The 49,114-nt window shown below is 61.7% G+C and carries 38 protein-coding genes (1 of these 38 running past the window's edge); 22 read left to right on the forward strand and 16 right to left on the reverse strand.

The window, feature by feature from the left end:
• Window positions 1–2,003, reverse strand: the 5' portion of a protein-coding gene (locus LQE90_RS08120; RefSeq protein WP_216529383.1) for a DMSO/selenate family reductase complex A subunit. The gene continues 445 nt to the left of window position 1, outside the view; 2,003 of the gene's 2,448 nt are visible here — the first part of the coding sequence; its start codon is at window positions 2,001–2,003; its stop codon lies beyond the left edge, outside the window.
• Window positions 2,004–2,215: 212 nt separating this feature from the next.
• Between LQE90_RS08120 and LQE90_RS08125 the strand changes: the two genes are divergently transcribed.
• The 3 genes from LQE90_RS08125 (at window position 2,216) to LQE90_RS08135 (ending at window position 6,405) form a co-directional block, all read left to right on the forward strand.
• Window positions 2,216–3,814: a LuxR C-terminal-related transcriptional regulator gene (locus tag LQE90_RS08125; RefSeq protein ID WP_216529384.1), complete on the forward strand. Its 1,599-nt coding sequence runs from the start codon at window positions 2,216–2,218 to the stop codon at window positions 3,812–3,814.
• A 614-nt stretch (window positions 3,815–4,428) separates the two neighbouring features.
• A complete protein-coding gene (gene alr, locus LQE90_RS08130) occupies window positions 4,429–5,820 on the forward strand; it encodes an alanine racemase (RefSeq protein WP_114567386.1) in 1,392 nt (463 codons plus the stop codon).
• Window positions 5,821–5,832: 12 nt separating this feature from the next.
• A complete protein-coding gene (locus LQE90_RS08135; RefSeq protein WP_114567385.1) occupies window positions 5,833–6,405 on the forward strand; it encodes a uracil-DNA glycosylase in 573 nt (190 codons plus the stop codon).
• Between the two features lie 84 nt (window positions 6,406–6,489).
• On the opposite strand, the gene LQE90_RS08140 is transcribed toward LQE90_RS08135, so the two are convergent.
• Window positions 6,490–7,413: a magnesium transporter CorA family protein gene (locus LQE90_RS08140; RefSeq protein WP_225749771.1), complete on the reverse strand. Its 924-nt coding sequence runs from the start codon at window positions 7,411–7,413 to the stop codon at window positions 6,490–6,492.
• Window positions 7,414–7,729: 316 nt separating this feature from the next.
• Between LQE90_RS08140 and LQE90_RS08145 the strand changes: the two genes are divergently transcribed.
• From LQE90_RS08145 to LQE90_RS08160, 4 genes are all read left to right on the forward strand, one after another.
• A complete protein-coding gene (locus LQE90_RS08145) occupies window positions 7,730–8,614 on the forward strand; it encodes a sulfide/dihydroorotate dehydrogenase-like FAD/NAD-binding protein (RefSeq protein WP_216529385.1) in 885 nt (294 codons plus the stop codon).
• 1 nt (window position 8,615) lies between these two features.
• Window positions 8,616–10,100: an NADPH-dependent glutamate synthase gene (gene gltA, locus LQE90_RS08150; protein WP_216529386.1), complete on the forward strand. Its 1,485-nt coding sequence runs from the start codon at window positions 8,616–8,618 to the stop codon at window positions 10,098–10,100.
• Window positions 10,101–10,199: 99 nt separating this feature from the next.
• A complete protein-coding gene (locus tag LQE90_RS08155) occupies window positions 10,200–11,540 on the forward strand; it encodes a bifunctional folylpolyglutamate synthase/dihydrofolate synthase (RefSeq protein WP_216529387.1) in 1,341 nt (446 codons plus the stop codon).
• Window positions 11,541–12,183: 643 nt separating this feature from the next.
• Window positions 12,184–12,705: a hypothetical protein gene (locus tag LQE90_RS08160; protein ID WP_216529388.1), complete on the forward strand. Its 522-nt coding sequence runs from the start codon at window positions 12,184–12,186 to the stop codon at window positions 12,703–12,705.
• Window positions 12,706–12,793: 88 nt separating this feature from the next.
• Here LQE90_RS08160 and LQE90_RS08165 read toward each other — a convergent pair whose 3' ends face one another.
• Window positions 12,794–13,012: an acyl carrier protein gene (locus LQE90_RS08165; RefSeq protein ID WP_114567380.1), complete on the reverse strand. Its 219-nt coding sequence runs from the start codon at window positions 13,010–13,012 to the stop codon at window positions 12,794–12,796.
• Between the two features lie 5 nt (window positions 13,013–13,017).
• Entirely contained in the window at window positions 13,018–13,593 is a 576-nt protein-coding gene (hpf, locus tag LQE90_RS08170; RefSeq protein WP_114567379.1) for a ribosome hibernation-promoting factor, HPF/YfiA family, read from the reverse strand.
• Between the two features lie 333 nt (window positions 13,594–13,926).
• On the opposite strand from hpf, the gene nhaA reads away from it, so the two are divergent.
• The 5 genes from nhaA to LQE90_RS08195 all read left to right on the forward strand — a co-directional run bounded on the left by nhaA (window position 13,927) and on the right by LQE90_RS08195 (window position 21,051).
• A complete protein-coding gene (nhaA, locus tag LQE90_RS08175; protein WP_216529389.1) occupies window positions 13,927–15,726 on the forward strand; it encodes a Na+/H+ antiporter NhaA in 1,800 nt (599 codons plus the stop codon).
• Window positions 15,727–15,749: 23 nt separating this feature from the next.
• Window positions 15,750–17,129 carry a bifunctional UDP-N-acetylglucosamine diphosphorylase/glucosamine-1-phosphate N-acetyltransferase GlmU gene (gene glmU / locus LQE90_RS08180; RefSeq protein WP_216529390.1) on the forward strand — a complete coding sequence of 460 codons (1,380 nt, stop codon included), beginning with the start codon at window positions 15,750–15,752 and terminating at the stop codon, window positions 17,127–17,129.
• A 305-nt stretch (window positions 17,130–17,434) separates the two neighbouring features.
• Window positions 17,435–18,400 carry a ribose-phosphate diphosphokinase gene (locus LQE90_RS08185; RefSeq protein ID WP_216529391.1) on the forward strand — a complete coding sequence of 322 codons (966 nt, stop codon included), beginning with the start codon at window positions 17,435–17,437 and terminating at the stop codon, window positions 18,398–18,400.
• Window positions 18,401–18,604: 204 nt separating this feature from the next.
• Complete coding sequence (pth, locus tag LQE90_RS08190; protein WP_216529392.1) at window positions 18,605–19,162, forward strand: aminoacyl-tRNA hydrolase; 558 nt, start codon at window positions 18,605–18,607, stop codon at window positions 19,160–19,162.
• Between the two features lie 506 nt (window positions 19,163–19,668).
• Entirely contained in the window at window positions 19,669–21,051 is a 1,383-nt protein-coding gene (locus LQE90_RS08195; protein WP_216529393.1) for a DHA2 family efflux MFS transporter permease subunit, read from the forward strand.
• 15 nt (window positions 21,052–21,066) lie between these two features.
• On the opposite strand, the gene LQE90_RS08200 is transcribed toward LQE90_RS08195, so the two are convergent.
• Window positions 21,067–21,783: a Crp/Fnr family transcriptional regulator gene (locus LQE90_RS08200; RefSeq protein WP_216529394.1), complete on the reverse strand. Its 717-nt coding sequence runs from the start codon at window positions 21,781–21,783 to the stop codon at window positions 21,067–21,069.
• A 309-nt stretch (window positions 21,784–22,092) separates the two neighbouring features.
• On the opposite strand from LQE90_RS08200, the gene LQE90_RS08205 reads away from it, so the two are divergent.
• From LQE90_RS08205 to LQE90_RS08215, 3 genes are read left to right on the forward strand one after another with little or no spacing between them, the layout of a single operon-like run.
• On the forward strand, window positions 22,093–22,860 hold the full coding sequence (locus LQE90_RS08205; protein WP_216529395.1) for a 4Fe-4S dicluster domain-containing protein: 768 nt from the start codon (window positions 22,093–22,095) through the stop codon (window positions 22,858–22,860).
• Between the two features lies 1 nt (window position 22,861).
• Complete coding sequence (locus tag LQE90_RS08210; protein WP_216529396.1) at window positions 22,862–25,111, forward strand: molybdopterin-containing oxidoreductase family protein; 2,250 nt, start codon at window positions 22,862–22,864, stop codon at window positions 25,109–25,111.
• 13 nt (window positions 25,112–25,124) lie between these two features.
• Window positions 25,125–25,763, forward strand: a complete 639-nt coding sequence (locus LQE90_RS08215; protein WP_216529397.1) for a cytochrome c3 family protein — start codon at window positions 25,125–25,127, stop codon at window positions 25,761–25,763.
• 71 nt (window positions 25,764–25,834) lie between these two features.
• On the opposite strand, the gene LQE90_RS08220 is transcribed toward LQE90_RS08215, so the two are convergent.
• Window positions 25,835–26,815, reverse strand: a complete 981-nt coding sequence (locus LQE90_RS08220) for a CPBP family intramembrane glutamic endopeptidase (RefSeq protein WP_216529398.1) — start codon at window positions 26,813–26,815, stop codon at window positions 25,835–25,837.
• 214 nt (window positions 26,816–27,029) lie between these two features.
• On the opposite strand from LQE90_RS08220, the gene LQE90_RS08225 reads away from it, so the two are divergent.
• From LQE90_RS08225 to LQE90_RS08240, 4 genes are all read left to right on the forward strand, one after another.
• Window positions 27,030–27,533 (forward strand): GntR family transcriptional regulator, encoded by a 504-nt coding sequence (locus LQE90_RS08225; RefSeq protein WP_216529399.1) that lies wholly within the window; start codon window positions 27,030–27,032, stop codon window positions 27,531–27,533.
• Between the two features lie 9 nt (window positions 27,534–27,542).
• Window positions 27,543–28,667 (forward strand): DUF1648 domain-containing protein, encoded by a 1,125-nt coding sequence (locus tag LQE90_RS08230; RefSeq protein ID WP_216529400.1) that lies wholly within the window; start codon window positions 27,543–27,545, stop codon window positions 28,665–28,667.
• A 190-nt stretch (window positions 28,668–28,857) separates the two neighbouring features.
• Window positions 28,858–30,726, forward strand: a complete 1,869-nt coding sequence (locus LQE90_RS08235; protein ID WP_216529401.1) for an ABC-F family ATP-binding cassette domain-containing protein — start codon at window positions 28,858–28,860, stop codon at window positions 30,724–30,726.
• Window positions 30,727–31,037: 311 nt separating this feature from the next.
• A complete protein-coding gene (locus LQE90_RS08240; protein WP_231088261.1) occupies window positions 31,038–32,510 on the forward strand; it encodes a helix-turn-helix transcriptional regulator in 1,473 nt (490 codons plus the stop codon).
• A gap of 65 nt (window positions 32,511–32,575) precedes the next feature.
• Here LQE90_RS08240 and LQE90_RS08245 read toward each other — a convergent pair whose 3' ends face one another.
• Both LQE90_RS08245 and LQE90_RS08250 read right to left on the reverse strand, forming a co-directional pair.
• The gene (locus LQE90_RS08245) at window positions 32,576–34,432 is read right to left on the reverse strand and encodes a flavocytochrome c (RefSeq protein WP_216529403.1); all 1,857 of its coding nucleotides are present in this window, start codon (window positions 34,430–34,432) and stop codon (window positions 32,576–32,578) included.
• A 489-nt stretch (window positions 34,433–34,921) separates the two neighbouring features.
• Complete coding sequence (locus LQE90_RS08250) at window positions 34,922–36,148, reverse strand: helix-turn-helix domain-containing protein (RefSeq protein ID WP_216529404.1); 1,227 nt, start codon at window positions 36,146–36,148, stop codon at window positions 34,922–34,924.
• A gap of 770 nt (window positions 36,149–36,918) precedes the next feature.
• Here LQE90_RS08250 and LQE90_RS08255 point away from each other — a divergent pair.
• Window positions 36,919–37,713, forward strand: a complete 795-nt coding sequence (locus LQE90_RS08255; RefSeq protein ID WP_216529405.1) for a Cof-type HAD-IIB family hydrolase — start codon at window positions 36,919–36,921, stop codon at window positions 37,711–37,713.
• Window positions 37,714–37,749: 36 nt separating this feature from the next.
• On the opposite strand, the gene LQE90_RS08260 is transcribed toward LQE90_RS08255, so the two are convergent.
• From LQE90_RS08260 to LQE90_RS08275, 4 genes are all read right to left on the reverse strand, one after another.
• Window positions 37,750–39,162, reverse strand: coding sequence for an L-cystine transporter (locus LQE90_RS08260; protein WP_231088262.1), 1,413 nt, complete (start codon window positions 39,160–39,162; stop codon window positions 37,750–37,752).
• A gap of 101 nt (window positions 39,163–39,263) precedes the next feature.
• Entirely contained in the window at window positions 39,264–40,478 is a 1,215-nt protein-coding gene (locus LQE90_RS08265) for a diphosphate--fructose-6-phosphate 1-phosphotransferase (protein ID WP_216529406.1), read from the reverse strand.
• 302 nt (window positions 40,479–40,780) lie between these two features.
• Window positions 40,781–41,485: an anaerobic ribonucleoside-triphosphate reductase activating protein gene (locus tag LQE90_RS08270; RefSeq protein WP_216529407.1), complete on the reverse strand. Its 705-nt coding sequence runs from the start codon at window positions 41,483–41,485 to the stop codon at window positions 40,781–40,783.
• A 3-nt stretch (window positions 41,486–41,488) separates the two neighbouring features.
• Complete coding sequence (locus LQE90_RS08275) at window positions 41,489–42,019, reverse strand: pyridoxamine 5'-phosphate oxidase family protein (protein WP_216529408.1); 531 nt, start codon at window positions 42,017–42,019, stop codon at window positions 41,489–41,491.
• A 439-nt stretch (window positions 42,020–42,458) separates the two neighbouring features.
• Between LQE90_RS08275 and LQE90_RS08280 the strand changes: the two genes are divergently transcribed.
• Window positions 42,459–44,936, forward strand: a complete 2,478-nt coding sequence (locus LQE90_RS08280) for a ribonucleoside triphosphate reductase (RefSeq protein ID WP_216529409.1) — start codon at window positions 42,459–42,461, stop codon at window positions 44,934–44,936.
• Window positions 44,937–45,097: 161 nt separating this feature from the next.
• Here the strand turns inward: LQE90_RS08280 and LQE90_RS08285 are convergent, their stop codons facing one another.
• From LQE90_RS08285 to LQE90_RS08300, 4 genes are all read right to left on the reverse strand, one after another.
• Window positions 45,098–46,174 carry a hypothetical protein gene (locus tag LQE90_RS08285; protein ID WP_216529410.1) on the reverse strand — a complete coding sequence of 359 codons (1,077 nt, stop codon included), beginning with the start codon at window positions 46,172–46,174 and terminating at the stop codon, window positions 45,098–45,100.
• Window positions 46,089–46,799, reverse strand: a complete 711-nt coding sequence (locus LQE90_RS08290; protein ID WP_231088263.1) for an RNA polymerase sigma factor — start codon at window positions 46,797–46,799, stop codon at window positions 46,089–46,091. Before LQE90_RS08290 ends, LQE90_RS08285 begins: the two co-directional genes overlap by 86 nt.
• 209 nt (window positions 46,800–47,008) lie before the next feature.
• Entirely contained in the window at window positions 47,009–48,040 is a 1,032-nt protein-coding gene (locus LQE90_RS08295; protein WP_216529411.1) for a hypothetical protein, read from the reverse strand.
• A complete protein-coding gene (locus tag LQE90_RS08300; RefSeq protein ID WP_114567361.1) occupies window positions 47,991–48,545 on the reverse strand; it encodes an RNA polymerase sigma factor in 555 nt (184 codons plus the stop codon). Before LQE90_RS08300 ends, LQE90_RS08295 begins: the two co-directional genes overlap by 50 nt.
• A 246-nt stretch (window positions 48,546–48,791) precedes the next feature.
• Between LQE90_RS08300 and LQE90_RS08305 the strand changes: the two genes are divergently transcribed.
• Window positions 48,792–49,112, forward strand: a complete 321-nt coding sequence (locus LQE90_RS08305) for a hypothetical protein (RefSeq protein WP_216529412.1) — start codon at window positions 48,792–48,794, stop codon at window positions 49,110–49,112.
• The last annotated feature ends 2 nt before the right edge of the window (window positions 49,113–49,114 follow it).

The following is a 49,114-nucleotide window of genomic DNA, read 5'->3' on the forward strand; positions in this document are numbered from 1 at the left end:
TCCTCTTTGAGCTCCCACGTAGCGGCGATGGTCGCCAGCTGCTCGGAGTAGATCTCGATCTTTCCGGAAGGCGTGCCCAGCGGGTTTTTCGCCGGATCGTCGCGGAAGTCCTTCAGTCCGATGGACGGCTCGAGCGCGCGCTTGTAAATGCCCTGCGCCTTGATCTCGTCCCACGTGGGCATCTTGCCGTCGGCCTTGGCGCCCTCTTCGTACAGGTGCTGTATCCATTCCTCCTGCGTGCGGCCTTCGGTGTACTCGTCCTTCTTGCCGAATTTGTCGGCGATGTCCGCGCACACGTCGTAGCTGGTGCGGCACTCGCCCGGAGCCTCCTGCGCGGGCCCGCCCACCACGACGGCCGTGTAGTACTCGGAGTAGCCCTGCGTCTGCATGTTCAGCTGCTCGGAGCGCATGGCGTCGGGCAGCAGGATGTCGGCGTACTTGGCGGAGTCGGTCATCACCGTGTCCCACACCAAGATGAACTCGAGCTTGCTCTCGTCCTGCAGCACTTCGTGCGTGTAGTTGATGTCGCCGTGCTGGTTGGTGATGCAGTTGCCGGCGTAGTTCCACAGGAACTTGATGTCGCTGCCCAGCTTGTCGGCGCCGATGATTCCCGCATTGGTGGCGGTCATGTCCTTGCCGTGGTCGACGGCGTTCACCCACTGGTACACGGGGATGGCGGTCTTGATGGGGTTCTTGAACGGCAGGGAGCCGACCAAGTACGTGGGCGGCTCGGCCTCGCGCTGGCCCGTGTTGGTGCCCGGTAGGCCCAGCTGGCCGATCAGGATAGGCAGCATGCTGATGGCGCGGGCCGTGTCCTCGCCGTTGGTGTGGCGCTGCGATCCCCAGCCCTGGCAGATGAACGGAGCCTTGGCGGCGGCGATGGCAGCGGCCAGCTCGCGGATCTTGTCCGCCGAGATCTGCGTGATGGGGGCGGCCCACTCGGGGGTCTTCTCAATCATGTCGTAGCCGGTACCCATGATGTAGTCCTTGTAGGACTTGTTCTGGCCCTTGGCGGACTCGGGCATGGTGTCCTCGTCGTAACCGACGCAGTATTTGTCCAGGAACTCCTTGTTCACCTGGCCGTTGGCAATCCACTCGTGCGCGATGGCGGAGCACAGCGCAGCGTCGGTGCCGGGGCGGATGGGCAGCCACTCGTCCGGATGGCCCGATGCAGACTCGTTCAGGCGGTAGTCGATGTTGATGATCTTGCCGCCGCGGCCGTTGACGGCTTCGCGCACCTTGGCGAAGTCCCACACGGCGTTCGCGCCGCCCATGCGGGTTTCGGCGGGGCTGTTTCCGAACATGACCACCAGGTCGGATGCGCGCTCGGCCTCGGAGAACGAGGAGGCGTTCACGTTGTCGTACGGGCTGTAAACGCTGCCCTTCTCCTTGTCGCTGCCGAACATGTACGGCATGACGGCCGACATCATGTGCGTGGAGTAATCGTAGCCCTGGTTGATGAAGCCGCCTAGCAGACTGAGCAGGCGCTTGCTGGGGTTGCGCCCGGTGGTCGAGTACATGCCGGTGGCGTAGTTCACGTAGATGGCTTCGTTGCCGTACGTGTCGATGACGCGCTTGAGCTCGCTTGCAATGGTGTCGATGGCCTCGTCCCAGGAAATCTGCTCGAACTTGCCTTCCCCGCGCTTGCCAACGCGCTTCATGGGATACAGCAGGCGGTCAGGGCTGTTGATCCAGCGGCGCATGGAGCGGCCGCGCAGGCAAGCGCGCGCTTGCAGGTCGGCGTCGCCCGTGTTGTCGGATTCCATGTAGACGATCTTGCCGTCGCGGGAATGCCACTGGAAGACGCAGTTGCCGCCGCAGTTCACGTTGCACTGGCTCCAAGCGATCTGGTCGCTTGTCGCGGCGGCGCCGTCTTTCGCGGTTTCCTCGGCCTTGGGTGCGCAGCCGTAGAGCGCGGACCCGGCAGCTCCTGCGAGCGCGACGCCCGCGAGCGACCCTTTGACGAACGTGCGGCGCGATAGCGTCGATTCGTGTACGGTCATAGTTCCCTCCTCTGACTATGGTTGTTCCTCTCGCCGTGGTCAAAAGTACCGGAAACCGGCGGAAGAAGAATCACACTCGTCATGTGATTTAAGGGTAAAACCCCAGGTCGCGATATAACCATACCGCAAAAATCGCCAAGGTGCCTTCTTGCGAGACGACGCTCGTATGCTACCATGCTTTGCAGTATGGTACCGGAGGGGGTGGCAGCTACATGACGCAATCGACGGCGCGGACGCACGTGTCCAGTTGGGGCTATGCGTGCTTTTTGACGGTGAACGCGACGTCTATTTGGGGAGGCGTCTTTCCGTTTCTGCCGCTTGAGTTTCAAACGGCAGAAGTCACGCTGACCTTTTTCCTTGCGCAGGCTTTGGCGTTCGGCGGAGCCTTCGTTGCCAGCATGTTCGGTTCCTATTACGTTCCCGGCGGCGCCCGTCGCATGCTGGTTTCTTTGAGCGCGCTTTTGGTGTTTGGCGGCTCGGCGTGCCTCATCGGCGCCATGTACGCTACCGTGGCCACCCTTGTGCTGGTGGCCGGCGGCGGCGTTTTGCTGGGCGTCGGCTGTGCGGGCATGTTCATGTTGTGGCAGCGTTATTTCGCGTCGTTGCCGGCGGAGCGGGGCAACTTGCGCTTGATCGCGGGCACGGCCATAGCCCCGTTCATCTATTTCGCACTGTATTTGGTTCCTATTGCGTTAACGGCCTTTTTGATTCCGCTCGTGTTCGTTCCGCTGTGCGGTTTGTGCATTGCCCTTTCGGTGCGCGAGATGCGCGTTGACCAGCCGATGTTCGAGGACGTTCCGCGTCAGCACCCGCGCGTGTACCGTCAGGCCATATCCGATTATTGGCGAAGCGCCCTGTGCGTAGGATCGCTTGCTTTAGCCAGCGGCGTCATTCGCGGCATTGCGCTTCTGCACGAAGAGATTGCCGCGGTGGTGAACAGCGCGTCCATGCTGGGCTCGTTCGTCTCGGCGGCGGTGCTGTTGGTGCTGTGGTATCGCATGAGCTTTCGCTTCGGCCTTACGTCGGTGTTTCGCGTGGTGTATCCCGTTATTATCACGGGGTTTTTGCTGCTGCCGTTTTTGGGTCCGATATACCTGAACCTGTTCGCGGGCTTTACGTATATGGTGTTCTCGCTTGTTCAGATGCTTATGATGATGCAGTGCGCGCAGGTTTCGCGCGACCGCGGTATCAACCCCGTGTTCATTTACGGGTTCTTTGGCGGTGTTGCCTACATTATGCAAAGCGTGGGATTCTTGCTAGGCTGGGTGAGCGATTTCGTGTCCGTGGACGGGCGCGAGTGGCTGTTCATCGTGGCGATGGCGTCAAGCTACGTGCTGGGTCTTACCCTGCTTGCGGCAACGGGCACGCTGTTCAAGTCGATTGCTTCTAAGGGGACCGTGACGGCGGATCCTATCGAGTTCCTGCCTCTGGGCATTTCCCAGGCGTCGGGGCGCGCTGCCCGCAAGGCGATCGCCGGTGTCGATGGACCTACCCAGGACGCCGATCCGTCGTCGCGCAAGGGCGCGTCATCCAAGAAGCGTCGCAATCGTCCTTCGGCCTCCGAAGATGCGGGTGCCATACGGGACCGCACGTCGAAGCAGTGCTTGCAGCTGCAGGAGCGCTACGGCCTGTCCATGCGCGAGACCGAGGTGACCGAGCTTATCGCGCGCGGAAACAGCATGGCGACTATTGCCGAACGCCTGGTCATCAGCGAGAACACGGTGCGCACCCACGCCAAGCACATTTACACGAAGCTGGACATCCACAAGCGTCAGGAGCTTTTGGACATGCTGCACGAGCTGGACGGGTAGGGCTTCTCGCGCGTCGCGCGGGCGGCGCGCGTGGTGCCGCGGGCGGAGGCCCCTGGCGTCGCGCGGGTGCCGCGGGCGGTGCCGTGCGAAGGTCCCCGCCCGCGAGACGCCCCCCGCACGCGCCGCCGCGGGCGCGGCATGCCGCTTGCGCACGAAAAATCCCGTTTGCTGGCAGGTTCTGACGGTTTGAGGTCGTCATGCCGGGCCTCGGCTTCGCCGTCGTTCGGCCCGGTTTTCGTTTTGCCTGATCAGGAAGTCGGGTTTCCGCATCGCGCTTTCGATGACGCTCGTGCCGCCGGGTCAGACGACCTCAAACCGTCAGAACCTGCCAGCGACAGCGGTTTTTCGTGCGCAACCTCGCATGTAACCCTGTATGCAACTCTGCAGAGAAGCGCTTCCGGGATGGCTGCGCTCGGGAGGGGGAGGGTCGCTCGTGCGAACGGCGCCCCGCGCGAACGGCAGCCCTTGCGTTCGGATTCCGCCTGCGCGCAAGGCCGGAAGACGGCTGTGCGGCACGTACCACTAACGTCGGGGTGTTGCGCTCGCGGCGGTCCCCGGGCCGGTCGAACATTGCAGTGCTATACTGGTGCCCGATCGACTGAAAGGCATGCAGCATGACGGCACAAGAGCTTCCCAACGGATTCACCGGCTTCGCGAATCGCAAGCCGCTCGGCTTCGAATCGGCGCGTTCGGCCATCAACGCGAACGCGCGCGGCGCGGGGTCGTCGGGCGGGCAAAGCGCGTACGAAGCGACCTCGGCGGCGTTCAACAGCGGCGCGGAAGGCGCGTTCCAGTACGCGCGCGACCATGCTCGCCCCGATGACGAGCCGGCGCAGTTCGATCCCGATAAACTGCGCCTGATCCCCACCACCGATCGTCGATGGGCCTGGACCGAGATCGACCTCAACGCGATTCGCTACAACGCCACCATGATCAAGCAGCGAGTGGGAGCCGGCGTGCGCGTGATGGCCGTGGTCAAGGCCGACGCGTACGGACACGGTGCGGTGAAGTGCGCCAAAACCGCGCTCAATTCCGGGGTGGACTACCTGGGCGTTGCTACCGTGGACGAGGCGATCGAGCTGCGCGAAGCCCTGGTGAACGCCCCTATTCTGGTGTTGTCCCAGCCGCCGCTTTCCGCTATTCCGCTGCTGCTTGCGTACAAGGTCATGCCAAGCGTGTACACGCCCGAGTTCGCTATCCAGTATGCGGAAACGGCCGATGCATACGGCATGAAGGCGCCCTACCATTTGGCGGTGAACACCGGCATGAACCGCATCGGCGTCCGTCACGACGAAGTGGTCGAGTTCATGGGGCAGGTGAGCTTCCATCGGGCGCTGGATTTGGTGGGCACGTTCACGCACTTCGCCACGGCGGATTCCGCCGAAACGCTGGATTTCCAGATCCAGGTCAAGCGCTTCATTGAGGCCGTCACCGCGCTGAACGTGGCGGGCTTCAATCCCGGCATCGTGCATGCGGCCAACACGGCGGCCGCCATTCGGTATCCCGACGTGCATTTCGACATGGTGCGCCTGGGCGTGGGCCTGTACGGCCTGCATCCCTCGTCGGTGACGCGTCCGCTGATCGACCTGAAGCCGGTCATGAGCGTGCACGCGCGCATCTCCGATGTGCGCACGGTGCCCATGAGCGAGGGCGTGAGCTACGGAATGAACTACCGCAGCCCCGGCAGCGTGAAGATATGCACGCTGCCCATCGGGTACGCCGACGGCTTGCGCCGCGGGCTTTCCGGCAGGACCGACGTTATCTTGAAGGGGCAGCGCTGCCGTCAGGTGGGCAACATTTGCATGGACCAGTGCATGTTCGAAGTGGACATGCGCACGTATGCGAACCGGCTCAAGCTTGACCCGCAAATCGGCGACGAAGTGCTGTTGGTGGGCCGTGAAGGCGATTCCGTTGTGACCATCGACGACATGGCGAACACCCTGGGGACCATCAACTACGAGGTTGCCATCGGGTTCAGCCATCGTATGCCCAGGTATTACGTGTAGACGGGGGACCGCATGACCAAACCGCACATCCCTTTGGACGATATTCGCGCGCAGGTGGAAGCGTGCCGGAAGTGCCCGTTGGCCGACGGCCGCACGCAAACCGTGTTCGGGGTGGGGAACCCCGAGGCGCGCGTGCTGATCATCGGGGAGGCGCCCGGTAAGAACGAGGACCTGCAAGGGGAGCCGTTCGTCGGCGCGGCGGGCAAGTACCTCAACGAGCTTTTGGCGGTGGCGGGCCTCACGCGCGAAGACGTGTTCATCGCCAACGTGCTGAAGTGCCGCCCTCCGGGAAACCGCAATCCGCGGCCTGAGGAAATAGAGCTGTGCGCTTCGTATCTGCGCGAGCAGACGCGCACCATCGATCCGGATTTCATCGTGACGCTGGGCAATTTCTCCACGAAGTTCATCTTGAAAACCGACATCGGCATCACGCGCTTGCACGGCACGCTGCAGCGCGCGGGCAAGTTCAAGGTGTTTCCCATCTTCCACCCGGCCGCAGCGCTGTACGACGGCAGCAAGCGCGAGGCGTTGGAAAACGATTTCACCACTTTGGGCGAGCTTTTGCGCGCGGCCGACGCCGAATAGCGTCGGCGCACGCCGTGCGCTATCCGTTGCATCATGCAGCCCCGTCCCCTGGCGAAGATGCCCTTCGCCGGGGGACGGGCGTTTCTACAGCCATTTCTTCCGTTTGAAAATCGCGAGCTCCACCAAGATGATGACGATGGACAGCGCGATGACCGCCTGGTAACCCCACGACCAGTCTATGCCGGGCATGTGCGCGAAGTTCATGCCGAACCAGCTGGTCAGCAGCGTAAGCGGGGCAAAGAGCGTGGTGACCACGGCGAAGAACTTCATGGTGTTGTTCTGCTGTATGTCTATCTGCGCTTGGTACAGCTCGCGCAGCTGCAGGCTGTACTCCTTGAGCGTGAGCGAGCGTTTGAGCAGGCGCTCCACCTGCTTTTGCAGCGAAAGGAACAGGCGCGTTTCTTCGCGCGCGAGCATCTTGTTCTCGTTTTCGGCAAGGCTGCTGGTCATGTCCACCAGCTGCTGATAGTACGTGTCGATGCGCAGTAGCTTGCGGCGGAACAGCAGCATGCGGCGATTGCTTGCGTCCATGCCGCGGTCGATGATGGCCTCCTCGACGTCCTCCATCTGGTCTTCCAAATCTGCCAGAAACGCAAGGTCTCCTTTTATGAGCAGCTTCATGCACTCGAACAGGCAGTGAGCCGTTGTGGGCTGCTTCAGTACGCCTTGTTCGGCAATGGCGCTCAGCAACCGCTCGCACGTACCGCTTTCGTCCAGGAAAACCAGTCGGTCCCTGTCGAGATAGAACGTGAAGCAGGTGGGGTCGTCAAGGATGCGCGCTTTGTCGGGGACGGCGAACGACCCGACCAAGCACGAGGGAAATACGTCGAGATACGTGTTTTCGGCCGAAGCGAGCAAACGAAGCGCTTGCTTCCCCTCTTCGCTCGGCGCGGTTAGGCTGTCGAGCTCCGGGGGCGCTGCCGCTATGGCGACGGGCCGGCCGTGCGCGAGATCCTGCAGGGAAGAGACGGGCGTCATGCGGTTGTCGAGGGCGTAGATGCGTGCCACGGGCTCCTCCTTGGGGTGCGAACATTCGGACGGCTCCACGTTTCGAGCCTACCATGCGGCCTGGACGGGCATACGGTCCGTCAACGGTTCGTTGCCGTTGCCGGCGCCGTTGGCGGGCCGTTGCGACCGCTCGCGCGAGGGGCTTTGCGGAAGGGCGCTCATCCGCGCGCGTCGGATACCTTTGGCCGTGTGGAAACACGTCCGAAACAATACCCCTAAACCCCGTTTGCTATACTGGCGGCCTTATCAAGTTCGAATCGGCACCGATACCCGGTGCTGTTTTTGTTCTGAGACGAGACGAGAAGGGTGAGGGCGAGTGTATCCCATCGAACGAGTTGAGGCGTTGAACCCCGAAGTCACCCGCATGGTTGTGCGGGCTCCCGAGATTGCGAAGAAAATCAAGCCGGGTCAGTTCATTATGCTGCGCATTGACGAGCGCGGCGAGCGCATCCCCTTGACCATGAACGATTGCGATGCGCAGGCGGGCACCGTCACGATCGTGTTTCAGGCGGTTGGGGCAACGACGATGCGCCTAGCGAACATGAAGGCGGGCGATTCCCTGCTGGACTTCGTGGGCCCGCTGGGGAACCCGACCGAGCTTGCCGGTGCGCGCCGCGCGTGCGTGATCGGTGGCGGTTTGGGAACCGCTATTGCGTATCCCCAGGCCAAGTGGCTGTATGAGCAAGGTTGCGAAGTGGATGTGATCACGGGATTCCGTAACGCCGACCTCGTTTTGTTCGAAGACGAGATCAACGCCAGCTCCACGCGTCAGATCATCATGACCGACGACGGATCGAACGGCAACAAGGGCTTGGTCACGCAGGCGCTTCAGCAGCGCATCGACGAGGGCGCGAACTACGACCTGGTGCTTGCCGTGGGCCCGGTCATCATGATGAAGTTCGTGGCGGCCACCACGAAGCCTTACGGCATCAAAACCCTGGTTTCCATGAACCCCCTGATGATCGACGGTACGGGCATGTGCGGAGGCTGTCGCGTGAAGGTGGGCGACGAATATCTGCATGCGTGCGTGGACGGTCCCGATTTCGATGGGCATCTGGTCGACTTCGACGACGCGATGCGTCGCGGGGTGATGTACCGCTCGTTCGAATCGGCGGCGCGGGATGCGGCGGCGGGTCGAATAGCCTCCGAAGGCCGCAATTGCGGGTGCGCGTCTGCGCATGGCGACCGGAAGGGGGCCTAACATGGCGCGGACCAGCTACGAAGTGAACAGGCAGAAGACGATGGTTCCCATGCCCGAGCTGGATCCCGTCGAGCGTGCCAAAACGTTTGACGAGGTCGCGCGCGGGTATTCCGCCGAAGAGGCCATGCTAGAAGCGCGTCGCTGCATTCAGTGCCCGACGCGTCCCTGCGTGCACGGTTGCCCGGTGGGCGTCCCTATCCCCGATTTCATCGAGCAGGTTGCCTTGGGGAATTTCGCTCGGGCGTACGTCATCGTGAAGAGCGCGAGCGCTCTGCCGGCGGTGTGCGGGCGCGTGTGCCCGCAGGAAACGCAGTGCGAGGGCGTGTGCACGCGCGGCAAGAACGGCGAGCCGGTCGGCATCGGTCGCTTGGAGCGCTTCACGTCCGACTGGGCGTTCGAGCATCCGCAGGAGGCCGCCGCCGCGATTGCCCAGCAGCGCGCCGAGGAAGCCGCCGCTCCCGTTGTGGATGCGGATGGCGAAACCGCCGTTGTGCCCCATGTTGACCTTTCGGGCAAGCGCGTGGCCGTGGTGGGGTCCGGCCCGGCGTCGCTCACGTGCGCTGGCGAGCTGGCTAAGCTCGGCTGCGACGTGACGGTGCTTGAGGCGCTGCACAAGCTGGGCGGCGTGCTGACGTACGGCATCCCCGAGTTTCGCTTGCCGAAAGACCTGGTTGAGCGCGAGGTTTCCAAGCTGGGAGACAGCGGCGTCTCGTTCGAGCTGAACACGTTGGTGGGCAAGCTCTACGACATCGACGAGCTTTTGAACGAACGCGGATTCGACGCCGTGTTCGTGGGAACGGGCGCTGGCCTGCCTGCTTACTTGGGAATCGAGGGCGAAGGGCTCAACGGCGTCATGGTGGCAAGCGAGCTGCTGACGCGCGTGAACCTCATGAAGGCGTACCAGTTCCCTGCGTACGATACGCCGGTGTATGCGGGAAAGCGCTGCGTCGTGGTGGGCGGCGGCAACGTTGCCATGGATGCGGCGCGCACGGCGAAGCGCTTGGGCGCGGACGTCACCGTGGTGTATCGGCGCAGCCGCGACGAGATGCCCGCGCGTGCGGAGGAAGTGCACCATGCCGAGCAGGAGGGCATCCGCTTCCAAATGCTGACGAACCCGAAGCGGGCGATCGGGAGCGAGGACGGCTGGGTGACCGGCTTGGAGTGCGTGCGCATGCAGTTGGGCGAGCCCGATGCAAGCGGGCGCCGTCGTCCCGAGGAGGTTGCGGGCAGCGAGTTCGTGATCGACATCGACATGCTGGTCATGGCCGTGGGATCCAAGACGAACCCGCTTATCGCCAAGACGACGCCCGGCTTGGAGGTTACGCCTCGCAGCCTTATCGTTGCCGACAAGCGCACGTGCGCAACGTCGCGCCGCGGCGTGTTCGCGGGCGGCGATGCGGTGATCGGCGCGGCTACGGTGATCTTGGCCATGGGCGCCGGGAAGCGCGCAGCTGCGGGTATCGCGGAGTATTTGTCGCAGCAGTAGCGGCTGTCCGGCCGTCGTGCTGCTTGCGGGGTGTTGTGCTATCTTGGGGGCGAGCGTTTCGTGCGAAGCGCTCGCTTTCGTTTTGCAGAGGAGCTGATCATGGAATTCGACCCTATCGCCTACATCAACGAGCCGCACTGGCAAGCGTCCCGCCTGGGGCTCGACCGCATTCGCGAGTTGCTGGACCGTTTGGGCCGCCCGCAGGATCGCATGCGGTTCGTTCACGTGGCGGGCACGAACGGGAAGGGGTCGACAAGCGCGTTCCTGTCTTCCATACTGCGCGCCGCCGGATTGCGCACGGGGCTGTTCACCAGCCCGTTTATCGAGACGTTCGAGGAGCGGATTCGCGTGGACGGACGTTCCATTTCCTTGGAAGACCTTGCGGCGGTAACGCTGGAGGTCAAAGACCACGCCGAAGCGATGGCCGCCGATACGGGCGATCATCCCACCGAGTTCGAACTGATGACCGCTGTTGCCATCGAGCATTTCGCGCGCAGCGGATGCCAGATCGCCGTGCTTGAAGTGGGGTTGGGGGGTCGCCTTGATTCCACGAACGTCATAGATGCCCCTGAAGTTGCGGTCATCACGCGCATCGGCCTGGATCATACGGCTTTGCTGGGCAACACGCTTGCCGCGATCGCCGGCGAGAAAGCCGGCATCGTGAAAGCGGGTTCGACCGTCGTGTCGTGGCCGCAAGAGGCCGAGGCCATGGCCGTGATCGAGCGCGTTGCGGCGGATTGCGGCGATGCGCTGGTGAATCCCGATGTTTCTTGTTTGGACGTGCGACCGGTCGAGCATCGCGTTACGGAAGCGGGGGAGGTGCATGTTCGGCCGTTCTCCTATTGCGGCGAATCGTACGAAACGCAGCTTCTTGGCCGGTATCAGCCGATGAACGCGGCGCTTGCCCTTGAGGCCGCGTTCGCGTTGCGCTTGCGCGGGTGGGATATTTCGGACGAGGCGTTGCGCGCGGGCGTCGCGCAGGCGCAGTGGCCGGGTCGTTTCGAAGTGCTGCCAAGTCGGGACGACCGACCGGCGTTTGTGATAGACGGCGGGCACAACGCCCAAGGCGCGCAGGCGCTCGCGGATTCCTTGCGCGACGTGTTCCCTGATCGCAAGGCCGTGTTCGTGATCGGAGTGTTGGAGGACAAGGATTACCCCACCATGTTGGAAGCAGTTTTGCCGCTGGGCAGCGCGTTCGTGGCCGTTGCGCCCCCGAACCCCCGCGCCCTTTCGGCGGCGAAGCTGGCGCGCGCCATTCGATGGACGGGGCAAGATCTGCTCGGATGCTCTGCGTGCGTGAATCCCTACGAAGCGCGCGATTTCGACGACGCGGTGGCCAAGGCTTGCGAACTGGCCGGTTCCGACGGGTTGGTGTGCGCGTTCGGCAGCTTGTACAGCATCGCCGCGCTTCGGGCTGCCATGCGTCGAGCGGGCTGGTAGCGCCTGCGCGCCCGTGACTCGGGCCGCGGCCTGCTGCTGCGACTCGGTCCACGGGCTGCTGCTGCGACTCGACCCGCAGCCTGCTGCCGTCGTTCGGTTCGCGTCGGCCTGCTGTCGCGACTCGGGCCGCGGGCTGCTACTTTCGCGAAGGGCTTGCGCGCGAAAAGTCCCCCTCGCTGGCAGGTTTTGACGTTTAGGGGTCGTCGAGCCGAACGCCGCGCTTGCCGCTGTGCGACCCTCGTTTTGTTTCCGCTGGTCACAGCGTTGACCTGCTTCGTCGCGCTTTCGGGTGCGCCCGATTCGCAAACTCCGACGACCTCAAACCGTCAAAACCTGCCAGCGAACGCGTTTTTTCGCGCGCAAGTCCTGCCTTTGCCGGGACGGCGCCTCTTCGATACTAACTTGAGGGCGACTTCGCATCTGGAAACGGGCTTCGGCCGTGATTTTTTGCCGACGCAGCCGAATGGCCTATCCAACGTGCGTCCGTTTAGAGTCAAGGACCTCTTCGCAGCCTCTGCAGAAATGAGATTATCTGAGATTTGGAGCAGTAAATTACCGTATCAACGGAAATAGCTCATCGGAGACTACCTAGGCTTGTTGCTATAATTCCTCACCAATAAATCCCCGATGGAAGGAACCATCCATGGCCGTGAATGTGACGGAAGGGAACTCCATATCCGGAAATACGGTAAAGTTCTCATCCTATGCCCTACGTAAATGCCTTATCGGTTTTGGCGCCGTTAACGGTGTGTTGAACGCTGTCATATTCTGGTTCATGCACAGCGGCGATATGACCGTGCAGTTCGATTTCGTTGGTATCGTGGCCGATCTTGCTATCACGGGCCTCATTTTGGGTGCGATTCTGTTCGCATGCGCAGTGCCTCTCACCAAGAGGGATATGCGGGCCGGCGCATTCGTCTCGCCTGAGACGTTCGGGGGTGTTGCGGGTGTCGTTCCGCGCAGTTATGGTGTGGCGATGCTGGTTATAGCCGTCGTCGCGGGAACTTTCATGGGGTTGCTGGGCATTGTCGCCGCATCCGCTCTTTCTGCGCCTATCTCCGCGGCGACCATGATGGCGCTCAAGGGCTGCGCGTGCGCTTTCGGCGGAGCAGCGGCAGGTTACCTGTCTCTGGTGTTCACGGCGCGGTCTTTTGGCGGCAGGTAGGTTGTTTTGCACAGGGCTAGCTGGCGTTAATCTTTTCGACGCATGAAAAAGGACCCCCGAGGGGTCCTTTTTCATGGATGGCGAAGCGTTACAGCGAATCTACGTACTGCACCAGGTCGCCTACGGAGTTCAGGCCTTCAGGCTCTCCGAAGTCGACTTCGCACTTCTCTTCGAGGTCGCAGATGAGCTCTACCATGTCGAGCGAATCGATGCCCAAGGAGTCGAACGTGGACTCTTCCGTCACGTTGGCGGGATCGATGTCCAGGTTCTCCTGCAGCACTTCCTTGATGGTGTCGATAGTGGGCATGAAGCTTAATCCTCCTTTTGCTTGAGCAGGCCGTAGCCGCCGCCGTCACGGCGATACAGTACGTTGACCAGGCCGCTGTCGCGGTCGGTGTAGGCGTAGAAGTCGTGGCCCAGAAGGTCGATCTGAACCAGCGCCTCTTCTTCGGTCAGCGGTGCGAATTCCATTTCCTTCACGCGAACAACCTCGTCGCCGGCAAGCTCTTGCATGAGGCCATCAACGTCGAGCTCTCCAGCAGCGGCGGGCTGGATGCGGATGGTCTCGTCTTCGGCGCGCAGTTTGCGGTCGATGACCTTCGTCTTGTATTTGCGCAGCTGACGTACCACCTTGGCGGCGGCGACGTCGATGGCCGCGTACATGTCTTCTTCGCTTTCTTCAACGCGAATGATGTGGCCCTTCGTGCGCAGCGTCACTTCGCAGACGGCGGGGCGAGGGTTGGCGGGGTTCTTCTCGACGAACAGAACGATTTCGGCTACGAGAGGATCGATGTCCATGACCTTCATGGAATTGCCGATCTTTTCTTCGGCGTACTGACGCAGTGCATCGGTTACAGGCATTTTGCGTCCGGTGACGGTAATGCTCATAGCAATCACCTCTTACCTCGTGGCGAATAAAAAAACAGCTCGATCAAGCGCCTGGCCTGGTCATGCGGGCAAAAAGAAGCTTTTTTCGTCGCATTGCAAGCCGACTCCTTTCGTCGAACTGATAGGAATAGCATAGCGCAAAACCCTTTGTTTTGGAGGGCTATTTTGCACCATGTTATGAAATCGGTTTAAAAACGTAGCGTGGATACAAGGAAGTGCCGGGCGATGATGGATAATACGAGGGTGTTTTAGGGGAGCGCCGCGTGCCCGGCTCCCGCGATGACAGGCAAGAGAGGCGCCCCGGAAGGGTCGCGGGCATGCGCTAAGGCAATTATGACTGATACGAACCAAGAAGGCACTCAGCGTATTTTCATTTCGGAGGTTCAGGGCCATCAGGCTCGATATTGGAAGCTCATCCAGTTCACTCATTCGTCTACGAAGGCTGCGGGCGCAATGCTGCTGGCGGCTGTGGTTGCGCTTGTTGTTGCGAATACGGGCGCGTACGATGCCTTTATCCATTTTTGGCACACGGAAGTGGGCTTTTTCTTCGGGGATGCGTTCGCCGGCATGTCCATGGCGCACATCATCAACGACATCTTCATGGCCATCTTCTTCTTGCTGGTGGGTTTGGAGGTCAAGTACGAGTTGACGGTGGGCGAGCTGACGAACATCCGCCAAGCTCTGCTGCCTATTATGGCGGCGCTCGGCGGCGTGATCGTGCCGGTTGGCATCTACCTGCTGTTCAACGCGACGAATCCTGAAACGGCTCACGGCTGGGGCGTTCCCACCGCAACCGACATCGCGTTCGCTCTGGGCATCCTGGCCTTGCTGGGCAATCGCGTTCCTAGCGGCGTTCGCGTGTTCCTGAGCACGCTTGCCGTGGCCGACGACATCATGGCCATCCTGGTCATCGCCATCTTCTACGGCCAGAGTCCTTCGCTGTTCTGGCTGGGGGCCGCCGCGGCGGTGCTGGTGGTGCTGGTTTTGATGAACCGCAGCCATATTTATTCGCTTGTCCCGTATTTGCTGGTGGGCGCTGTGCTGTGGTACTGCGTGTTCATGTCGGGCGTGCACTCCACCATCGCTGGCGTGCTGCTGGCCTTCGCCATCCCGTCGGGCTCGCGCGTTGACCTGAAGAGCTTCACCGACTGGTCGGGCACCAAGGTGCGGCAAGCGCACGAGGCATTCCAGCCCGAGACGCCGGTTATCGCGCAGGGCAAGTACATCGAGACGGTTTCGTCGCTGAGCCGCGTGGCACGTCAGGTGGTGCCCCCCGCGACGCGTTTGGAGCACAAGCTGTACCCGTGGGTGTATTTCGCCATTCTGCCGCTGTTCGCGCTGACGAACGCCGATGTCAGCTTTACCGGCGTGGACGTTGGGGCCATGCTGACCGACCCTGTCCTGTACGGCGTTCTGCTTGGTTTGCTGGTGGGCAAGCCGCTTGGCATCATGGTGATGAGCTTCGCCATTGTGAAGAGCAAGCTGGCGTCGCTTCCCGAGAACGTGAACTGGGGGCACATGCTGGGCGCGAGCATCCTGGGCGGCGTTGGCTTCACGATGGCTATTTTCGTTGCTAACCTGGCGTTCGACGACGAGGTCCTGGTGGCTACGGCGAAGCTGGGAATTCTGGCGGCGTCGCTTCTGGCGGGCATCATCGGCTTTCTGTTCCTGCTTTTGCAGGCGAAGCGCGCCCATAAGCGCGGCGTGGCTTACCTGTCCACGGCTCGCGAGGACGACGAGAACCTGCAGACGGCCGACCGCGATGCGGCGCGCGAGTACGAGGAAATGCTGCGGGACATCGAGAACCCTCAGATGAAGGAGGAGTTCGCGGCTGCTCATTCGCGGGGCCACATGTTCGAGATCGTGGTCGATCTGGGCCCGACCGGTCTTTTGGGCGGCGGCTCCATCGGGGACGTTCGCGAGGCGCTGCGCGAGGAGGTGGCGCGCGTGCTGCGCGAGGAGGGCAAGGAAGATCTGCTGGAGCAGGTGCAGGAGGATTTGCACGAGAACCAGGATAAGCCTCCGCTGGTAAGCGTGGAGGAAGCCTTGGTGCGCGAAGGCGGCGAGGCGGCTCGACAGCGCGCGTTGCGTCGCGAGGAAGATGACGTTACCGGTATGTCCGGGAAAGAATAGAAGCCACGTTGCGAAGGAATGACATGGAAGCAGCTGCTATCGTTCTAGCTGCGGGTGCGGGCACCCGCATGAAGTCCAAGAAGCCCAAGGTTGCCCACGAGGTGCTGGGAAAACCGCTGGTTCGCTGGGTGGTGGACGCGGCCCGCGAAGCTGGCGTGGACCGCGTGGTTTCCGTGGTGGGGCATGCTCGCGAGCAGGTGATTCCGCTGATCGAGGGCGATACGCAGGCGGTTGTGCAAAGCGAGCAGAACGGCACGGCGGGCGCGGTTCTGGTGTGCGCGGACGCGCTTGCCGACTTCGACGGCTCGCTGGTGGTGCTGTCGGGCGACTGCCCGCTTATCACGTCCCGAACGATTGCGCAGCTGGTCGAGGCGCGCGAGCGCGATAACGCTGCCGTGGTGGTGCTGACCATGGAGCTGGACGATCCGTTCGGGTACGGGCGCATCGTGCGCGACGAGCGGGGCTCGGTGGCGCGCATCGTGGAGCAGAAGGACGCAACGCCCGAAGAGGCGGCTTTGCGCGAATGCAACTCCGGGTTCTACTGCTTTGACGCGCGTGCTTTGTTCGACGCGCTGGCTCAGGTTGGCAACGACAATGCCCAGGGCGAGTTCTATTTGACCGACGTGCTGGAGATTTGCCGCCGTGCTGGCCGTCCGGTGCTGGCGCTGCCGTGCGATGACGCTTCCGAGTGCCTGGGCGTGAACTCTCGTGCGCAGCTGGCTGAGGCCACGAAGCTGCTGCAGCGTCGCATCAACGCTGGTCACATGGCGAATGGCGTGACCATGACCGATCCCGACCAGGTGTGGATCGGGCCGGACGTGGTTATCGAGCAGGATGTCGAGCTGCTGCCCCAGACGTTTTTGATGGGGTCCACGCGCATAGGCGAAGACAGCGTGGTCGGGCCGAATTCCCGCCTGACCGACACGGTGGTGGGCTGCGGCTGCACGGTTGACGAGACCGTGGCCGTGGAAGCGCGCCTGGACGACGGCGCGACGGCTGGTCCGCGCGCGTACCTGCGCCCTGCCGCCCATCTGTGCGAAGGCGCGAAAGCCGGCACGCACGTGGAGATCAAGAAGTCCACGGTGGGCAAGGGGTCGAAGGTCCCGCATCTGTCCTACATCGGCGACACGACCATCGGCGAAGACGTGAACATCGGCGCGGGCTCGATCACCTGCAACTACGACGGCAAGAAGAAGTGGCCGACGGTTATCGGCGACGGTGCGTTCGTGGGCAGCGATACCATGATGGTGGCGCCGGTCACCATCGGCGCGGGCGCGATCATCGGTGCGGGATCGTGCATTGCCAAGGACGTGGCGGCCGACGCTTTGGCGTTGACGCGACCCGAGCAGCGCGAGATTCCCGGTTGGGCCGCCAAGAAGCGCGCAAGGCAAGCGGAAGCGTAGGAACGCGGAAAAACGGAAACTGCGACGGGGCGAGAGATCGCCCCGTTTTTCATATACGCATTGTCGCCCGAAACGTACGGTTTTTGCGGGGATTCCGTACGTTTCGGGCGACAATGCTCTGCGGCGCGCCGGTCAGAGGAGGGGTTGCGACGCCGCGCATGGAAATTCTCTTGCGATCAATCTGCGAAGAAGCGGGCGTTCCCCCTGTGCGACCGAGCCACCTGCGGATACAATGGAAGGAACGGGATAAGGGGTGACGGTCGCGCAGCGCGGCGGCCCATGAGGTGACGCAAAGGAGCGCGTACATGACGGAAGTGCAGAAGAGCATGGCCCTGTTCTCGGGGTCGGTTAACCCCGGGCTCGCCGACGAGATCGCGAAGGACCTGAACGTCTCGCTGGGCAACGTCAAGCTTGAGAAGTTCGCAAACGGCGAGATTTACGCGCGCTATCAAGAGAGCGTGCGCGGCGCCGACGTGTTTCTGATTCAGTCGGTGTGCGGCGCCGACGGCTACGATGTGAACGACGCCCTGATGGAGCTGCTTATCATGACCGATGCCGCCAAGCGCGCCTCCGCTCGCTCCGTGTCTGCCGTGGTCTCGCATTACGGTTACGCGCGTCAGGACCGCAAGGCCGCTCCGCGCGAGCCCATCACCGCCAAGCTGGTCGCCGATCTGCTGGCTGCGGCGGGCGTGGACAACGTGATCACCGTGGATCTGCACCAGGACGCCATCCAGGGCTTCTTCGACCTTCCGGTGAACCACATGACGGCCATGCCCATCTTCGTGGACTATTACAAGTCCATGGGATTCAACCCCGAGGACCTGTGCGTGGTGTCTCCCGACGTGGGCCGCGCGAAAGCCGCCAAGAAGTTCTCCACCATGCTGGGCTGCGACATCGCCATCATGCACAAGGACCGTCCGAAGCACAACCAGGCCGAGATCACGGCGCTGATCGGCGACGTGAAGGACAAGATCTGCATCCTGAACGACGACATGATCGACACCGCGGGATCCTTGGTTGCTGCAGCGGCCACCCTCAAGGCGAAGGGCGCGGCGAAGGTGTACGCCTGCGCAACGCACGGCCTGTTCAGCGGCCCGGCGTACGATCGTATCGCGAACTCCGTCATCGAGGAAGTTGTGGTTACGAACGCGGTGCCCGTGCCGCTGGAGCGCCAGACGGGCAAGATCAAGGTGCTGTCCTTGGCTTCGCTGTTCGCCGAGACTATCAACAACGTGTACAGCAACGGCTCGGTGGCGTCGCTGTTCGAGTAGAGAGGTTACGCTGTTCTGCGAACGGCGCAACAAGTCGACGCTGCGAAGGACCGCGGCACCCCTTCTTCGCGCGATGGCGAAGGTTTGCGTACCGAAGTGCGCTTGCCTTCTCTGTCCCGCGAATCTCGGGCACCGCGGTCCTTCTTGCCGGCTTGCACGTTCGACGCGCAAGCTGAACAACCTGCAAGTGGAAAGCTGATTTTCATGTTCTTAATCGTTGGCCTGGGGAATCCGGGCGAGGAGTATGCGCATACGCGGCACAACGCCGGGTTCGACACCGTCGACGCCCTTGCCGAGGAGGTGGGCGCGCGCTATTGGAAGACCGAATGCGGAGCCTCGACGGCGAAAGGCGTGTACCGCGATCATGATTTGATTCTGGCTAAGCCGCAGAGCTACATGAACACTTCGGGCGGACCGGTCAAGCAGCTGATGAACGCTTACGGCGTAGACGCGGACCACGTGGTTGTGGTGCATGATGAACTGGACATCGATCCGGGCACGGTGCGCGTGAAATTCGGCGGCGGGCATGCCGGGCACAACGGGTTGCGTTCTATCTGCGACAAGCTGGGAACGCGCGATTGGTTTCGGGTGCGCATCGGCATCGGTCGTCCGCCGGGACGCATGCCCGTGGTGGATTGGGTGTTGTCGCGGCCCAAGAAGGAGGCGGCCGACGATTTCGCTTACGCGGTGGATCGAGGCGCCCAGGCTGCACTGTCGCTTGTGCAGGTAGGCTTGGAGAAGACCCAGCAGACGTTCAACTAATAGGCAAGGTGGGTGCGCGGGTTGACGGCTCGCGCGCCCACCTTGCTGTCGCTTTGGCGCTGTGCGCACGAAAAACCGCTCCCGCTGGCAGGTTTTGACGTTTAGGGGTCGTTGTATCTGGCCGGTTGGTCGCGCGCAAGGGCGCGACGCGACAGCTCAATGCTGTGAACAGGCGAAATGAAACGGAAGCCGAGCGACGACCGGAACAGTGCTCGGCTTGACGACCGCAAACCGTCAAAACCTGCCAGCGGGAGCGGTTTTTCGAGCGCAAGCCTGGCCCTGTGGCCCTGTGGCCCTGCGGCTCCGCGGTCCAGCGACCCCGCGGCCCAGCGACCCCGTGGCCCAGAGGCTCCGCGGCTCAGTCGAAGTCGACGCGGCTCGTCCGACGAGCAGCGCAAACCGCCTGCAATCGGCGCAAGCGCCTGCGGGCGGTCTTTTCCCTCTACTGCCGAAACGCTTGGGATATACTGGCCTTGCGGGAGCGACGGTTCTGGAGCGGAGGCGGTATGGCGGGCGAAAACCAGGCAAGAAAGCGCGGTGCGGTGTACGCCCTGTTCGCCATCGTGGTATTGGCTTCGGCTTCGGGAAATCTGTCGCAAACAGCGGTGAACGCCATGCTGGGCGACATCATGGGGGAGTTCGCTCTATCTGTTGATCTGGGGCAATGGCTTACGACCAGCTATATGCTGGTGCTTGGGGTAACGGTTCCCGTTGCCACGTTTCTTTCGCGACGGTTCTCGGTTCGCCGTCATGTGTTTCTGGCTCTTTCGTTTTTCCTGGTAGGCGCGCTTGCCGATCTGCTGGCTCCGAACTTTGCGGTTTTGCTGGTGGGCCGCGTCTTGCAGGCGGTTTCCACGGGCTTGCTCATGCCGCTCATGCAGACCATCGCCATGACCAGCTTCCCGCCCGGCCGTCAGGCTACCGCCATGGGCATTGCGGGCGTGGCTATGGGGTTCGCGCCGAACATCGGACCTACCATTGGCGGCGCCATGAGCTTCTCGTGGGGTTGGCGCAGCCTCTTCGTGCTGCTGGCCGCCCTTACGGTGATGCTTGCGATTGCCGCGGCCATTGCCATCAAGCCTGCTTCCGCGCGTGATACGGGCGCACGTCTCGATATCGTGTCGCTGACAATGTCCACGATTGGATTCGGCGGGTTGCTGCTGGGGTTCTCGAACGCAAGCAGCTTTGCACCCAGCAGTCCGTTCATTTGGGCTCCCATCGTGCTGGGTGCGTTGTTCTTGACGTTGTTCGTTCGTCGGCAAAAGCGGGTCGACCATCCGCTTATTACGATGGAGATATTCGCATCGCGCCAGTACACGGCGGGGTTTGTGGCGCAGAACCTGCTGAATGCCTCGTTCATGGGCGTTACCCTGATCGTGCCGCTGTATGTGGAAGGCCTGTGCGGCGGAACTGCGCTTGAGGCCGGAGTGGTGCTGCTTCCGGGAACGGTGGCTGCGCTGCTGTTGAATCCCCTGGCCGGCGTGCTGACCGACCGCGTGGGCGTGCGCCCGGTCGCGGTGGTGTCGGGCGTGTTTCTGGCGGCTGGCGCGGTGCTCATGTCGTTTCTGGAATCCGACACGCCGCTTTGGGCGGTGACGCTCTGTCAAGCAGTGCGCGCGGTGGGAGTATCGGGCTTGGTGGGGCCGCTGACTTCGTGGAGTTTGGCGAAGTTGCCGCGCCCGATCGTCGCCGATGGATCGTCGTTTTGCATTGCGGCGCGGCAGGCGTGCGCGTCGCTGGGAACGTCGGTGATGGTGTTCGCCATCACGGCGGTGGGCGCAACATCGGCGGGCGTGGCAGACCCGGCGCTGGCGTATCAGGTTGCCTTCGGATTCTCCGCCATTATGGCGGTTGCTACGCTCGGGTTTATCGTGGCGAAGGTGCGCTAGAGCGATCAGCCCACGTCAGTACACGATGGGATTGTCTTCCAGCCCGTAGCGAGCTAGCTTTTCGGCATCGTATACCCGTATGCGGCTTCGGGTTCGCTTGAGGACGCCTTCGCTCTCAAGCGCCGCAATCAATTTCGTGCACGTGGTGATATGGATGGCCAGCAGCTCGGAAAGCTGATTGAGCGTCAGGTTGCACTCGATGTCGAACGTGCCGTCCGGCTCGGGCTTTTGGGTGGCGCACAGTTTTTGCAGCCACATGATCATGCGCTTGGTCGATGATTGGTAGCCCGTGTTGCTTATTCGGTGTCCCATTTGGGCAAACGATAGGTGGCATACATCGATGAACTCGTAGAATAGATCGGGGTCTTGCTGGGCGAGCTCGTAGAGTTGTCGTTGCGTGAACGCGAACAAGACAGTGTTTTGCGTAGCTACGAAACGAGCTTTGTATCGCCCGATCGAGGCGTAGTCGTTGTATTCGGCCGAGAAGGCGTTTCCTGCGTTGCGCCAGTACAGCGGCATGCCGCCTCCTGATTCTTGCTCGAACGTCGCAGCTATCTGCCCCTCGTCGATATAGAAGTAGTACGGGTCGTCTATGGTTTTCGCGCTTGTACGAATGTACTCGCCTTTGAACAGCTTCTTCTTTCGGCCAAGCTCTTTGTATTCGGCTATTTTCAAGCGCCGGAACGGTTGCGTCGGTATAAGAATGGAACGGTAGTCTTGCTCGGTGGCCATATGATGTCTCCCCAGTGATCATGTGGTTCCGGTACGAAAAATCCCCTAGAGCGATACTAGCACTTTCGTGCGCCCGCGCCAACGTCGAGCAACGTGCATTCGACGCTTGACGTGCGGCATGTTTCCTGATCGCAGGCGAAATCTGGTCTGCGCCAGGTTCCGGGTGGCGCGAAATCTCAGTTCTTCTTGTTGCGGGCGCTTCTGGAACGACCTCTTTCTAGTCCGTAGAGTTTCCCATGACGAAGCGCGAGGGAGATAGGTATCGACACCGTTCTTCCCGTGCAGGAAAACAGGAGGAAGGACAAGGGGATGACGAGGTACGGAATGGCCATTGACCTGCGCAGATGCGCGGGTTGCGGTGCCTGCGTCGTGGCATGCCAGATGCAGAACAACCAGAAGCCCGGCGTGTCGTGGAACAGCCTGGACGTGTGCGAATGGGGGCGTACGGTAGGCGAGTCGGGTCGTGCGTACGTGCCGCATGCGTGCATGCAATGCGACGATCCCGAGTGCGTTAGCGTGTGTCCTACCGGTGCGAGCGTACGCCGCGAGGATGGCATTACGGTGATCGACTACGAGCAGTGCATCGCATGCGGGTTCTGCATGTCGGCTTGCCCTTACGGCGCGCGCAAGCTCAACAACGCCAAGGGCAACCTGTTCGGCGCCGATGTTCCCGCGCCGTACGAATCCTACGGCGTGCAGCGTAGCCTGGTGGCGGAAAAGTGCATCTTCTGCGAAGGTCGCTTGGCCGAGGGCAAGCAGCCTTCCTGCGTGGTTAACTGCCCGGGCCGCGCGCGCTACTTCGGCGACCTGGACGATTCGCAAAGCGCAGTATCCCAGTTCATAGCGGCAAACGATGCCGTGCGCATTGACGAGACGTCGTTCTATTACGTGCCAGTAGCGGGCATGCCCAACGATGCCTTGCCGTTTGCGGCCTCGTCCCAAGACGTGGTACGCGAGCAGGCTGCGCCGGGCATCGATCCTGTGGTGCTGGGAGCGGCTGGCGTTGCCGTAGTTGCTGCGGGCGTGGGCGCGGGCGTGGCTGTGGCGAAATCGAAGAAGGGGAAGGAAGGGGCATAGCATGAGCGAGATGACCAGCGTCACCCGTCGCACGTTCCTCAAGGGCGCGGGCGCGGTTGCGGGCACGGCCTTGGTGGCTGGCGGCTACAACATCGTGCATCCCGAAGGGGCTGTGGCCGAAGAGGCTCCCGTCGAAGTCAAGTACACGTACTGCGACATGTGCAACCACGTGCCGAAGTGCGGCATAGCCGCCTCGATCAAAGATGGCAAAGTGGTGCGCGTCGAGGCGCGCGAAAAGTATCCCGCCGACCCCATCTGCGCGAAGGGCATTTCCAGCTTGCAGGAGCTGTACGACCCGCATCGCATCACGTACCCGATGGTGCGCACGAACGCGAAGGGTAGCGGCGCGCCCGAATGGGAGCCCATTTCCTGGGACGATGCGTACGCGCGCATCGCGAGCGAGTTCAATCGCATCAAGGAAGAGAGCGGTCCCGAAGCCGTGCTGTTCTACTGCGGCGATCCCAAAGAGCCCCGTGGCGCGATGCAGCGCCTTGCCACGCTCTTCGGTTCCCCCACGTATGGATCTGAAAGCTCCACATGCGCGGCGGCTACTTGGATCTGCTCGCAGCTGGTTACCGGCCAGCTGACCATGGGAAGCGATCCTACCGACGCTACGGCAAGCTGCTTGGTCTGGTCGCTCAATCCTGCCTGGTCGCAGCCTTATCGCTTCGGGGACATGATGAAGCACAAGGAGCGCGGCTGCAAGTTCGTGGTGGTTGACCCGCGCATCACACCGACCGTGACCGGGCTGGCCGACGTGCATTTGCAGCTGCGCCCCGGCACCGACGGCGCGTTGGCGCTCGGCTTCATCCACGTCATGCTGCGCGACAATCTCTACGATAAAGAGTTTGTGGAGAAGTGGACGCACGGCTTCGACGAGCTGGCAAGCTACGTGCAGGAGTTCACGCCCGAGCGGGTTGAGGAGATCACCTGGGTACCCGCTGCCAAACTGGAGGAAGCGGTCAAAATCATCTGCGAAAACTCCCCGGCTACGCTCGTGTCCAGTTCGGCTGGCGCCTGCCATGCCACGAACGTGGGCAATTTCCAGCGCGCGGTGTACTCCATCATTGCCTTGACCGGCGATCTTGACGTGGCGGGCGGCCTTTCCATGGGCTCTGGGCTGCCGTTCGACTATTCGGCGTCCACTGCGGCTTTCCGTTTGGAGAGCATGTACGCCGAAAAGGGCTTGCAGAACATTCGCTATGACAAAGACGATTTCCCTGTATGGGCGCACTATTTCAAAATGATCCAGACGGCGCATCTGCCGGAACTGGTTGCCGACGGCAAGATTCGAGCCGGCTTGCTGCTGGGCGTGAACTCCATGATGTGGCCGCAGACTCCTGAGTACCAAAAGGCTATCAAGGACATGGAGTTTACGGTAGCCATCGACTATTACATGCGCCCTTGGACTCACGATTTGGTGGACATGCTGCTGCCTGCTGCCATGTGCTACGAGCGCATGGCGCCGCCGGCTATTTTCGGCCGCAAGATATTTCATCGCGATCCGGTGGTGGAGCCGATGGGGCAGTGCCGCGAGGATTGGCAGATCATCCTGGAGATCGGTTGCGCGCTGGGCTTTGAGCAGGAGTGCTTCGGCGGCAGCGTGGAGGCGGCACTCGACGATATGTATCGCGGTGCGGGCATCGACATTTCTCTGGACCTGCTGCGCGAGCATCCCGAAGGCTACGAAGTGCCTGGTGGCGTGAAGGGCGAGCGGAAGTACGCCGACGGCCTTCTGCGAAAAGACGGCAAGCCTGGATTCAATACTCCGACGGGTAAGATAGAGTTCGTGTCGGAGGTTCTCAAGCAGTACGGCTTTGATGGTTTGCCGGTGTTCGAGGAGCCGGTGCACAGCCCCGTGAGCACGCCCGACGAGGCGAAGGATTACTCGCTGGTGTTGAATAGCGGATCGCGCGTGCCGTATTACACGCACTCGAAGCTGCGCGATCTTCCCTGGCTCAACCAGTTCATGCCCGACCCGGTTATTCGTCTTCATCCGGACGATGCGGAGAAGCGCGGTATTGCCGAGGGCGATCAGGTGCGCGTGTTCAACCAGTTTGGCGAAGTTGTCATGAACGCGGAGATCACGAACCTCGTGCTGCCGGGCGTCGTGGACGTGTTCCACGGGTGGCATCAGGCGGACATCAATCTGCTGACTACGCGCGACTTCGATCCAATTACCGGGTTCCCGCCGTTCAGGTCGGGATTGTGCGAGGTCGAGCGCACGGGCAAGGGCCGCATCGTCGCCTAGAGGAGGAGCTGACATGACGCAAGAACAAGATCGGGGGGCTTCGGCCGTTCCGGCGGCGAAGGAGTCGGCGGCAAGCGCCGTCGCGAAGGATGCTTCCCGGGGCGATGAGGCGAGCGGTTTCGAGCAGCGTCGCGCGCGCACGCGCCGGTGGATTGCCGTGGGCGTGACGGCGGCGGTTCTGGTTGTGGCCGGAGCGGGGTTCTGGGTGTGGCACGAACAGCCGAGTTTCTGCAACGCTATCTGCCATACGCCGATGGACCCGTACGTGGAAGGATATTACTCGCAGGATCCGGCTCTTTTGTCGGCAGTGCACCAAGGTGCCGATGTTACGTGCATGGGATGTCATGTGCCTACGCTGAGCGAGCAGTTGGCCGAAGGCGCCGCTTGGGTGACTGGCGGATACGATTTGCCTCTTGAGCAGCGGAGCTTCGACGACGGATTCTGTCTGAACAAGGCGTGCCACGACACGTCGCGCGAGGGGCTTGCGGCCGCTACACAAGACCGTGCGTACAATCCGCACGAAGAGTACCATGGCGAGCGGTTGGCATGCGGCGACTGCCACAAGGTTCACGAACCGTCGGTCAATGCTTGCACGCAATGCCATGCCGACGCCGACGTTCCGGATAACTGGGAGGCTTACGGTTCTCGCTAGCCCACGTCCGAGCAGTGAAAGGCCGCGATCCCGTGCTGCAACGGGTCGCGGCCTTCGTGTTGCGCGAAATGCTAGCTTGCAGACGTGCTGCGGGCTCGATCCGCCTTCGTCGTGTTGTCGGGCAGCCCTGCCTTCGGCATATCGAGTGTGCCGGCCTTTTCACGACGGTGCAGGTCCCAGAGCATGAGCGCCGCGACGGCGATGAAAGCACTGCCTCCGATGACGCCGGTGGCCAACGGCCCCACGAAAGGGTTGCCGCCCGTTGCCGAGACCAGCAGCACGGCGCTCAGGAAGCCGTTGATGGCGCCGTGGCCGATGGCTGCGGCCAGGCAGCTGCCCGTGCGCACGGTGACGTACGTCAGGAAGATGCCGATAACGATGCAGAATACGCACATAGCGGCGATTCCCACGAACGGCCAGCCGGGATAGTCCGTGCCGTAGTTGTGCCCGATCGCGGTGATCGGCGCGTGCCAAAGCCCCCAAATTACGCCAGTGACCAGCAGCGTCGGCACAATGCGCAGACGCTCGGACACCTTCGGCACCAGATAGCCGCGCCAGCCCCATTCCTCGCCGAACGTTGTGACGATGTTGAGCGCGGGGGCCAGGAACACGGCGACGGGCAGTTGAACCAGCAGCATGGTACGCAGCTGGTCGGCGGGGATGTTTCCCGCGCCAGCCGCCGCGGCCGCCTGCTGTTGGGAAGCGATCATGGCGGACATGCTGGGGTCGAAGTCGTGCGGAAATACCAGGTAGTACGCGCCTGCTCCGATGACGGCCAACGCCGCCGGCGCGAACCATGCCACGACGAACCAGATCGCGGACTTCTTGAACCGCTTGGGTTTGATGACGCTGTTTTTGAAACCTTCGCGCGTGACCAGGCGCGTGATGAGCACGCCCAAGGCGGGGAAGAACATGGCCGCGCCGACGGCAAGCTGCGTAGCCATGGCCGGAACGCCCTCGATGGCGCCCGTTGCGAGTGGATACACAACGCCAAATTCGTATGCCCAGGTCAATATAAAGGTAACAACAAGAAATACCACGATTCGCTTCATGGTGCCCCCTCTCGATAGGCAAGGTGCGTCAGCTCCGCCTGGGCGCTTCGACCCGTTTCGACGCTGCAACTCGTTTCAGCGCTGCGGCTCGCTTTGCGGCACGCTTCACGCGCGTTGCCCTTGTGAACTTGCATCTTTGTTCCATCTGTTATAGCATAAATATAACAAACAGGAAAGAAATTTTGCGGCGAAATGAAAGTGGGGTGCGATCGGCGTGATCTTACGCATCGATCAGAAGGCGGAGGAGCCGCTGTACCTGCAAATACGCAGCCAGATTATCGGCGCCATCGCGCGAGGCGAGCTGGTTGCCGGCCAGGCGCTGCCCAGCGTGCGGTCGCTGGCAAGCGATTTGGGCATCAACCTGCATACCGTGAACAAGGCGTACGCCGTGCTTCGTGACGAGGGATACGTGCTCATGCGCGGTCGGTCGGGGGCGTTCATCGCCGATCCGTGCGAGGAGGATCGGGCCGATCGCATGCAGATCGAGCTGGCGAAAATGGAGGATGGGCTGTTCGAGCTGGCGCTGGCCCATCGTGCGCGCGGCGGCAGCTGGGGCGAGTTTCTGGAATGCGCGCAGGCTCAGGCGGCGCGCGCGTACGGAGCGGGCGAGCGCACGGATTGCCGAGGGGCGAACCCGTCGGCGTCGGCTGGCCGGTCGGGCGCTGCGCAGTGCGCTACCGTGCGCGGGGGATCCGGGGTTTTCGGGACGGAAGGATAAGGTATCGCTATGGAGGCACCTGCAACTAAATTCGCATCGGCGATGCTTGTTCTCACGATGTCGCTGGTCCCGCTGACCGGCCTCATGACGGTGGTGACGCCGTTTCTCATGCGGCGCGGCGAGGTCTTCGCGGTTACCGTGCCCGATGCAGCCGCGCGCGATCCGTACCTGCGGTCGCTCAAGCGCCGGTACGCGATCGCCATGCTGGGACTTACCGCAATCCTGACGGCCGTCGGCGCATGGGGCGCATGTATGCAGAATCCTGCCGTTACCCTTGCGACGCTTTGCGCGGGTACGCTGCTGATCTGCGCTTGCAGTTACGGACTGATGCTGTTCTTCCGCGCCAAGGTGAACGTTTATAAAAAGGAGCGCGGCTGGAAGGCCGAAGCGCAGGAGTCCGTGGCGGTGGTGGGCGACGCGCCGGTGCCTCGCGCGGTGTCGCTCAAGTGGAACCTGCTGTACGTGCCGGTCATGGCCGTTACGCTGCTCATCGGCGCGGTGGGCTATGCGCAGATGCCCGATCTGATTCCGCAACATGTTAACTTCCAGGGCGAGGTGACGGACTACATGGAGAAATCCCCGTTCGTGGTCCTGGCGCCCGTGCTCATAGTGGCTTTCATGGCGGCTTGCATGGCGTTTTCCCATTGGACTATCCTGCGGTCGAAGAAGCCATCCGACCCGGGTGCGCCCGCCACGTCTGCGCTGGCGTACGGTATGTTCGCGCGCGCTCAGAGCATTCTGCTGGTGGTGGGCGGCCTGATTCTCAGCTTGCTGGGGCCGGTTATGGAGCTTGCGTTCATCGGCGTGATTGGCATAGCTGAAGCGGGCGTGTTCGTGGTGGTGCTGGCGCTGGCGTTGGTGGTGGGATCCATCGTGATCAGCGTGGTGTACGGGCAAGGCGGCGCGCGCGTGTTCGCGCGCATGGGCGGCTCGGAAAAGCTCTTGGCCGACGATGACGAGCACTGGAAGCTGGGCGTGTTCTACTTCAACCCCGATGATCCCAGCCTGTTCTTGCCCGAACGGTTCGGCATCGGCTGGACCATGAACTGGGGACGCCCTGCGGTTTGGGCCATCATGGCGGGCGGGTTCGTGTTGACGGTGGCTTTCGTGGTTGCCGTTGCGGTCATGATGTAACGCCTGCTGCACCGTGCGGCGCTTTTCGCGAAAGAGGGCCGACGTTTGCCGTCGCTCGTCGCCGAAGATCGCACGTTTCGTTCGTGAAGGGCGCCATGCACCGCAATGTTGCCGCAGGGCGTTCGCCTGCGTTCTTTCGCGATGGGTTTGCTATCATAGAGCGCGAATACTTTGCGAAGGACGGAATCATATGGCGTTTTTGCTTGGCTGCGAGAAGGTTCGGGTGGAATTCCCGACCAAAGAGGTGTTCGAGAGCGTGTCTCTTGGCGTCGAGGAGGGCGATCGCGTTGGCATCGTCGGACGCAATGGCGACGGAAAATCGACGCTGCTCGCATTGCTGGCCGGTGCGCAAGATCCTGACGAGGGGCGCGTTCTAAGGAACGGGGCCGTGCACGTGGGCGTGTTGGCTCAGTCCGACGCCCTGCGCGATGAAGACACCGTCGAGCGCGCCGTTGTGGGAGATCGTGCTGAATACGAATGGGCGGGCGATGCGCGCATCCGCGAGATCATCGCCGGCTTGGCGTCCGACATTCCTTGGGATGCGCAGGTGGGCACGCTGTCCGGCGGGCAGCGCCGCCGGGTCGACCTGGTTCGCTTGCTTATCGGCGATTGGGACGTGCTTGCGCTTGACGAGCCCACGAACCACCTGGACGTGCGCGCCATCACCTGGTTGGCCGACCATCTGAAGCGTCGTTGGCGGCAGGGGCAAGGCGCTCTTTTGGTGGTCACGCACGATCGTTGGTTCCTTGATGAAGTGTGCACGAGCATGTGGGAAGTGCACGACAAGGTGGTCGAGCCGTTCGAGGGCGGGTACTCGGCGTACATCATGCAGCGCGTCGAGCGAGACAGGCTGGCGGCATTGGCCGAGCAGAAGCGGCAGAACGCGCTGCGCCGCGAGCTGGCTTGGCTGTCGCGCGGTGCCCGCGCTCGCGCAACGAAGCCGAAGTTCCACGTGGCAGCGGCTCAGGAGCTGATCGCCGACGTTCCTCCCTTGCGCAACGAACTGGAGCTCAAGCGTATGGCAATGGCGCGCCTGGGCAAGCAGGTGGTGGATCTGGAACACGTGACCGTGCGCTTCGACGGTGCCGACCAGCCGATTCTCGACGATGTGGAGTGGATTATCGGGCCGGGCGACCGCTACGGCATCGTGGGCGCGAACGGCGCAGGCAAGACCACGCTTCTACGCACCATTCAAGGACTGCAAGCGCCTACGTCCGGTTTGGTGAAGATTGGCAAGACCGTGCGTTTCGCCGTGCTGTCCCAGCACTTGGACGATCTGTCCAGTTTGGGCGACGATCGCGTGCGTCAGGTTATCGGGCGTTACAATCGCCGTACGATGCTCGACGGCAAGGAAATGACACCCGGTCAGCTGCTGGAGCGCTTGGGCTTCACGAACGCCGATCTGAATGAGCCGGTGTGCGATTTGTCGGGCGGCCAGAAGCGCCGCCTTGCCTTGATGCTGATTCTGCTGGATGAGCCGAACGTGCTCATCCTGGACGAGCCGGGCAACGATCTGGATACGGATATGCTTGCCGCAGTGGAGGACTTGCTGGATGCGTGGCCCGGCACGTTGCTGCTGGTCACGCACGATCGCTACCTTATGGAGCGCGTGACCGACCATCAGTTTGCCGTCATCGACGGCAAAATCCACCATCTGCCTGGCGGAGTCGAGGAATACCTGCGAATGACGGACGGCGGCCCGACCGGCAGCGGCGGTGCTCAAGCGTCCAAGCAGGCTTCGTCTGGCGGCGGACGCGGATCGGCGAGCGCCGCGGGCCGATTGGGCGGGAGCGGGGAGCCTGCTTCGGATTCGGCTTCCGCGGGCGCTTCTCTTTCGGGTGGGGAGATTCGCACGTTGCGCAAGCTGATGCAGTCGAACGAGCGGAAAATGGATACGCTGCGCAGCAAGATCGAAGGAGTGCGAGCGGAGATGTCGACGGCGGACCCCTCCGACTTCATGGCGCTCGGCGATTTGCAGGCGCGCATCAACGATCTGGAGGCGCAGGTCGACGCGCTCGAGGAAGAGTGGCTCGAGGCAGCGGAAAAGCTCGGCGAATAGGGCGCCGGGCCGGAGCCTCGGCAACGGCTCGGGGCTACGCGCAATAAGCGAGGGGCATTGTCGCCCCAAACGAACGCTTTGGCGCTGAAAACCGTCCGTTTGGGGCGACAATGTTCTCCGGCGTGCACCCGCACGGTGCCCGCCTCGGCCGGATGGTTGGGTGGGCTGCAGCGCGATTCCGAAGTGGATGCAAGGGGCGCACCGTGGCTGTCCGGGGTTCGTCTGGCTCGTTTGAAGCGCTATGATACAATGCGCGCATGGGACACGGGGAGGATAGCGTTCGCTCGTCGACGTGCGGGGCTGATCGGTATTTGCATACCGGTTCTCTTCTCGCGTTTAAAGCCACGTATCTAACGGGCTTCGTCCTTGCCTTTCTCGGAATTGGGCTTTACCGACTTTGGTATCAATTCAATTTCTACAATCTTCACTTTTCAGCTGATGTCGGAATGATAACGGTAGGTGCGAACATTGCTCGCGTTGCTGTTATCGCCGTTCTGGTCTTTTTGGTCTACAAGGCGGGCTTTTCGCGGGCGACGCGGGGTGTATTCGTATGGTCGGGTTTTCTTCTCATGACCGCTTCGAGTCTTCTGTACCTGCTTGACTTGTTTTTCGATAGTACGCAGTTCGAGGCGTTGCGCGTGGTGGTCGGCGGCGTTGGGCTGGTTGGCGGTGAAATTCTATGGATATTCTTTTTCGAGCGATTGAGGCCTGGCGAGGTGTTTTTCTATGCTGCCGGAGGGCTGGCCCTTTCATGCGTGCTCTCGTTGTTGATGGGCTACCTGGATGACGTGGTTGCAGGCATGATCAACTTGTTCGTTCCGGCGCTTTCCGTTTTCGCCTATTGGCAGGCTATGTCGGAATTGGATCGACGGGATAGGTTGAACGATCCGCGAGGGCCCTACGTGGTGAACAAGGAGGATTGCCTGTACGAGGAAAAGGATCTTTTAAAAGGTGTTTTGCAAGTTGCCGCAGCCTTTTTTCTGTATGCTTTGCTGCTGGGCATGGCGTTGGGGTATCCGGACGGTCGGCTACGCGAGCTTTCGCAAGCGGTTCGATCGATTCATCAGGTGCTCGTTGTTCTGATAATAGCGGTTGTTGTGTGGTTCGTGCTTGTTCGGGGGCGGGCATTCAAGCTGTCGGGGTACTGGCTGTTCCAAAATGCGCTCATGATGGCGAGCATCTGCTTTCTTATGAGCGGATGGGATGGTTCGGAAGAATCGAGTACGTTTTTGCTGGCGAATGCGGTCACCTGTTTCTACATTCCGCTGGTAGTGTTCATATGCTTTATCGGGCGACACGTCCATTGGCCAACGACGCTGGTATATGCCGCGTTGTACGGAGGGTCGTTGCTGTGCATGGCGGTTGGCCGTTTGATCGTGTACGCGGTGGGTCCAACGCTCGACCATAGTCTTTGGCTGCTCATCGTGATGGCGCTTGTGGTGCTAGTTGAAGCGACGTTGATACTGCGGCCTCACTTCATGGGGGATCACCCCGTTGGGTTCGAGCTTGATCGAATGGCGGAATGTGCGCCGTCCGAGCCTCAGGCGGCGCGCGAGGAAGATACCGTTGGAGCGTTTGCGGCAAATTGCGGATTGAATGAAACAGAATCAGCCATTGTTGCCCTGATTGCGCAAGGACGGAGCCGGAGCTTTATCGCTGAGGAACTGAACTATTCCGAGAATACGATACGAAACTACACGCGCACGGTTTACCGAAAAGCAGGCGTGCACTCTAAGCAGGAGCTTCTTGATAAGGTGTTGGACGGATCTCGCCCTCGGTCTTAAAGCGGCGAGTGCTCGACCTACTTGACGGCCGAGCACTCATATCGATTGCCGGGTTGCGAATGGGGTTAGGCTCCAAGCGCGTTTTTCGCGGCGTTCGTGCCGGCGGTTCGACCGAACGTGACGCAATCGGCTATAGCGTTTCCTCCCAACCGGTTGCTGCCGTGAATGCCGCCGGTGCATTCTCCGCACGCGAACAGGCCTTCAACCGGAGATCCGGAAGGGGCGAGCGCTCGGGTATCCACGTCGATGCGGACGCCGCCCATAGTGTGATGGACGGTGGGCACCTTGCGGCATGCGTACCAAGGCCCTTCGGTCAGTTGCTGGTCGGCGGTGTTTGTCGCCTTGAATCCGAAGGGATCCTCGGCTTCTCCGGACACTGTTTTGTTATAGCCGTCGATGGCCTCCTGCAGTTTGACTGCGTCCATCTTGGTTTTGCTGGCCAGGTCTTCAATGGTTTCCCCTTTGACGATGTGGCCGAGGGCGAGCATGTTCTCGATGGTTGCCCCGTTCGCATCAGGTTGCGTTTCCGAAGGATATCGAACTTTGTTAACGACGATCCAGTACGTGGAATCGGGCTGCGCAAAGATGGCCTTGCACAGGGTGTCGCGCTCGGCTCCTTCGTTGACGAAACGTTCGCCGTTTTTGTTCACGAAAATGCGATTGCGTCCTGACGTGCGGATGTCCTCCATAAGCCCGGTGCCTGGCGTGCCGCATGGATGTAGTTGGATATCGGGCAATCCCACCAGTTCTGCGCCGGCCGCTTCGGCCAGCTTGAGGCCTTCGCCTTGCGCGCACGGCTTGATGTTCGTGCAGCCTATGGAGTCATCCAGTTTGACATCGGCCCATACGCCGGTGTTGACGCGCTGGCGATACTCGACGTTTGCTCCGAATCCGCCGGTTGCGATGACGACGGATCGAGCCTGAACCGTGACAGGTTGCTTGCCGCGATGGACGGCCTTCACGCCCGCAACCTTGCCGCCCTCGGTTATGAGCTCCTGTGCTTGCATTTCGTTGAGAAGGGCCAGCTGATCGGGGTGATCTTCGATGAACTTTTGGAAAGACCGAATATACGTGTTGCCCGAAGGGGTTGCGGGATAATGACTGCGTTCTCCCAGGGAGCCGGTCGCCGAACCTACTTCGGGCTTGAATTCGACGCCGATCGACTCGAGCCAATGGACGGAATCGAGCGCGTTGTCGGTGAGGTATCGGATGAGCTCGGGCGTGCCTTGGCCGTGCCCTCCCTCGTAAGTGACTTCGTAAAACTTTTCAGTCGAATCTTCGATGCCCTGCTTTTGTTGACGCTCGGGGTCTACTGCGTTGAGCGCGCCTTCCGATACGTTTGTAGAGCCTCCGGTGATTCCGCATTTTTCGATGACGACGACTTTTGCTCCCGCTTGGGCTGCCGAAATTGCCGCGGTCAGCCCGGCTCCGCCGCCGCCGATCACGCAGACGTCGGCTGTATAGGAATCTTTGACGATATCTTCCGGCCCGGTGGCTTTCTCTAAGTCTTTGGCGGCTCCTGCCTGTCCCGCGCACTCTTTCACTCCTTGTTGCAGGCACATGCTGGACAGCGTGGCGCCGGTCACGGAATCCACGTTGAGCGTTTGGTGCTCTATGATTTGGCTTGCCAAGTCCTGAAGAGCCGATGCCCCTACTCCTAGAGATTCCTGGTTCGTGCTGGCATCGATGGCTGTGATTGCGGTGTCGGAAAACGTCACGTCGATGGTGAACGGAGCATTGTGCCCCGTCACTTGGGCGCTGTACGTGCCGGCCGTCCAGCTGCCGCCGCTCTTCCCCCCTGATGCGGGAGCCGTGCAGCCCGCGAGCCCAAGGCTTGTTAGGCCTCCGTACACGCCGAGAAACGCTGCGCCTTGCAAAAACGTTCTTCGACTTATAGAGGAATGCGTTTCCTGTTGGGTCATGATGCCCCTCCTTTCGCCCGTTTGAAAACGGGCTTTACGTGGTCCCTGCATCTTGGGACTCTACGGGCGGGAGGGTGCCACGGGATAGACGCAAAAGGTACTTTGCCCTGTCCAAAACGTACTTTTTGACGAATCTCATTCCTGCAGACGCCGGTTTGCGGTGTGCGGTTCGGTCAGATGGGTCGGCGTGAGCCTTGCGGCGAGGCTGGTCGTGCGACAGCGGCTTGACTTTGCTGTGAGCAGTGAGCGAAGCAGCGGAAAAGCTCGGCGAATAGGGCGCCGGGCTACAACCCCGGCAACAGCCAGGGGCTGCAACCCCGGCAACAGCCAGGGGCTGCAACCCCGGCAACAGCCAGGGGCTGCGTGCAATAAGCGAGGGGCATTGTCGCCCCAAACGGACGCTTTGGCGCCGAAAACCGTCCGTTTGGGGCGACAATGTTCTCCGGCGTGCACCCGCGCGGGCTGGCAGCCCCGATCGGGGCTGCCGAGCTATCGCCAGCTGGTTCCCGTGCGGTCGCGATCGCTCGTCGTGGGCTTCGGCGCCGGGGGCGGCACGGGCACACCGGGCGCGCCCGGTGCGGGCAGCTGCGAAGTCGGGTTCGTCCCGTGCGACCAGGGGTTGTTCTGCTGCTCGTCGGCTTTCGCCACCTTCATCCAGGCGTCCTCTTGGCGCGCCTCGGCAATCCAGTCTTCCTTCGACTTGGTGAACACGCTGCCGATCAGGCAAACGATGCCGCACAGGATGCCGCCCACCACGAACGCGATCCAGCTGATGTAGAACCCGCCTTGGCCGTCTCGGATAGCGTCTTTGAGCGCGCTTTTGTCCAGGCCGTCCCAGGTGCCAACCTGGTCGAACAGCGGAACGAAGCCCCACACCAGAAACACGATAGTAGCCAGCAGCATGATGCACCCGCAGATAACGCCCATGATGCGTTCGGCGCGCACCTGTTCAGGCGTTTTGACGATGGCGGACGGCGGCAGATCGGCTCCCAGGTCTTGGCGATGCGTAATGTAGGTAAGCTCGGACAGGTCGTACTTCGACTTTTGCATGCCGGCCCAAATGAGGATCCCCACGGCAAGAGCCATCGCGAACATGAACGGGCCCATGAGAAGCTCTTCCATGTGAATCCCGCGCACGACGTCGAAAGAGGCGTCTTCCGGAGATAGCCCTACCAGGAAAATGACGTCAAGCAGAATGAGCCCTACGCCTCCGGCGATCATGACGGGATAGCGCCGCCCGAATCGCTCGAGCGCGTCGGTGGAATAACGCGGCTCGATGGAGGGGTTGCGGCGCTTGAACTCCGCGTGATTCATTCCGCCGACGATGAGGAACATCACGCCCACGACCACGAACGACAGCAGTGCAACGGTTTGCAGGTTGCTCGGCCATCCGAAGGTCTCCAGCAGCGCGATCACGCCGACGCCTACCAAAATGAGCCCCACGCCCATCGCTATGGACAGGTTGTAGCGGTTCATGTGGCGGTCGTAGCTCTCGGTGTCGTTTTCCTTTACCACGTGCACGCTTCCGCGCATGAGGTCGTCGAGGTTCGTGTGGAACAGGTCGCACAGCGCAAGCAGCTTGTCCATTTCGGGGTAGTTCGTGCCGGCTTCCCATTTCGATACGGTCTGGCGCGATACGCCAAGCTGCTCGGCAAGCCCTTCCTGGGTCACGCCGTAGTGCTGGCGAAGGTAGACAAGGTTGTCGGCGAAGCTCATGTGGTTGGTCCCTTCTGTTTGATCTGATTCATGATACCCGAAGCGCGGCGCCGTACGCTGGGGTGGCTCGTATGATGCGATTGCGGGCTTGCCCGTTCCACCACTTTGGCGTTGCGTTTCGCTATTTTTTGCGCACGCTCAGGTTGCGTAGGCTGTGACCAGGTATTTTGTGTGCTAGATGTCCGTCTTGTCATCCTGCGAGACTGAAGAGTCTGCTCGCGGCATTTTGCGATGCGCCTCTTGTTGCGTCGCAGGATGCCGCGGAGGGGCTTGCGCTGCTGCGCGAACGTCCGCGAACCCGGGGCCTGTCAAATCTGGCCGCGCATCGGATTTGGCTCAAAATTGCGGACCTGCGCTCTTCGAGAAGGGCTTCTGCCGAGTATCGAATTTGTTGCACCATGATGAACTGGGCAGTTGATGCAACCGCTCAAAGCAATTGCGAATGATGGGTTGGTTGAGAAGCGCAGACCCGCAATTTTGAGCCGCGGACGGGCGCCCGGCGCGCACCGAAGGGCTGGCGGGTCGAAGGTGCTTCGACAAAGAAAGCGTTCCTTTCGAAACGACGGGCCGCCTGCAAAACGAGACGCCGTACCCGTTCGCGCTTTGCGTCCCGCGTCCTGCGCCTTGCGCCCTGTGCTTCACGTCAACGGCTTGCAAACTCTTCGCGGAGAAACAGTGGCGCGCGAAAACGGGCTTTACAATGAGGGGAGAACATACGAGAGCATACGGAAAAGAAGCGGGCTCGCGGGGAGTCCGCGAAGGAGGCAAACATGATCAAGCTTATCGCCAGCGACATGGACGGCACGTTCCTCGATGGAAGCGAGCGGGTGCCCGAAGGGTCGTACGATCTCATTTTGCGCCTGCGCGACGCGGGCATTCAGTTCGTCGCTTCGTCGGGTCGGCGCTTCGATACGCTGCATGAGTTGTTCGAGCCGGTGGCCGACTGCATGGACTTCGTGGCATCGAACGGCGCGCAGGTTATCGTTGGGGGCGAGTTGGTCGACTTAGAGGTGTTCTCGCATGCCGCCGTGCGCCGATTGACTCGCATCGTGGACCTGTTCGACACCATGCACCTGGCCCTGTTCGACGAAACCAGCAGCTACCTGCTTGACGACGAAGCGCGCTTCGAGCGCGAGGTGGACAAGAACCTGCCGAACCCGACGCGCGTATTGGCCGTGCCTTCCCCCACGACGAGCATCCTGAAGGCTTCGGTGTACTGCGACGAGGACGTGATGGATATGGCGTACATCCTCACGCGCGAGCTTGACGACGACTTCGTGTTCGCTCCGTCGGGGCGCAAGTGGATCGACGTCATGCAACGCGGCGTGAGCAAGGCGACGGGCATCCAGCAAGTGCTCGACGCGCACGGGCTTGCGGCGAACCAGATGATGGCGTTCGGCGATTCCATGAACGACTACGAGATTCTTCGCATGGCAGGTCAAAGCGTAGCCATGGGCAACGGTCGTTCCGCCATCAAGCAGATTGCGTCGAAAATCATCGGTCCGAACGTCGACAACAGCGTGCAGAAGGAACTGCGCGGGCTGCTGGAGGGCGCACGCAGCTAGCGGGAGCGGGCGGCGGCCGTCGACGAAGCGCGGCGTCTACAGCTCGGCTTGCGCGGAGCTGCTCACCCGCGCTTCGGGATCGCTGAACGTTTCGCGGTCGAGCTTGCCCACGGCGTTTGACGCGGTCACGCCGGCAACCATGGAATCGCTCACGTTGAGCGCGGTTCGCCCCATGTCGATCAGCGGCTCGACCGATGCCAGCAGGCCCACGATCTCGATGGGCAGCCCCATGGTTCCCAGAACGATGAGCGAGGCGAACGTCGCGCCGCCGCCCACGCCCGCTACGCCGAACGAGCTGATGACCACCACGGCTATCAAGCCGATGATGAACGTGGGCGAGAACACGTCGATGCCCACCGTGGGCGCGATGATGGTGGCCAACATGGCCGGATAGATGCCCGCGCATCCGTTTTGGCCGATGGACAGCCCGAAACTGCCGGAGAAGTTGGCCGTGGCGGAATCCACGCCCAGCGCGCGCGTCTGCGTTTCTATGTTGAGGGGCAGCGCTCCGGCGCTTGTGCGCGCCACGAAGGCGAAGCTCAGAACCGGGAAGGCCTTCTTCAGGTACATGAGGGGGCTGGTGCGGTTCGCCAGCAGGATCAGGCAGTGCACTGCGAACATGAACGCGATGGCCGCGTAGGATACCAGCACGAATTTTCCCAGATCAAGGATAGCGTTGTAGTCGCTCGTGGCCATGACGTGCGCGATGAGCGCCATCACGCCGTAAGGCGCAAGCCCCAGCACCATGGACACGATGCGCATGACGATGCCGTACAGGCTGTCGATCAGCTGCTTGAAAAACGATGCCTGGCCGGAGTCCTTGTCGCGCAGCTTGAGGTAGGCGATGCCGACGATGGCGGAGAAGATCACAACCGCGATAGTGGAGGTGGAGCGGGTGCCGGCCAAGTCCGCGAAGATGTTCGTGGGGATGAACGAGAGGATTTCCTGCGGCAGGGTGAGGTTCGCCACCTGCTCCTGGCGGCCTTGCAGCACGTCCATTTTCGCGGCGTCGACGCTTCCGCTGGTGAAGCTGGCTCCGGCAAGCCCCGTGAACGCGACCGACGCCCAACCGACTAGGGCCGATATCGCCACGGTTCCCATCAGCACGGCCAATACGATAGCGCCGATGCGACCGAGGTTCAGCGTGTCTTCGGTGCGGGTGAACGCGCCCACGATAGCCACGAACACAAGCGGCATGACAAGCATCTTCAAAAGCCCGATGTAGCCCTGCCCGACGATCGACATCCAGTCGAGCGCCACGGTGGCCGCTTCCGCTCCTCGGCCTGCGCCAAGCTGGATGCCGATGCCCAGCACGATGCCCATGCCTAAGGCGGCGAACACGCGCGGCGTGAATGCGACGCCTTTGCTTTTCAGGACCTTGAGTGCTGCCAAAAGCGCGACGAACGCGCCGAGGATGATGAAGGTTGACACTGCTGCTTCTGCGGACACGAGGACTCCCTTGCTGAGGGCCGCGCGCCGCACGGCCGATTGCGCGTAATTGTTTGCGTCATGCTAGCATACGCGGTCGGGTTGCGGCGCGCGTTTTTTGTCTACCGCTTGTTGAACGGCGTCAGCGTAGCCGGTAGGCCGCCGTCCATGATCAGCTTCGGCTCGCCTTCGATGAGCGGGCGGAAATAGGCGATCGCTTCGTCGGTGATGCCCTGGTAGTCCGGGCGGATCCATGCGGCGGGGAACTGCTTCACGAAGTTCGCGAACTCGCTGGCGGGACCGGCGAAGAACTCGGCATCGTAGCGACCCTCTGCTGCCGCCGCGGCGTTGCGGCGCACGCCCACCACCTGGCCGGTGAACGCGGGGTCGGCGCTGCGCATGTGCGCGCTCAATCCCAGGTCATAGGCTTCGTTCACGTCGACAAGGCTTTGGGCGAAGTTGCTCGACCGCGCGGCGCGCGACAGATCCTGCACCACGCCGCGCGGGACGATGCCCGCATCGACGATCATCTGCTTGAGCGTAGCTGCGGCTCCGCCCAGCACCGCGTGCGCAAAGCCGTCGTTGGCCGCTTCTCCGGCCGACAGGTAGGCGCCGTTGGCGTAGCGAGCGCCTTCGGATGCGACGATGTAGCATTCGCCCTTCTGGTCGAACTTCTTCTGCACCTCGGCCAAGAACGCATCCTTGTTGAACGGCGTTTCCGGCAAGATCAGCAGGTCGACGTCGCCGGTGACGCAGGTGCTTGCGGCCAGCCAGCCCGCATCACGTCCCATGACCTCGAGGACGAACACCTCCGGGCGGGTGTACGCGGCGTAATCCAAATACGTTGCATGCGTGATTTGGCAGGCGACCTTCGCCGCGCTGGGGAAACCGGGGCAGTGGTCCACGGGAACCAGGTCGTTGTCGACGGTTTTGGGTATGCCGATGAAACGCTTGCTGGGCGCGTGCTCCTGCGCCCACGATGCCAACGCGTCCACCGTGTCCATGGAGTCGTTGCCGCCGATGTAGAACATGGTGCTGATGTCGTGCGCGTCCATGACGTCGACGAGGCGGCGGTAATCGGCGTCGTTGCCGCGCTTGAGCTTGTAGCGACACGTGCCAAGCGCCGACGAGGGGGTTTGCTTGAGAACGTCGATATCTCGGCTGGGCAGATCGGTCAGGTCGTAGAGCTTGCCCGCGAGCGTGCCCTCGATGCCGTGCAGGCCGCCGAACACGCGGTTGTACACGGGGTTCAGCTGGTTGGCGCGAACGACGCCGGCCAAGCTGGCGTTGATGACGGCGGTGGGCCCGCCGGATTGCGCGACAAGACAATTCGCCATGATGCATGCTCCTGTTCTGCGGTGGTGCGGACGTGCGCCCCCGGCCGGTGCGCGGGGTAGCGTCCTATTATGATCGCACGGAACCGAAGCGGCTCCATTTCCTTGCGCTTTCCACGAGCAACGATTTTCGCGGCCGGGCGAGCGGCGGCGCGCGCTGCGAAACGCGGCGGCTCGGCAGCGGCGCGGCGCGGGCCGGCGGCGTTTCGCGGCGGGCCGGCGGGCGTGCTGCCAGGCGAACATGCGGGCAGCCGCATGCCCTCGCGGGACGCTCTCGCCCGTCTGTCCGTCCGTCCGGCCCTGCGCTACTTCGATCCTCGTAGCTGCACGGCAGGCACATGTGCGCGCAGCTCGGGCAGGAGCGCTTCAAGTTCGTCGACGTCCCATGCATGGAAACGCCCCGGGCCCGCAAGAACGCTTTCCGCGTCCAGGTAGTTTTGCAGGAACCAGCGGGGAGCGCCCTCGATCCAGCAAGCGATAGCGAGCAGATCGTCGGCCGCGTGCAGCTCCCGCATCACCGTGGTGCGAAACTCGAAGGGCACGTGCCCTTCCATCAAGAACTCGATCGAGGTCTGCACGGGCGCAAGGTCGAAGCCCGGCACGCCCACGGTTTCCGCATACCGGTACGGCGCGTTCTTCACGTCCATGGCCACGTAATCAACGAGATCGGCCTGGACGAGGGCGCGCAGTCGATCGGGGAAGCTGCCGTTGGTGTCCAGCTTCGTGGCGAACCCCCGATCGCGCACGCGCGACAGGAAATCTTCGATGCCTGGCTGCAAAAGCGGCTCGCCGCCTGTGACGCACACGCCGTCGAGCAGTCCTTGGCGCTTGTCCAGAAACGCGAAGAGCTCGTCGAGGGAAACGGCGTCGGGCGTGCGCGCCGCGTCGATCACCAGGTCGGCGTTGTGGCAGAACGGGCAACGGTAGTTGCACCCTGGAGTGAACACGGTGGCGGCCGTTTTGCCGGGGAAGTCCAGCAGCGTGAGCTTCTGCAATCCTGCGATGCGCATGAGCTAGCGCGCCTGTTCCGCATGGGGGCTGGCGGGCGCGGCGCCCGATGGGGGAAGGGGCTGGGCTTTGCCGGTCACGCGCCGGATGTCCAACGCCCACACCGAAGTGTTCGGCCCTTCGCAGCGCATGGCTTCGCCGATGTGCGCTTTGGCCTCGGGCACGTACTTCGTGCACAGATCCACCAACGCGCGCTTGAACTCGACCCCCGGCTCCACTTCGCGCATGGATCCGAACGCCATGGCGGACCGGTAGTACGTGGAGAAATCGCCGTTCGCGAAAAACGGAACCACGTCGGTTACGGCGGTGGCGCATGCGCGCGCGTCGCGCCGGAAGCAGTCGAACTTGAGGCCGCCCTGGTTCGTGGCGTGCACGTAGAGCGTGCTTCCGCGGCGCACGAACGAAAGCGGCACGCCGTAGGGGGCGCCGCTTTCGTCGACGGTCGACAGCGTGACGAACGCCGCATCGTCGAGCACGGCGAGCGCTTCGTCAGGGGAGAGGGCGCGGTCGGAGCGCCGCATGGGATGGTCGATCATAAAGGCTCCTTCGCTTGGGCCGGGCCCCGCGTCAAAAGGGATGCGGATCGCCTTCATCATAGACCGCCGCTTCCCTGGACGCAAATGCCGCGAGCCTCTTTCCGCTTGCCGAAATCCACGATGTCTGCGGAGTTGTGTTTTTTGCCGTCGGCGTTGGCGTTTGGGGCAGTTTGTTCTATTTTTGCAGGTCGCTTTTCATAGAACGCCAAAATGCCCATTTCTAAAACCCCAGGTGGAAAACCACAATATATTGATGCGCACTATAGTTCTGTATTCAACATATTGGTGACCCCCATTGACGATGGCAATTCTCGCAGGTATGGTGAAGCGGTTACCCGATACCCGACGCCTTATTCTTACCGGCTCCGAAATCAGCCCCTCCAAAGGCCTCGCGGACCGATCGAAGCAGATACGAAACGTACAGCAAAAGGAGCAGAGCATGTACCAGGTTCAAAAGCGTGACGGCATGATCGCGGAATTCGACATTGCCAAGATTTCGTCTGCAATCGCCAAGGCTTTCGATGCGCTGGAGAAGCAGTACCATCCGTCTACCATCGACCTGCTGGCCCTCAACGTGACCGCTCATTTCGAGCCGAAGATCAAAGACGGCATCATTTCGGTCGAAGACGTTCAGGACAGCGTGGAGGAGGTTCTTTCCACCGCCGGGTACGCCGACGTGGCGAAGTCCTACATCCTGTACCGTCGTCAGCGCGAGAAGGTGCGCAACGCCAACGCCACGCTTCTTGACTACAAGGACCTGGTCGATCAGTACGTGAAGGTGGAAGACTGGCGCGTGAAGGAGAACTCCACGGTCACGTATTCCGTCGGCGGCCTGATCCTGTCCAACTCGGGCGCCATCACGGCGAATTACTGGCTGTCGGAGATTTACGACGACGAGGTGGCGAACGCCCATCGCAACGCCGAGATCCATCTGCACGACCTGTCCATGCTGACCGGCTACTGCGCCGGCTGGTCGCTCAAGCAGCTTATTCAGGAGGGCCTTGGCGGCGTGCCCGGCAAGATCACGTCGAAGCCGGCCAGCCACTTGTCCAGCCTGTGCAACCAGATGGTGAACTTTTTGGGCATCATGCAGAACGAATGGGCGGGCGCCCAGGCGTTCTCCAGTTTCGACACCTACTTGGCTCCGTTCGTGAAGGCCGACGACCTGACGTACGAAGAGACGAAGCAGTGCGTCGAGTCGTTCGTGTTCGGCGTGAACACGCCGTCGCGCTGGGGCACGCAGGCCCCGTTCAGCAACATCACGCTGGATTGGGTGTGCCCTGCCGACCTGCGCGATCAGCCGGCCATTGTGGGCGGGCGCGAGCAGGCGTTCACGTACGGCGATTGCCAGCACGAGATGGACCTGGTCAACAAGGCGTTCATCGAGATCATGATCGAGGGCGATGCGAACGGCCGCGGCTTCCAGTACCCCATTCCCACCTATTCCATCACGCGGGACTTCGACTGGAGCGATACCGAGAACAACCGGCTGCTGTTCGAAATGACGTCGAAGTACGGCACGCCCTATTTCAGCAACTACATCAACTCGGACATGGAGCCGTCCGACGTGCGCTCCATGTGTTGCCGTCTGCGCCTTGACCTGCGCGAGCTGCGGAAGAAGTCCGGCGGCTTCTTCGGGTCGGGAGAGTCTACGGGCTCCATCGGCGTGGTGACCATCAACATGCCCCGCATCGCCTACCTGGCAACCGACGAAGCCGATTTCTACCGCCGCCTCGATCACCTCATGGACGTTTCTGCGCGCTCGCTGCATACCAAGCGCCAGGTCATCGCCAAGCTGTTGGACGCGGGCCTGTATCCGTACACGAAGCGCTACCTGGGCACGTTCGAGAACCACTTCAGCACCATCGGATTGGTGGGCATGAACGAGGCGTGCCTGAACGCCGCATGGCTGCGCGCCGACATGACGCAGGGTCCCGCCCAGGCGTTCACGAAGGACGTGCTCAACCACATGCGCGACCGTCTGGCCGATTACCAGGAGAAATACGGGGACCTGTACAACTTGGAGGCAACGCCTGCCGAGTCCACCACGTATCGATTCGCCAAGCACGACAAGGCTCGCTTCCCCGAGATCATCACGGCGAACGACCAGGGTACGCCGTACTACACGAACTCGTCGCACTTGCCGGTCAACTTCTCCGAGGATATCTTCAGCGCGCTTGACGTGCAGGACGAATTGCAGACGCTGTACACGTCGGGGACCGTGTTCCATGCGTTTTTGGGCGAGAAGCTGCCCGACTGGCAGAGCACGGCCACGCTGGTGCGCAAGATCGCGCAGAACTACAAGCTGCCGTATTACACCATGTCGCCGACGTATTCCGTGTGCAAGAACCACGGCTACATTGCGGGCGAGGTGTACGAGTGCCCGTGCTGCCACGAGGAAACGGAAGTGTACTCGCGCATTACCGGCTACTATCGTCCGGTGAAGAACTGGAATGACGGCAAGGCGCAGGAGTTTGCCGATCGCGTCGAGTACGATTTGGGGCATTCCCGTCTGACGCACCAGGGCGTGCAGATGACGGCGGCGGCCGAGAAGGCGGGGCAGGCGGGGTCGCATGTGACGGTGGCGGACGTTGCGCCCCATGCTGCAGCGGCGGATGTCGCAAGTATTGAGACGGTTCCGACCGCGCCGGCGCATAGCTCGTTGCCCGCGGGCTTGTACCTGGTTGCCACGCGCACGTGCCCGAACTGCAAGTTCGCCGCGGCGCAGATGGACGAAGCCGGCATCGTGCACGAAGAGCTGCTGGCCGAGGAGAACGCGGAGCTTGCGCAGCGGTACCGCATCATGCAGGCGCCGACGTTGCTGGAGGTTGCGGCCGACGGGTCCGTGGACGTTGTCGCGGGAGCCGCCTCGGTGTTCCAGCGCATCAACGCTATGAAGGCCCAGGTGCCGGCGTAGCGTTCCCAAGCTGATTCCCGGCGGGTTCGCCGGTTCGAGGAAAGGGCGCACGGCAAGCATACACGTGCAACGCAGCGGCATATTCGCAGCATGCGCCCAGCAAGTCGAAAGGGCCCGGATCGGATCGATCCGGGCCCTTTTGGTGCGCGGGGTTCGGGAGATCAAGAGATCTCTTCGAGCGTGTACAGCACAGGGAATCGAGGTGTATTGGCTTCGCTGGCAGCCCTTCGGGACTCAAGGTACTCGCTGTATGCCTGCTCGAAATTGTCTACGGGGGCCAGCCGGTACGTTTTGCTCTGGGTGCTGCCATCGGTGAATGTTGCAGTAAGTATGAGTTTTGCTTTCGAGATCACCGTAGCGTCGTGGAGGGCGAGTGCCAGGTCCAGTGTTTCCCGCGCTTTAACGGACGCAACGCGTTGATCTTCGGGTATAAACCCTCCCGAGTATGTGTTTTGCGAAGTGACGGCCTTGCACTCGTTCCATGCGTCGATCAATGCGCCATCGAGCGTGTAATTCAGGTATATTTCATGATGGAGGCTGTCGGTGGAACTCATGTCCTGGTTTTCATACGAGATCGTAAACTCGCTCGACTGATCATTGGTTGCCATGACGGTACCGATGTCGGGTTTTGCTTCATGGGCCGCTTCGGTTAGCTGCCAGTTGTTGAAAGACACGCCCTCGCCTTCAATCCGGTACGTCAGGGATGCTATATTGGAACCCGTGCAGGTGAGGTTGAGGTTGTACGAGCGGGATGAATCGATATCTCCTGTATATGAATCGATATCTGCATCGTAGCGTGGGCCTACCGATGCTCGAACAGGAAAGAAGTCTTCAAAATCAAGAGCGACGGGTCCTTTCTGCAATGCGCCACCCTCGTCGGCAAACGCCGCCATCTGGAAATAGTTTTCCGATGCGCCGCGTTGCGCATCTTCGATTGGATCGTGTTGCGCGACGAGCGGGCCGATTGCCATGATGCCGACGCCAGCGACAAGTGCGAAACATGCTGCGATCGCCAAGTTTTTCATTCGAGACCGCTTGGCGGCGAACGCTCGTGGAACGGGGGCTTTGTTTGCCGCAGCGTGTGGCGTTGGTTGCGGATGCTCGTCTTCCGGGGTTGCTTGCGCGCGAATGGCGGCGGCTTCGGCTAGGACGTCACATTGCAGATGAACGGGCGCATGGGCTTTCTTCATCATCGAACGGTAGTCGTCGAGGTTCGGTTGCTTTCGGCTCGCGGTCATAGGGGGCCTCCTTTCTGGGACCGGTGCGGTTCGAGGAGTTGTTTGCGGGTGGGCTGACGAGCGGTGCGTCATGGGGTTCCAGACGATCCTTTATTTGCTGGCGAGCACGGTGCAGACGCGTGCGCACGGTGGCTGGCTGACATTGCATGATGTGCGCTATCTCGTCGGTTGAGTATCCTTCGACGTAAAACAGGTGTACTGCAATCCGCAAGTTCTCGGGCAGCGCGCCTACCACGTCCCATATTTCGGCGCGAAACGCGCTCGGCGCAGCTGTGTCGGCGTGTTCTTGCTCGAACGGTCCCGTTCGGCGTTTCCATGCGGTGCGTGCGAGGTCGCGGCATCGGTTGATGGTCACGCGCAGCAGCCAGGCTTTCAGGTGCTCGTCATTTGAGAACGCGGTTGTGTCTTTGAGCAGGCGCAAGAACACATCTTGGTAGATGTCGTCTGCATCGACGGGCGATCCTGTTTGTGCGAGTCCGACGCGGTAGGCTGCATCGCCGAACAACTGCATGGCTCGTGTCAGGAATGCGTCGGATCGCAGCGCTTTGTCCGAAGATCGTGCATCGTTGGCAGTGGGCTGGGGGTTGTCCTTGTTTTCTTGGGTGGATCGTTTTCCTATTTGCATCAATTCACCTCCTTGTCGATAATACGGCGCAGGGGCGCTTATTGTTCCAAAGGCTTTGTTTTATGCGCCTCTCTTTGCTTGTTTGCCCCAAGCCAAGCGCTAGGCAATCTCCCGGTCTTTTCTTTGACCGGGAGATTGCCGTAATGATTCCGAAAGTAAGAGTGCAGAAGATCGATTCAGATCCTTTTGCCTGCGTTCAGGGCTCGGGGCTACGACGCGTCTACTTCGGTGATGGTGTACAACCGGGGCATGTCGGGGCGGGTGATCCCGTTCGAATTCCCCTGCTCGCGTTCCTGCTTGGCGGCCTCGTTTCGCGCGTCCCAAAAGGTTGAATATGCTTCGGCAAAGGTGTCGATGGGCGCGATGACGTATGTTTTCGATTGGGATGTGCCGTCGGAGAACGTGGCGGTTACGGTAAGGCGCGACGCGCTGATCTCGCGCGCGGCGCCGGTTTCTACGGCCGTATCGAGAAGCTTGGCTAGATCGTCGGTGTGCTCTATCGTGGTGATGTGGTGCATGGCGTCGATGGCGTCTTGCGGCAAGGGGAATCCTACGTACAGGTGGACGATCTGATTCTTGTAGAGGTGCTTGAACTCTCCGTTGGGATCCCATTGTTCGTCGTATCCTACGGTGAACGACTTCCGGTAATGGAATGCCTTTCCGTCCCCTTCTCGTTCTTCAAGCGGGATGGATGACATGGTTGGATCGAGGAATTCGAAATACGAACGATCTCCTTCTATTTCGTACGTGAGGGATTCAATGTTCTGTCCGGAGCACTTGAGGTTGAAGGCGAACTTGTAGCCGGCCCATTCGGGTCCCCAGAACGTGCCGTCTGCTGGGTTGTACCAAGACCCGCTGTAGCCCCCGCCGCCGCGAAATAAAGACGAGTTTAAAAGCACTGTGTCTCCTCCTTCGGAGCCTTCGGCCGCGTATGCTTCGAGCGTGAACGAGTTGGGCTTGTCGGACAGCTGGTTGAACGAGAATAGCTGCTCGGGAAGCTCGACCATTCCGCTGGCGAATGCGACGCCGGTGGTAAGGGCCACTGCGCAGAATGCTGCCACGGCGGCCTTGAACGCGAAGCTCGGCTGCGTTCGACGAGCCCTTGGGCGCGGTCGCGGTTTCGGGCCGGTTTCCGCAGCGTGCTCCTTTCGTGCCTCTCGCATCACGCGAGCGTGCACGCGATCGGGGAGCTCAACGTCGTTCATCAGCGAGCGATACTCGTCCCAGTTCGATTGCTTCACGTTCCGCCTCCTGTTCCAGATCGAGTTTGAGCCGTTTGCGCGCGCGATGCAGGCGCGTGCGTATGGTGGCTGGCTTGCAGTCCAGCATGCGGGCGATGTCTTCGAGGGAGTATCCCTCGTAATAGTGCAGGTGCACGATAAGGCGCAGATTCTCGGGCAGCCGTCCAACGGCCGCCCACGTTTCGCTTGCGAACAGCTCCTGTTCGGGCGCTTCGAGGCTTGTGAACGCGGGGTCGTCGGAATCCGTGGCGAACACGCGCCGCCGCCAGGCGGATCGGCGAAGTTCCCGGCACCGGTTGATGGTGACTCGGATGAGCCAGGCTTTCAGGTGCTCGTCGCTGCGAAAACAGGTGTTGTCTTTGAATAGCTTCAAGAACACGTCTTGCACCACGTCGTCAGCATCGCAGGTTGAGCGCGTCTGGCTGAGCGCAAGGCGATACGCCATGGGCCCCCATGCGCCCATGGCGCGCTCCATAAACGATTCCGATCGGCAGTTCTCATCCATCCGCATCACCTTTCTATGGTTCTAACATGCGACAGGATGGCAAAACGTTTCAACCGGTTGAGAATTCGGCGAGATTCTTGTAGCTTGCTGCGGAATGAGGCGAAGGGGCGCTTGCAGCGGCCCGATTCTGGTGCCGGGGCGCGTGACGCTCCCCTCCGCTGTCAAAACGAGCGAGTTTTGCGGCGGTTTTCGGCCCTTTCGGGGCGACCCGGCTGCGGGCGTTTTGCAACATGCCAGGTCAGAAGCTTGCCGCTGGCCATTATCCTGATTCGAGGACCAGTAAAACTCGTCCGTTTTGACAGCGACGGCTACAACGGCGAATGCGGGCGTCGCGCAACGGTTCGCGCGGCTCCCGTTGTCGCCGCGCGTGAAAAGAGCCGGCGCCTTTTGCGGGCTCCGGCTCCAAAGGAAGGGTCTGTCGACGCAGCTCAAGCGCGTCGACCTGATGATGGGGGGTGTTTCTATGGTTTTGTCAATTGCTTTTTCGGGATCGGGCCGTTTGATTCGGGCATGCTCGCGCAAACCCCGGCGGCAGGGCTCTTCTTCGGCGATTCGGCCGAGGACTAGGC

Source organism: Paraeggerthella hominis (assembly GCF_021044775.1).
In the GTDB taxonomy this organism is placed as follows: domain Bacteria; phylum Actinomycetota; class Coriobacteriia; order Coriobacteriales; family Eggerthellaceae; genus Paraeggerthella; species Paraeggerthella hominis.

Bases quoted from the DNA above. Each gene is read 5' to 3' on its own strand.
- LQE90_RS08125 (WP_216529384.1), top strand. From the start codon at position 2,216: ATGACGCAATCGACGGCGCGGACGCACGTGTCCAGTTGGGGCTATGCG.
- alr (WP_114567386.1), top strand. From the start codon at position 4,429: ATGACGGCACAAGAGCTTCCCAACGGATTCACCGGCTTCGCGAATCGC.
- LQE90_RS08135 (WP_114567385.1), top strand. From the start codon at position 5,833: ATGACCAAACCGCACATCCCTTTGGACGATATTCGCGCGCAGGTGGAA.
- gltA (WP_216529386.1), top strand. From the start codon at position 8,616: ATGGCGCGGACCAGCTACGAAGTGAACAGGCAGAAGACGATGGTTCCC.
- LQE90_RS08155 (WP_216529387.1), top strand. From the start codon at position 10,200: ATGGAATTCGACCCTATCGCCTACATCAACGAGCCGCACTGGCAAGCG.
- LQE90_RS08160 (WP_216529388.1), top strand. From the start codon at position 12,184: ATGGCCGTGAATGTGACGGAAGGGAACTCCATATCCGGAAATACGGTA.
- LQE90_RS08165 (WP_114567380.1), bottom strand. From the start codon at position 13,012: ATGCCCACTATCGACACCATCAAGGAAGTGCTGCAGGAGAACCTGGAC.
- hpf (WP_114567379.1), bottom strand. From the start codon at position 13,593: ATGAGCATTACCGTCACCGGACGCAAAATGCCTGTAACCGATGCACTG.
- nhaA (WP_216529389.1), top strand. From the start codon at position 13,927: ATGACTGATACGAACCAAGAAGGCACTCAGCGTATTTTCATTTCGGAG.
- glmU (WP_216529390.1), top strand. From the start codon at position 15,750: ATGGAAGCAGCTGCTATCGTTCTAGCTGCGGGTGCGGGCACCCGCATG.
- LQE90_RS08185 (WP_216529391.1), top strand. From the start codon at position 17,435: ATGACGGAAGTGCAGAAGAGCATGGCCCTGTTCTCGGGGTCGGTTAAC.
- pth (WP_216529392.1), top strand. From the start codon at position 18,605: ATGTTCTTAATCGTTGGCCTGGGGAATCCGGGCGAGGAGTATGCGCAT.
- LQE90_RS08195 (WP_216529393.1), top strand. From the start codon at position 19,669: ATGGCGGGCGAAAACCAGGCAAGAAAGCGCGGTGCGGTGTACGCCCTG.
- LQE90_RS08200 (WP_216529394.1), bottom strand. From the start codon at position 21,783: ATGGCCACCGAGCAAGACTACCGTTCCATTCTTATACCGACGCAACCG.
- LQE90_RS08205 (WP_216529395.1), top strand. From the start codon at position 22,093: ATGACGAGGTACGGAATGGCCATTGACCTGCGCAGATGCGCGGGTTGC.
- LQE90_RS08210 (WP_216529396.1), top strand. From the start codon at position 22,862: ATGAGCGAGATGACCAGCGTCACCCGTCGCACGTTCCTCAAGGGCGCG.
- LQE90_RS08215 (WP_216529397.1), top strand. From the start codon at position 25,125: ATGACGCAAGAACAAGATCGGGGGGCTTCGGCCGTTCCGGCGGCGAAG.
- LQE90_RS08220 (WP_216529398.1), bottom strand. From the start codon at position 26,815: ATGAAGCGAATCGTGGTATTTCTTGTTGTTACCTTTATATTGACCTGG.
- LQE90_RS08230 (WP_216529400.1), top strand. From the start codon at position 27,543: ATGGAGGCACCTGCAACTAAATTCGCATCGGCGATGCTTGTTCTCACG.
- LQE90_RS08235 (WP_216529401.1), top strand. From the start codon at position 28,858: ATGGCGTTTTTGCTTGGCTGCGAGAAGGTTCGGGTGGAATTCCCGACC.
- LQE90_RS08245 (WP_216529403.1), bottom strand. From the start codon at position 34,432: ATGACCCAACAGGAAACGCATTCCTCTATAAGTCGAAGAACGTTTTTG.
- LQE90_RS08250 (WP_216529404.1), bottom strand. From the start codon at position 36,148: ATGAGCTTCGCCGACAACCTTGTCTACCTTCGCCAGCACTACGGCGTG.
- LQE90_RS08255 (WP_216529405.1), top strand. From the start codon at position 36,919: ATGATCAAGCTTATCGCCAGCGACATGGACGGCACGTTCCTCGATGGA.
- LQE90_RS08265 (WP_216529406.1), bottom strand. From the start codon at position 40,478: ATGGCGAATTGTCTTGTCGCGCAATCCGGCGGGCCCACCGCCGTCATC.
- LQE90_RS08270 (WP_216529407.1), bottom strand. From the start codon at position 41,485: ATGCGCATCGCAGGATTGCAGAAGCTCACGCTGCTGGACTTCCCCGGC.
- LQE90_RS08275 (WP_216529408.1), bottom strand. From the start codon at position 42,019: ATGATCGACCATCCCATGCGGCGCTCCGACCGCGCCCTCTCCCCTGAC.
- LQE90_RS08280 (WP_216529409.1), top strand. From the start codon at position 42,459: ATGTACCAGGTTCAAAAGCGTGACGGCATGATCGCGGAATTCGACATT.
- LQE90_RS08285 (WP_216529410.1), bottom strand. From the start codon at position 46,174: ATGACCGCGAGCCGAAAGCAACCGAACCTCGACGACTACCGTTCGATG.
- LQE90_RS08290 (WP_231088263.1), bottom strand. From the start codon at position 46,799: ATGCAAATAGGAAAACGATCCACCCAAGAAAACAAGGACAACCCCCAG.
- LQE90_RS08300 (WP_114567361.1), bottom strand. From the start codon at position 48,545: ATGGATGAGAACTGCCGATCGGAATCGTTTATGGAGCGCGCCATGGGC.